The organism is Streptomyces spiroverticillatus (assembly GCA_014650415.1).
Lineage (GTDB): Bacteria > Actinomycetota > Actinomycetes > Streptomycetales > Streptomycetaceae > Streptomyces > Streptomyces spiroverticillatus.
The window spans coordinates 1-49,202 of the sequence record BMUX01000033.1 but is presented as its reverse complement, the minus strand read 5'-3'; the positions used below and the strand labels follow the sequence as shown (position 1 = coordinate 49,202).

General features: G+C 71.2%; 48 protein-coding genes and 1 pseudogene. 2 read left to right on the top strand and 47 right to left on the bottom strand.

Annotated features, from left to right (window positions below; all coding sequences use genetic code 11):
• Nucleotides 1-383: 383 nt before the first annotated feature.
• Nucleotides 384-605, top strand: a complete 222-nt coding sequence (locus IE269_RS40845; protein WP_189828420.1) for a hypothetical protein — start codon at nucleotides 384-386, stop codon at nucleotides 603-605.
• A gap of 497 nt (nucleotides 606-1,102) precedes the next feature.
• On the opposite strand, the gene IE269_RS40840 is transcribed toward IE269_RS40845, so the two are convergent.
• From IE269_RS40840 to IE269_RS40730, 23 genes are all read right to left on the bottom strand, one after another.
• Nucleotides 1,103-2,728, bottom strand: a complete 1,626-nt coding sequence (locus tag IE269_RS40840) for a DUF2637 domain-containing protein (protein ID WP_229898604.1) — start codon at nucleotides 2,726-2,728, stop codon at nucleotides 1,103-1,105.
• A 367-nt stretch (nucleotides 2,729-3,095) separates the two neighbouring features.
• Entirely contained in the window at nucleotides 3,096-6,401 is a 3,306-nt protein-coding gene (locus IE269_RS40835) for a LysM peptidoglycan-binding domain-containing protein (RefSeq protein WP_189828419.1), read from the bottom strand.
• Nucleotides 6,402-6,404: 3 nt separating this feature from the next.
• Complete coding sequence (locus IE269_RS40830) at nucleotides 6,405-6,917, bottom strand: pilus assembly protein TadG-related protein (protein WP_189828418.1); 513 nt, start codon at nucleotides 6,915-6,917, stop codon at nucleotides 6,405-6,407.
• The gene (locus IE269_RS40825) at nucleotides 6,914-7,390 is read right to left on the bottom strand and encodes a TadE/TadG family type IV pilus assembly protein (protein ID WP_229898603.1); all 477 of its coding nucleotides are present in this window, start codon (nucleotides 7,388-7,390) and stop codon (nucleotides 6,914-6,916) included. The genes IE269_RS40830 and IE269_RS40825 overlap by 4 nt, the downstream gene beginning before the upstream one ends.
• Nucleotides 7,391-7,421: 31 nt before the next feature.
• Nucleotides 7,422-7,640 (bottom strand): hypothetical protein, encoded by a 219-nt coding sequence (locus tag IE269_RS40820; protein WP_189828417.1) that lies wholly within the window; start codon nucleotides 7,638-7,640, stop codon nucleotides 7,422-7,424.
• A gap of 38 nt (nucleotides 7,641-7,678) precedes the next feature.
• Complete coding sequence (locus IE269_RS40815; RefSeq protein WP_189828416.1) at nucleotides 7,679-8,092, bottom strand: TadE family protein; 414 nt, start codon at nucleotides 8,090-8,092, stop codon at nucleotides 7,679-7,681.
• On the bottom strand, nucleotides 8,089-8,316 hold the full coding sequence (locus tag IE269_RS40810) for a hypothetical protein (protein ID WP_189828415.1): 228 nt from the start codon (nucleotides 8,314-8,316) through the stop codon (nucleotides 8,089-8,091). The genes IE269_RS40815 and IE269_RS40810 overlap by 4 nt, the downstream gene beginning before the upstream one ends.
• Nucleotides 8,317-8,377: 61 nt before the next feature.
• Complete coding sequence (locus tag IE269_RS40805) at nucleotides 8,378-9,250, bottom strand: type II secretion system F family protein (RefSeq protein ID WP_229898601.1); 873 nt, start codon at nucleotides 9,248-9,250, stop codon at nucleotides 8,378-8,380.
• Between the two features lie 2 nt (nucleotides 9,251-9,252).
• Nucleotides 9,253-10,188: a type II secretion system F family protein gene (locus IE269_RS40800; RefSeq protein WP_189828413.1), complete on the bottom strand. Its 936-nt coding sequence runs from the start codon at nucleotides 10,186-10,188 to the stop codon at nucleotides 9,253-9,255.
• Nucleotides 10,185-11,684 carry a TadA family conjugal transfer-associated ATPase gene (locus IE269_RS40795; protein ID WP_189828412.1) on the bottom strand — a complete coding sequence of 500 codons (1,500 nt, stop codon included), beginning with the start codon at nucleotides 11,682-11,684 and terminating at the stop codon, nucleotides 10,185-10,187. The genes IE269_RS40800 and IE269_RS40795 overlap by 4 nt, the downstream gene beginning before the upstream one ends.
• Nucleotides 11,674-12,525: a CpaE/TadZ family protein gene (locus IE269_RS40790; RefSeq protein ID WP_189828411.1), complete on the bottom strand. Its 852-nt coding sequence runs from the start codon at nucleotides 12,523-12,525 to the stop codon at nucleotides 11,674-11,676. The genes IE269_RS40795 and IE269_RS40790 overlap by 11 nt, the downstream gene beginning before the upstream one ends.
• Nucleotides 12,525-13,226 (bottom strand): SAF domain-containing protein, encoded by a 702-nt coding sequence (locus IE269_RS40785; protein ID WP_229898600.1) that lies wholly within the window; start codon nucleotides 13,224-13,226, stop codon nucleotides 12,525-12,527. Before IE269_RS40785 ends, IE269_RS40790 begins: the two co-directional genes overlap by 1 nt.
• A 34-nt stretch (nucleotides 13,227-13,260) precedes the next feature.
• Nucleotides 13,261-13,803: an ATP/GTP-binding protein gene (locus IE269_RS40780; RefSeq protein WP_229898599.1), complete on the bottom strand. Its 543-nt coding sequence runs from the start codon at nucleotides 13,801-13,803 to the stop codon at nucleotides 13,261-13,263.
• A gap of 341 nt (nucleotides 13,804-14,144) precedes the next feature.
• Nucleotides 14,145-14,768, bottom strand: a complete 624-nt coding sequence (locus IE269_RS40775; protein WP_189828409.1) for a hypothetical protein — start codon at nucleotides 14,766-14,768, stop codon at nucleotides 14,145-14,147.
• A 236-nt stretch (nucleotides 14,769-15,004) separates the two neighbouring features.
• On the bottom strand, nucleotides 15,005-15,955 hold the full coding sequence (locus IE269_RS40770) for a replication-relaxation family protein (protein ID WP_189828408.1): 951 nt from the start codon (nucleotides 15,953-15,955) through the stop codon (nucleotides 15,005-15,007).
• Nucleotides 15,952-18,552: a type IV secretory system conjugative DNA transfer family protein gene (locus tag IE269_RS40765; protein ID WP_189828407.1), complete on the bottom strand. Its 2,601-nt coding sequence runs from the start codon at nucleotides 18,550-18,552 to the stop codon at nucleotides 15,952-15,954. The genes IE269_RS40770 and IE269_RS40765 overlap by 4 nt, the downstream gene beginning before the upstream one ends.
• Nucleotides 18,534-19,169, bottom strand: coding sequence for a hypothetical protein (locus tag IE269_RS40760; protein WP_189828406.1), 636 nt, complete (start codon nucleotides 19,167-19,169; stop codon nucleotides 18,534-18,536). The genes IE269_RS40765 and IE269_RS40760 overlap by 19 nt, the downstream gene beginning before the upstream one ends.
• Entirely contained in the window at nucleotides 19,166-20,332 is a 1,167-nt protein-coding gene (locus IE269_RS40755) for a C40 family peptidase (protein WP_229898598.1), read from the bottom strand. The genes IE269_RS40760 and IE269_RS40755 overlap by 4 nt, the downstream gene beginning before the upstream one ends.
• A gap of 2 nt (nucleotides 20,333-20,334) precedes the next feature.
• Nucleotides 20,335-23,022 (bottom strand): hypothetical protein, encoded by a 2,688-nt coding sequence (locus IE269_RS40750; protein ID WP_189828405.1) that lies wholly within the window; start codon nucleotides 23,020-23,022, stop codon nucleotides 20,335-20,337.
• Nucleotides 23,019-25,697, bottom strand: a complete 2,679-nt coding sequence (locus IE269_RS40745) for an ATP-binding protein (protein WP_189828404.1) — start codon at nucleotides 25,695-25,697, stop codon at nucleotides 23,019-23,021. The genes IE269_RS40750 and IE269_RS40745 overlap by 4 nt, the downstream gene beginning before the upstream one ends.
• Nucleotides 25,694-26,326 (bottom strand): hypothetical protein, encoded by a 633-nt coding sequence (locus IE269_RS40740; protein WP_189828403.1) that lies wholly within the window; start codon nucleotides 26,324-26,326, stop codon nucleotides 25,694-25,696. The genes IE269_RS40745 and IE269_RS40740 overlap by 4 nt, the downstream gene beginning before the upstream one ends.
• Entirely contained in the window at nucleotides 26,323-26,604 is a 282-nt protein-coding gene (locus IE269_RS40735; RefSeq protein WP_189828402.1) for a hypothetical protein, read from the bottom strand. The genes IE269_RS40740 and IE269_RS40735 overlap by 4 nt, the downstream gene beginning before the upstream one ends.
• A complete protein-coding gene (locus IE269_RS40730) occupies nucleotides 26,601-27,473 on the bottom strand; it encodes a conjugal transfer protein (protein WP_189828401.1) in 873 nt (290 codons plus the stop codon). The genes IE269_RS40735 and IE269_RS40730 overlap by 4 nt, the downstream gene beginning before the upstream one ends.
• Nucleotides 27,474-28,442: 969 nt before the next feature.
• On the opposite strand from IE269_RS40730, the gene IE269_RS40725 reads away from it, so the two are divergent.
• Nucleotides 28,443-28,847, top strand: coding sequence for a hypothetical protein (locus IE269_RS40725; RefSeq protein ID WP_189828400.1), 405 nt, complete (start codon nucleotides 28,443-28,445; stop codon nucleotides 28,845-28,847).
• Between the two features lie 53 nt (nucleotides 28,848-28,900).
• Here the strand turns inward: IE269_RS40725 and IE269_RS40720 are convergent, their stop codons facing one another.
• The 24 genes and pseudogenes from IE269_RS40720 to IE269_RS40610 all read right to left on the bottom strand — a co-directional run bounded on the left by IE269_RS40720 (nucleotide 28,901) and on the right by IE269_RS40610 (nucleotide 49,153).
• Nucleotides 28,901-30,772 carry an ATP-binding cassette domain-containing protein gene (locus tag IE269_RS40720; protein ID WP_189828399.1) on the bottom strand — a complete coding sequence of 624 codons (1,872 nt, stop codon included), beginning with the start codon at nucleotides 30,770-30,772 and terminating at the stop codon, nucleotides 28,901-28,903.
• A gap of 143 nt (nucleotides 30,773-30,915) precedes the next feature.
• On the bottom strand, nucleotides 30,916-31,341 hold the full coding sequence (locus IE269_RS40715; protein ID WP_189828398.1) for a lasso peptide biosynthesis B2 protein: 426 nt from the start codon (nucleotides 31,339-31,341) through the stop codon (nucleotides 30,916-30,918).
• Nucleotides 31,341-31,649, bottom strand: a complete 309-nt coding sequence (locus IE269_RS40710; protein ID WP_189828397.1) for a PqqD family protein — start codon at nucleotides 31,647-31,649, stop codon at nucleotides 31,341-31,343. The genes IE269_RS40715 and IE269_RS40710 overlap by 1 nt, the downstream gene beginning before the upstream one ends.
• The gene (locus IE269_RS40705) at nucleotides 31,643-33,409 is read right to left on the bottom strand and encodes an asparagine synthase-related protein (RefSeq protein WP_229898605.1); all 1,767 of its coding nucleotides are present in this window, start codon (nucleotides 33,407-33,409) and stop codon (nucleotides 31,643-31,645) included. Before IE269_RS40705 ends, IE269_RS40710 begins: the two co-directional genes overlap by 7 nt.
• 101 nt (nucleotides 33,410-33,510) lie before the next feature.
• Nucleotides 33,511-33,660 carry a hypothetical protein gene (locus IE269_RS40700; RefSeq protein WP_189828395.1) on the bottom strand — a complete coding sequence of 50 codons (150 nt, stop codon included), beginning with the start codon at nucleotides 33,658-33,660 and terminating at the stop codon, nucleotides 33,511-33,513.
• A gap of 31 nt (nucleotides 33,661-33,691) precedes the next feature.
• Nucleotides 33,692-33,868 carry a hypothetical protein gene (locus IE269_RS40695; RefSeq protein WP_189828394.1) on the bottom strand — a complete coding sequence of 59 codons (177 nt, stop codon included), beginning with the start codon at nucleotides 33,866-33,868 and terminating at the stop codon, nucleotides 33,692-33,694.
• A 5-nt stretch (nucleotides 33,869-33,873) separates the two neighbouring features.
• Nucleotides 33,874-34,047, bottom strand: a complete 174-nt coding sequence (locus IE269_RS40690; RefSeq protein ID WP_189828393.1) for a hypothetical protein — start codon at nucleotides 34,045-34,047, stop codon at nucleotides 33,874-33,876.
• A 155-nt stretch (nucleotides 34,048-34,202) separates the two neighbouring features.
• Nucleotides 34,203-35,393: a M20 family metallopeptidase gene (locus tag IE269_RS40685; RefSeq protein ID WP_438817678.1), complete on the bottom strand. Its 1,191-nt coding sequence runs from the start codon at nucleotides 35,391-35,393 to the stop codon at nucleotides 34,203-34,205.
• A 16-nt stretch (nucleotides 35,394-35,409) separates the two neighbouring features.
• Nucleotides 35,410-36,126: an XRE family transcriptional regulator gene (locus tag IE269_RS40680; protein WP_229898596.1), complete on the bottom strand. Its 717-nt coding sequence runs from the start codon at nucleotides 36,124-36,126 to the stop codon at nucleotides 35,410-35,412.
• A gap of 364 nt (nucleotides 36,127-36,490) precedes the next feature.
• The gene (locus IE269_RS40675; RefSeq protein WP_229898595.1) at nucleotides 36,491-36,904 is read right to left on the bottom strand and encodes a nucleoside/nucleotide kinase family protein; all 414 of its coding nucleotides are present in this window, start codon (nucleotides 36,902-36,904) and stop codon (nucleotides 36,491-36,493) included.
• Between the two features lie 81 nt (nucleotides 36,905-36,985).
• A pseudogene (locus IE269_RS43945) lies at nucleotides 36,986-37,087 on the bottom strand (zeta toxin family protein); the annotation flags it as partial.
• Nucleotides 37,088-37,164: 77 nt separating this feature from the next.
• Nucleotides 37,165-37,623, bottom strand: a complete 459-nt coding sequence (locus IE269_RS40670; protein ID WP_189828390.1) for a helix-turn-helix domain-containing protein — start codon at nucleotides 37,621-37,623, stop codon at nucleotides 37,165-37,167.
• Nucleotides 37,620-38,069, bottom strand: a complete 450-nt coding sequence (locus IE269_RS40665) for a helix-turn-helix domain-containing protein (RefSeq protein ID WP_189828389.1) — start codon at nucleotides 38,067-38,069, stop codon at nucleotides 37,620-37,622. Before IE269_RS40665 ends, IE269_RS40670 begins: the two co-directional genes overlap by 4 nt.
• Nucleotides 38,070-39,536: 1,467 nt before the next feature.
• On the bottom strand, nucleotides 39,537-40,238 hold the full coding sequence (locus tag IE269_RS40660) for a hypothetical protein (protein WP_189828388.1): 702 nt from the start codon (nucleotides 40,236-40,238) through the stop codon (nucleotides 39,537-39,539).
• 235 nt (nucleotides 40,239-40,473) lie between these two features.
• A complete protein-coding gene (locus IE269_RS40655) occupies nucleotides 40,474-42,192 on the bottom strand; it encodes a DUF6248 family natural product biosynthesis protein (protein ID WP_189828387.1) in 1,719 nt (572 codons plus the stop codon).
• Between the two features lie 79 nt (nucleotides 42,193-42,271).
• Nucleotides 42,272-42,979, bottom strand: a complete 708-nt coding sequence (locus tag IE269_RS40650) for a hypothetical protein (RefSeq protein ID WP_189828386.1) — start codon at nucleotides 42,977-42,979, stop codon at nucleotides 42,272-42,274.
• Nucleotides 42,980-43,069: 90 nt separating this feature from the next.
• Complete coding sequence (locus tag IE269_RS40645) at nucleotides 43,070-43,843, bottom strand: phosphoadenosine phosphosulfate reductase domain-containing protein (RefSeq protein WP_189828385.1); 774 nt, start codon at nucleotides 43,841-43,843, stop codon at nucleotides 43,070-43,072.
• A 246-nt stretch (nucleotides 43,844-44,089) separates the two neighbouring features.
• Nucleotides 44,090-44,920 (bottom strand): hypothetical protein, encoded by an 831-nt coding sequence (locus IE269_RS40640; protein ID WP_189828384.1) that lies wholly within the window; start codon nucleotides 44,918-44,920, stop codon nucleotides 44,090-44,092.
• Between the two features lie 126 nt (nucleotides 44,921-45,046).
• Entirely contained in the window at nucleotides 45,047-45,538 is a 492-nt protein-coding gene (locus IE269_RS40635; protein WP_189828383.1) for a hypothetical protein, read from the bottom strand.
• 91 nt (nucleotides 45,539-45,629) lie between these two features.
• Nucleotides 45,630-46,250 (bottom strand): hypothetical protein, encoded by a 621-nt coding sequence (locus IE269_RS40630; RefSeq protein ID WP_189828382.1) that lies wholly within the window; start codon nucleotides 46,248-46,250, stop codon nucleotides 45,630-45,632.
• Between the two features lie 83 nt (nucleotides 46,251-46,333).
• Nucleotides 46,334-46,939 carry a hypothetical protein gene (locus tag IE269_RS40625; RefSeq protein WP_189828381.1) on the bottom strand — a complete coding sequence of 202 codons (606 nt, stop codon included), beginning with the start codon at nucleotides 46,937-46,939 and terminating at the stop codon, nucleotides 46,334-46,336.
• A gap of 127 nt (nucleotides 46,940-47,066) precedes the next feature.
• Nucleotides 47,067-47,666: a hypothetical protein gene (locus IE269_RS40620; protein WP_189828380.1), complete on the bottom strand. Its 600-nt coding sequence runs from the start codon at nucleotides 47,664-47,666 to the stop codon at nucleotides 47,067-47,069.
• A gap of 100 nt (nucleotides 47,667-47,766) precedes the next feature.
• Nucleotides 47,767-48,372 carry a hypothetical protein gene (locus IE269_RS40615; RefSeq protein ID WP_189828379.1) on the bottom strand — a complete coding sequence of 202 codons (606 nt, stop codon included), beginning with the start codon at nucleotides 48,370-48,372 and terminating at the stop codon, nucleotides 47,767-47,769.
• Between the two features lie 115 nt (nucleotides 48,373-48,487).
• Nucleotides 48,488-49,153 carry a hypothetical protein gene (locus IE269_RS40610; protein ID WP_189828378.1) on the bottom strand — a complete coding sequence of 222 codons (666 nt, stop codon included), beginning with the start codon at nucleotides 49,151-49,153 and terminating at the stop codon, nucleotides 48,488-48,490.
• Nucleotides 49,154-49,202: the final 49 nt, after the last annotated feature.

Genomic DNA, 49,202 nt, shown 5'->3' with positions numbered 1-49,202 from the left:
TCCTCATTCTCGCTGGTCAGAGGCACTTTTCGTTTGCCTGATCACCCGTCGGACACCGGCCTTCATGAAAGCCCGAGGCTAACGAGGCCTGGGGTCTCGCGCAGTTCAGGTGCCTGTCTGAGCGAGAAGTGGCGCAGGTCGTAACTCGCCTGCGATCCATTGCTCGTTTGGTTCGATCACTTCTAGATCGCCTACTGGGGCTACTGCACTATCCGTTCTGCTCCTGTGTACCCCCACACGCAATGTCCCCTTGCGGCGTAATCGGCCTGGCTTCACCCATCGTGCCCGGCGCTCCCCAGGTAGCGCGTGCCACTTCGCCAAGTGCGTACACGCTGGCCGCTTGACCCCGAGTGGGGTTGCGGCCCAACTTGAGGACACACGAAATGCGTACAAGCTGGCTGGAAACCGTGCTGGTGCACGTGGGCGAAAACTGGGGATTTTGGCTGTATTTCTGCCTGACGCTCCCGTTGCTCGTCGACTTCTATCGGAAGCGCGCACGGACCGCGCTTGACCAGGCCGTGGAACGTCGGATGCAGGAGGCCCAAGAGCGAGTGCCCCAAGCGGCAACCGCGCGCCATAAGGGTCACAAAGCGGAGCGGCGCTGAGCCTGCCCCGTGGTGCCGGACACATCGCCTGGCACCACGGGGCTCTCGTCCTACAGTGCAGCGGCAGTTGTCCCGGGACGGGTCGGGTTGCAAGGCCGCGGGGTTGATTGCCTCGGATGTCGGGGACTCCTTGGGCGTGGAGGTGGTGGGCGAACTGCCAGTTCCGGCACGTCGAGTAGTTGCGGTCGGCGGCGTGCGGGTGGTTGAGGGAGATGGAGTGGTGGCCCCAGTCGGTGATCGGTTGGGCGCCGGTGATGGTGGCGGTCATGTGGTGGACGGTGACCGTCTCGGTATGGTCGTCGGGGGCGGGTTCGAGGGCGAGGTGGACGTTGTCGGCCAGCGGGATGGGTCGGTGGTGACGTCGCAGAGGTATCAGGCGATGGGTTAGGGATTCCCGGCATGGTGGAGTGGTGTCCACGCGAGTGCGCTGCAGGTGCGGTTGGGGTGAGAACCGTGAGTAGGGGCTGTTGCGGGCGCAGCGATAGGTGCAACTCGTGTCACGTTGCAGTGATCGTGCTCTGGCTGGTGGTGTGTTGTTCGCGGGCTCGTTGGAGGCGGCGTCGTGCGGTGCGGCCGGGGACACCGAGGAGGCGGGCGACGTCGGTGCCGGTGAGCTTTTGCCCCTGCTTTTCGGCCTCCTTCAACTTTTGTGCCACGAGGGCGACTTGTTTCGACTCGGTGGAATCGGCTGTCGTGGACGGGGCTTCTTGTTGGTCTGGTGCCTGGGTGGGTGTTTCTGTCACTGGCGTGATTGTGGCGTGAGCGGTGCGCGGGGAGCGGTTCCGTGCAGCTAGTGCGGGTGATCCTCCGTTGGTGGTGTGCGGTGGCTGTTGGTACTGCTTCGTCATGAGCTCCAGCTCGTTCAGCGGCAGCTCGTGCCCGTGCAGATCGAAGAGGTACGACCCGAACTGGAGCGGTGTCGGGAACGCCCCGTTCTCGTTCGCGCACTTGCGGAACGCCGCGTAGTACGCGTCGTCGTCGAGTACGAAGTCCGCGTCGTTCGTCGCGAAGTCCGGCCCGAACTCGGGGTCGTACCCGCCGAGCGGGCGGTTGCGGCCGGGTCCGGCGGGCATCATGACCTGCGGCGCGGCCGTGGGGTCGTAATCGCCGGTGTACTGCTTCTGCTGCGAGGGCAGCGGGGCGTCGAACCATTGGCTCGGGTGCGTCGGGGCCGCGTGCTCGGGGACCGGAGCGACCGGGGAGGCCTCGGCCTCCGGCGGGGCGACCGCCGCCGCGGGCTCGGGGGCCGGAGCCTTCTCTCGTACGACCGATTCGGCAGACTGGGCAGGCTCGGCAGCGGCAGCCGCGTCCTTCTCCAGCCGCACCCGGGGAGCAGCCCCCTCGGCTATCGGACCCGGATCGCTCTGCGCCTCCTGCGCGGCGGGCAGCGCCGGAGCAGAACCGGAGACCGTCGGTGCCGGCGGCAGCAGTACCGGCTCGATGCCCGCCGCCGCGAGCCCCGCCGGACCGGTGTCCGCGAGCGGCACCCCGTACTTGGCGAGGCGCAGCGGCATCAGCGATTCCACCGGAGCCTTCCGCTTCCACGCCCGCCCGAACCGCGCCTGGAGCCGCGCCTGATAGATCAGCCGGTCCTGCTCCAGCTTGATGACCTGCTCGTACGACCGCAGCTCCCACAGCTTCATCCGCCGCCACAGCCTAAACGTCGGCACCGGCGACAACAGCCACCGGGTGAGCCGCACGCCCTCCATGTGTTTGTCGGCTGTGATGTCCGCGATTCGGCCCACCGCGTGCCGGGCTGCCTCCACCGACACCACGAACAGCACCGGAATGACGGCATGCATGCCGACGCCCAGCGGGTCCGGCCAGGACGCCGCGCCGTTGAACGCGATCGTCGCCGCCGTCAGCAGCCATGCGGTCTGCCGCAGCAGCGGGAACGGAATCCGCATCCAGGTCAGCAGCAGGTCCAGCGCGAGCAGCACACAGATGCCCGCGTCGATACCGATCGGGAAGACCAGCGAGAAGTCTCCGAAGCCCTTCTCGGCGGCGAGTTCGCGCACCGCCGCGTACGAACCGGCGAAGCCGATCCCCGCGATGATCACCGCACCGGTGACCACCACACCGATCAGTATGCGGTGCGTGCGTGTCAGCTGCAGGGCGCTCACGCGCGTTGCTCCTTCCACAGTGTGGTCGCTGAGTTCGGCGGCACGGATGAGTTTGTCGTGTGGCCACCGCCGGCCGCGCCGGGCGGTCTCGACGCTGATGTGTTTCCCATGCTGGAGCCTTGGGTGAGTTCACGGTTGAGCTGTCCGTGCGGGGTGAGGGAGGGCTGCTGGCTCCGGGCTGAGTGGTGGGTGCGCCGGGCGTCTGTCCCCGCTTGGCGTCGGGCGTGGTAGCCGGGGCCGTGGCCCCGCCAGATCGGCGCACGGCCACGGAACTGTGTGCTGTGGGGTGCCGTGAGGTCGTGGGTCTGGTCTTTGTTGTGCCCGTCCGGTATCGAGCGGGCGGCGGAGTGACGACCGATGTCCTCCATTAGTGCTCCGTGTTCTTGTCGGAGAGGAGCTCGGTGATGAGGTGTTCGGTTTCGGGTTCCATGCTGACGTCGAGGTGGTCGTTGACCCGGCGGATCAGTTCCACAACTGCCTGGATTCCCGCCCGGTTGCCGCGGGCGGCTTCGAGGCGGAGCAGGTCGCGGTGGAGGAGTTCGGCGCTGTCGTCGACTTCGAGCCCGATGTTGAGCGCGTGGCCGGCCTTGTCGTAGAGGCCGTGCGCGGTGTGGTGCTGGGCGGCGGCGTGGGCGATGTCGGTGATCCTGGTGATCATTTCCTGCTGAAGGGCGAAGGCCCAGGTAGGGGCGTGGGTGCCGAAGGGCCGGCCGCGGACCAGGGAAAGGGCCTCGTCCAACGGCTCCACGGTCTTGCTGGCGAGCCCGTGTTCGGCCAGGCGCAGAAAGGCGTGCCAGTCGCAGGTGAAGTCGGGGTGCAGGGTGTAGGGGGCGCCGGCCCGGCGCCGGACGACGTAGGGCTGGCCGTCCTCGGCGGTTCCGAGCTGGGCGCGCAGGGTGGTCATCCGGGAGCTGAAGGTGTCGGCTGACCAGGGTGATTTCGGGTCCATGGCCTCGCGGATGCTGTACCCGTCGCGCGAGGGCCGAAAGTGCAGCAGTGCGGTGAGCAGGGCGAGTTTGGGGCCGTGTCCCTTCCCGCTGAGCCGGGTGACCTCAATGGGGCCCAGCATCCGCAGCAGGGGTGGGGACGACGGCGGCGTCGGGGCCGCTCCCGCCCCGGGGCGTCCCGGTCCTTTCACCTCCGGGGCCAAGGGTGCGGCGGCCGCGGCGGGCGGCGGGTCGGCTGGCGGGACCGGGGCGGGCACGGCGGTGACGGAGGCAGGGTCTTGGACCGCCGCGAGCAGCGAGTGGAAGATGCCTGAGTCCTCTGCCGTATCCCGATCCCGATCCCGATCCCGGTTCCCGGGGCCCGGGGTGTGGGCGCGGGCGGGCCTGTTCTGTGCGGCCTGCCGGGCGGCGGCCTGGGGGGTGAGAGGCACGGGTTCCTGCGGGACGTGCGTCCACGGCCCCCGTGGATCTGGATCCTGCGGGGGCTGGCCTGCGACCTGGAGTGCGTGCAGGACTTCCTGGTAGATCTCCGGTTCCAGCCGCTGGAGGCGGACCCGTTCGTCGACGCAGGGCAGGGGCTGGAGCTCGGTCTGCGGCACGCCGGCGTCGAGGACATCGGCGTCAGGGAAGCGCGCACGCACGGCGGCGGGAAGCACCACACACGTGGGCACGTCCCTGGTCTTGTCGAGAGCGTCGGCCAGTGCCCAGGCGTCCTCGTCCGTGACCGGGCCCGGAGCCAGCAGGATCCACGGGCCTACCGGTGCGCTGCCTTCACCGTCCTTTTCGTCTTCGTCCAGGTGGGCCTCGATGGCCCGCTCCGCGAGATCGCGGGTGGCGTGCGCCAGTTCTGCGACGTACTGGATGCGCGCGGTGGGCAGCAGCTGTGCCAGGTCTTTGCCGAAGCCGACCGCGACGATCTCGGTCGTGGCCGCCCACGGGCTCTGGCTGAGTTCCAGCGCGAGCGACAGGGCGACCTGCTCCACCTGTTCCGCGGTGCCGTCCAGGAGCAGACTCCGCACGGCCGGAAGGTTCAGCAGGAGCAGACTGTTGTCCGCCCGCGCCCCCACCGACACCAGCCCCGGCAGCGGCGGGGGCACCTGCACAGCCGCCTCGGGCAGCGCCGGGGCGGCGGGCAGCTGCCACCAGCTGCCCGCGCCGTCGGGGCCGGCGACGAAGGGCCAGACCGGTTCGGCGGACAGGTCGTCGGGCAAAACGCCGACGGTGCGGGCGGTGACGGTCGCCGCGCGCAGCACCGGCACCTGCTGGTTGTCGGCCGCGGCACGCTGTGCGAGCGCCCGCAAGGCGTGATCCAGAAGCTGCGGACTCGCCTGCTCGGCCGCCGCGCCCAGGAGCTGCTCGGCACGCCCGGTCTGGGCCACGGGAATGCTCTGGCCGGGCTTGCGACGGCGCCGTTGCAGCAGGCGGCGCAGCGCGAGCGCGCTGACCACCGATCCGGCCAGGAGCGCCCCGGTGCCTGCTACCGTCCGCAAGTCCATGGATGACGCGGACTCGGCTACTGCCCCGCCCTCCTCCTCTGGTGCGGGGGAGGCAGACGTGGGGGCGCTGGCGGGGCTGCTGGGGGCTTGGGGCGGGGTGTTGGCGGGCGGCACGGGTGCCTCCGGTGCACGGTCGGACGGGGCAGGCGAGGCGGGAGCGGACGGCGACGGTGTCGCGGACGGAGCAGGCGAGGTGGGGACGGGCTCGGGGGCGGGCGTCTTCGGGTCCGGCGCTCCGCTGCTCTTGTCACCCCCGGGTGCTGGGGCGGGCGCCGGACGGTGCGGTGTGGGAGCAGGTGCGGTGCCCGCGGGGCCCGCGCCGGGATCTGCGGGGAGGGTCAGGTGCTGGCCGGGGTAGATGTGGTCGGGGTCGGCCAGCGTCTTCTTGTTCGCCGTGTAGATCTCGGGGTACTTCTCCGCGTCGCCGAGCTGGTCCTCGGCGATGGCCGTCAGTGTGTCCCCGGCCTTGACCGTGTACGACGTCGTGGAGCTTTGCGCGGCGTCGCCCTGGGGCGGGGTCGTGGGCACTTCACTTGTGGTGGGGGTGGCGGGCATCCGCAGGACCCATCCGGGCTGGATCGGCGCCTGTGTCCGGAAGACGTTTCCGTCGTTCATGGTGCGGCCCTCGTTGAGGTCGGCGATCTCCGTATACCGGGACCCGTCCCCGAGGTGGTCTTCCGCGATGGACCACAGGCTTTCTGCCGGGCGCAGGTCGCGCACGGTGTACGTCGGTGCTTCCTGCTTGGTGGCGGTGGATCGGGCCTCGGCCGCCGAGGCGGGGACTCCTTCGGCGGCAGGTGCCCCGGTGGTCTTCGGCGCGGAGATAGTGGTGGTGGCCTGGGCGGGGGAGGCGAGTGCGGTTCCGGTGGGCAGCAGGAGCAGGATCCCGCCGACCAGCAGAGCGGCCGCCCGTTGTCCTGTGCCGAGTCCGGGGAGCCTGGGTGCGGACAGTCCGCGTACCTGCGCGGGGATCTCCACGGCCAGCGAGAGCGTGAACGCGGCCCACCCGGCCCACCCGAGGACGGTGAGGGCGAGCAGGAACACCGGCACCGTGTCCGCACTCGACAGGAGCTGCCCCAGTGCGTCGAGGCCGGGGGCCCAGGTCGCGGCGGTGGCGTGCCAGAGGAGTACCGGCAGACCGCCGACCAGGGCGAGGACGGCGATCAGGCTCAGCAGCGCCCGTACGACGGCCGCCGCACCACGCTGTCGGTCCGCTCCGGAAGTGGTCATGGATCAGGGGCCTTTCTGGCCTTGCGGGGTGAGGACCCCGTGCAGCAGGGCGGCTTGGCCGTGCCCGCTGACGGCCAGGGAGGTGACCCCGGCCATGGACAGGAACTTCGTGGCGTAGGTGTCGTCGACGGTCACGGTGATGCGGGTGCCGCCGTCGGCGACGGTGACCTGCCCGGTGACGCCGGCGCGGGCGAGGTAGCCCTGTGCGGCGCCGGTGGCGGTGGCCGGGTCGGCGGCCGCCTTGCCCTGGCCCAGGAGGGCTGCTCCGTCGATGGCCTGGGCGGCCGCACGGGCAGCCTCCATCGCGATGGCATCCGCCCTCTCGTCGGCACGCATTTTTCCGGTCGCGTCGACGACCAGGAGACCGCCGAGCAGGAGCAGCGGCACCGTCACGATCGCCACGAAGATCGAAACACTGCCCTCGTCCGACCGCAGGGCGATCCGCTGCCGATACCGGGCACGCACCACCTGACCCGCCCGCGCCACCCTTGCGCAGACCCAGCAGGGGGTGATCATGTGCCCTCCCGTTGCCGGTAGGCATCCACCACGGAGGTGAACTCGCTGGTGAGGGTGCGCACTCCGGGCCCGCCGCCGAACAGGAGAAGATCGCCCAGGGGAACGGTGCAGGACACCGTGACGGTGACGGTGGCGGCCTGCCCGACCGCGACCGCCAGCCCCTTCGTGTTGGCCTGCACGGTCGTGGCGGTGCAGGGCTGGCTGTCACCGGCCAGCGACTGCGCGGCCGCCCGCTGCGCCTCGCCCTGCGCGGCGTTCACCGTGCGGGCCAACGAGGCGGCTCGGGCGGCGTGTTCGGAGGCGGTGTCGACGGCCTGGGAGGCCATCGCCAGGCGCGCCCCGGCGACGAACAGCAGCCCGAAGGCGATCAGGACCGGGACCACGATCACCGCCTCGATCGGGGCACTGCCCCTATCCCCGGCCATCCGTCCGCGGGCCCACCACCCCCGGCTGCGGCCTGCGTGTGGGTTCACGCCGCCTGCGCCCCTCTCCGCTTTCGTACGGTCACTGCTCTGCCGCTGCCTGGGTGGTCAGGACACGCCACGCTGAGCGGGGGTTCGGGCGTCGTGGCTCCATGAGCAACCCGGTGATCTCGGCCGCTTCCTGTTCCCGCGCGCGCTTGAGGACCATCTCCACTTCGTCCTCGAACACCATGCTGACCTGCGGCTCGGGTGTCCGGGCCAGCTCGATGTCCGTCGACGGTGTGCGGTCGTCATGCACCATGAGGCGATCTCCAATGGGGGGGGATGTGACGCTGCTGCTTACTGGGGGACGGTCCACCGTTCGACCTCGCCGGAGGCCTGGGCGGTGACGGGCCAGTCCGGGATGCCGGGGACCAGCGACTGGGCGCGTCCGGTGACGGTGATGCGGATCAGGTTCGGGCTGCTGCCCGCCGTGGAGACGGCGTGGCCGGTGAGGTTGGTGCCGGCCCGCCGCTTCAGCACGCTGCGTGCCTGCGCGGCCCCCGCGCCGGGTCCGGCCCCGTACATCCGCCCGGCGGTGACGCCTTCGCGGGCGGCGCTCTGGGCGAGGTTGCGGGCGTACCCCCACAGGGCGGCCTGGAGCGCGGTGATGAATACGGTCAGCACGACGGGCACGATGATCGCCGTCTGGATCGCCGACGCCCCCCGGTCTCCGGTACGCCGCCGGGCCAACGGCGTTGTGGGGCAGGTCACTTCCCGGCCATCTGGCCGCCGTACTTGGCGTACAGCGCGGCGAGTCCGCCGGCGATCAGGAGTGCGCCGGCCAGCCCGGCGAGCACGATGATCACGGTCTGGATGGGGCTCTCGCCCCGGTCGCCGCCCAGTGCACCGTGCTCGCGCACCGTGTTCAGGCGGGCGCGCACCCTGTGCTCCAGGGACTGGGCACGGACGGCGGTCTTTATCAGGAAGGGGGACATGGAGGCTCCTTCTCAAGGTGTGCAGGAGTGGGTGAGGCGGCGCAAGGAGGGGGCCGTGGGGTCAGGCGGTGAAGATGCTCAGGACGCCGGGGAAGGCGATGGCGAACATCACGACGGTCGCCAGGAGAGCGCCGGGAGCGGACATCTTTTCGCTGTCCGCGTTGGCGGTGGCGGCCTCGTCGGTGAGCAGTTCGGTGCGCATACTCTCCGCGCGGGCACGCAGGGTGGCGTAGACGGCGGCGCCGTCATTGCTGGAGCGGCGCATGATGTCGGCGGTGTCCGCGAGGACCGGCAGCCGCAGCTGGGTGCCCAAATCCTCGACGGCCTGCCAGGGGGAGACCTTCTCGGCCCGCGCCCGGGCCAGGGCTTCCTGGAGGCGCAGGTACGGCCAGCCCCGGCCGATCGCGGCGGCTTCCTCCAGGGCGGTGGAAGCGCCGACGTTGGAGCGCATCCGCAACGCCACGAGCTCCAGGAACGCCGCCGCGGCGTGCGCGAACTCGGTGCGCGCCTTCTTGGCCTGGTCGTTGACCTGCCAGTCGGGCACGAACCACAGTGCCGCGGCCGCGACGATACCGAAGACGCCCGGGAGGAACAGCGGGACGTCAAGGCCCATCAGGCTCCAGCCGCCGATCACGATCAGCGGCAGCAGCAGCCCACAGAGCGCGAACGCGATCTTCTGGAGGAAGAACCACTCGGCGGACTGCTGAAGAAGGTCCAGGTCCTGCCGGGGGAAGGGGCCAGGGACACGCTCGGCGAACGCCTGCCACCGGATCTCGGCCGCCGAGGTGACCGCGCTCTGACCGGGCCGCAGCAGCGGCGGGTTCAGCCGCCGCAGTGCCGGGGCCAGCCGGGGCGGCGCGGGCCAGATCTCCCTCGCCAGCAGGGCCAGCCCCGCGCCCGCCGTGCACCCGCACAGCACGAGAATGCCGGTCACACTCACTGCCTGACCTCCACACCAGCTGGTACGAGAACGGGTTTGGGCTCGGCGGCGTGTTTGACCCGGCTGCGCGGGTCGGCGATCAGGAAGCGGGCGACGGGCCGGTGAGTGGCCAGCGACCGCATCCACAACAGGACCCCGGCGAAGGCCAGGCCCAGCAGCGCCATCACCAACTGCCCGATGACCGTGGCGTACGGGGCGGTGTAGTTCGGTACGAGGAACCCGCACGGCACGATGAGCACGGCGATGACGGTCATCCACCGCACCGCGGTCCGGGCCTTGGCACGATCGGCCTCGATCTTCCGCCGGGAGGCGACCTCCTCCCGTACCGAGGCGGCCAGGTCCTCCAGGCACTGGGCCAGCCCCGGACCGGAATCCCGGGCGCACAGCGCCAGCGACGCACACACCTTGTCGGCGGTGATGTCGTCCAGGGCATCGGCGAAGTCCCGCAACGCCTCCTCCGCCGACCATCCGGCCTGGAGCTTGTCCGCCAGGTCGGTGATCTCCCGCGCCAGCGCCGCCGGCGGGTTCTTGCGCCCGGTCACCAGCGCCTGCTCCATCCCGAAGCCTAGGTGCAGGACGTCGGCCAGGCGCTGTGCCCAGTCGGAGAGCGCTTCGAGCTGGCTGATACGGGCCTTGGCGGAGGCGGCCGGGGTGAGCAGCCACGGCACTCCCACCACCGACAGGCCCAGCAGCAGAGCGGCCATGAACACCCCGCTCAGCAGCCACACCACCACGAAGACAAGGCCTGCGCCCGGGGCCAGCAGCCGCAGCGGCATTGCACCGGAGCGTGCCGAGTCCGCAGCGCGGACCCGCCACCGGGCCCACCGGCTGATCCGCCTCGGCTGCGCCGTCCCGACGATTCCCGTCACGAGGGCGAGCAGGCCCCCGGCCAGCAGCGCCCCGCACAGGGCCCACCACAGCATCCCGGTCATGCCCCCACCTCCAGCCACGGATGGACCGCGCCTGGGTGCAGCAGCCGCGGATCGAACCCGGCCGCCTTGAGCCGGCGCAGCGTGGCCGGGGTCGGCGGCGTCAGCGCAACAGCGCGCGCCTCGGGCACCTCCCAGCCCTGCCCGGTGGCCGGGGAGGGGCCGAAGACCTGGTTGTAGGCGGGGCGCCCGCCTTCGCCGACGCCGGTGATCTCCCAGACGTGGGAGATGTAACGGCGTTTGCCGCCCTGGGTGGTGTCGACGGCAACGAACACAATGAAGTGCAGCCCGTTGGCGATCTGCCGGTACGCGAGCGCTTCGCTGAAGTTGCCCTGGGCCAGGAGGTAGAGCTCGGCGATCCGGTCGAACACCACATGCGGCCCGGAGGCGTGCATCGTGCACAGGTTCCCGCCGCGCCCATTGGTCAACGCCTGCATCAGCGCGGTGATCTCCGGCCCGCGTACTTCCCCGACCACGATCCGCGTCAGCGACATGCGCAGGGCCTTGTGCATGAGATCCATCAGCGTGATCTCACCGGCCGCCCGCCCGTCGACCCGCTCGCCGTTGGACTCCCGCGCCTCCATCGGCACCACCTGGGTGTGGTGACCGTTGCGATGCGCCCACAGCTCGAACTCGGTCTCCAACGTCCCGAACCGCTCGGAGGCCGGGATCTCCCGCAGCAACGCCCGCAGCAGCGATGTCTTACCGGATCCCTGCTCCCCGACGATCATGATGTTGCGTTCGCCGCGCACACACGCCGCGAGGAACGCGGCGAGGGTGTCGTCCAGCGTCCCGTACCCGATCAGATCCTTCAGGGTGGCGTCCTGGACGCGGTGGCGGCGGATGGTGACGTACGTGCGCTCGCCGGTGATCTCGTCACCGAGAGCCTGGAGACGGGAGCCGTCGGCCAGCCGCAGCGCCAGCATCGGGTTCGCCGTCGACAAGGTGCGCTCGCTCTGGCCGCTGGTGCGCGCCAAGTCCCGCAGCAGCTCCTTGAGTTCCTCCTCGGAGTCCGCCACCGGCTCCACGCGCACCAGCTGGTCATCACCCAGGTCCACGGTCACGTTGTCGTGACCGTTGATGTAAATGTTGTCGATCCGCGGGTCGTCCAGAAGCCGCTGCAAACGCCCCGCCCGGAAGAGCATGTCGAACACCATGCCCGCCAACGCCTGTTCCTCCCCGGGCTGCACACCGCCCGGGCGCAGGCCGGCAACGTCGGCCCACACCGTCACCGCTTCATTGATCAGGGCGCGGCCGCGCTGTTCGCGGGCCGCCCCCACGAGCGCCGTGTTGTCCTTGTGCTCGGCCAGCAGCCGTTCGGACACCTGCCGCTTGAGCCGAGCGGCGGCCTGGTAGTCGACGCGGACCTGCGGCAGCCCCGCACCGCCGAGGGGAACAGCCGAGGCGGCGCCGCCCGTACCCGCCGTCGGTGGCGGAACCTTTCCGTTGCCGGGCTGGGGGAGGCGGTAGGGCTCGGGGTAGAGGGGTTCAGCGTCCACCGGCGGCCACCTCCCGCAGCTTCTGATGCAGCGGCGACGTGATCCTCGGCCGCCGTGCGGCGCCCTGTCCACGCATCGCGGCGGCACCGGTGCGGGCGGCGCGCAGCAGCTCGCAGCGGGCGAACCGCCGGTCCTCCGAGCCCCCGTCGGAGAGCACGGACGCGTCCTTCGGCGCGTACGGAAGCGTCAGCACCACCGGGACACCGAGCGCCTCCTCGACCTCCCGGGCCGAGTAGGCGCCTTCGGTGATCAGCAGGACGCCGAGCCCCGACGACCCGCGACCGTCCTCGCCCTCCATCCGCCGGCGCAGCGCCGCCACCCGGGAGGAGGCGGCATGGACGCCGCGCAGGGTGCCCCGTACGACGACAAGGACCGTATCGGCCTCCAGCGCCAGCACCCCGGGCGCCCCGAAGGCACCCGAGCGGCCCAGATCGACCAGCACATCGTGCTGGTGCGCCTCGATCCCGGCGAACAGGTCCGCGAGCTGCGGCCAGACCGCTCCGAGACGGGAGGCCTGAGCGAGATCGGTGAGCCCCGGCAGCAGCAGACGCCGCCGCGCACCCTGGGCGTCGCCCTCGAAGTTGAGGGCGATCAGCTGGGTCCAGAACGCCTGCACCAGGTCCTGGCCCTGGAGACGGGAGGACACCGCGAGGTGGCGCAGACCACGGTCGGCAGGCAGCCGGGACTGGAGCGCACCGGGCAGCACCGCCCCGCCGTCGGGGTCGCATTCCGCCAGCAGTACCCGCCAGTTGTCTTCCAGGGGCCAGGTGCGCAGCAGCGCGAGCGCGCTGCTGGTGACCCCGGGGGAGCCCGGCGTGCCCACCAGAGCGATGACCGCCATCAGCGACTCCCCCCGGCATCGAGGGTGAGCGCCACGTTCCCGGTCGCGGCCTGCGCCGCGAGCGCCGGTCCGTCGGCGGCCGGCACGGCGACGTCGACGACGACCTCGCCGGTGTTCGCCGCCCTGTCCCCGACCCGTACCACCCGCGCCGTCACCGTCTGCGGCGCCTTCGCCACACCGTTCTTGCCGGTCGAGTCCTGTGCGGCCCGCGCGGCCTCCGACGGCGTCGACACCACGATCACGGTGTCCCCGGGCGACAGGCGGCTCGCAGGGAGCTGCGCGGGCTTGAGCCCGATCCCCACCAACTGCTCACCAGGCTGGACCAGAGCACGGTCGGTGACCTGCCCCTTCGCGAGCAGCGCCCCTGGAATCAACGCAGCAGCAGCGCGCTTGCCGACCACCGTGTCGCGGTCGGCGGCCGCCACCGGCTTGAGCGCCGGGTCCAGCGCGACGGAGGCGACGACCAGGTCGGTGTCCCGGATGACGTCGCCGGCCTGCACGGCCCGGGCCACCGCGAGGACCGGGGTGCGGTGCCCGGTCTCCTGAAAGGCCAGGAACCCGCCGAGCCCGCCCGCCGCAATCAAAGCGACGCCGAGCGCGGCCATCGCCGGACGGCGACGGCGCGCCTTGACACCCACCGCCACCGCAGGCGCAGTGTGCTGTTGGGCGGGCACCACCGGCTTGGTTGCTGTCTTGCTCACGTACGTACTGCCCTTCTGTTCCTGAGGTGGCCCATCAGTTCCCGACCGCCTGCGCCTCGCCGATCGCCAGCGGTGCCGGTGCGGAGGTGCGGGTCTCGGTGAACTCGCCGCCCAGGGCGGTGCCCTGGACCTGCCACTCCACCGACCACGTCGACGTGGCGGTCAACTGGTACTTCGCACCCGGCTGCTTGCCCGACGTCCGGGTGTAGACGTGCCCGCAGGTCGGCGACGGCCTCTTCCCGTACGCCGCGCTGTAGGGGGTACCGGGCCCGGGGCACGTCACGGTCTGCCCGTCGCCGGGCCTCCACACGATCGACGTCACCTTCGCCGTCGCAGTCACCGTCACCGCACCCGCCGTCGCCGACGCCACATTCGGGCCGGTCGTGGTGGGCGAAGGCGCCGACCACAGCCACACGGGCAGCCCCACCAGTCCGATCGCACCCTGCTTGGGCGCGGTCTGGATCTTGGGGCCTTCCAGCAGCATCGAGTCCACTGCCTGATGCGCTACAACCAGCGGGTCGACAGCCGGAGCGGCTGCTGCTCCGGGTGCACCGCCCTCTTCGAACGTGACCGTCATGGCACCGGTATTGCCGTTCGTCACGCACTTGCGCTGATAGATAGTGCCGGTCCTGTTACCGCGCTCGACACTGCCCTCCGGGGGCTGCGGATCCATCAGTGTCGAGACGCACACTGGTTCGTCCGCGGAGACCTTGCCCTGACGCGCCGGCTTCGGTGACGTCTTCCCTGAACTGGGCTGGGTTTTCCGGTAGGAGCCAGTGTCATGAGCGTTCACGCAGGTCCTACCCAACTGCCCGAGGCATGGGCCCGCGCCCCCTTTGTGGCCCGGGGGCAGAGGATCAGCTGCTGCGGGTCCTGCGAGCAGAACAAGGGAGACGGCAACGACGGGCGCGAGGGCTGCTAAGCGCGAGGTGTGCATGCGCGTCCCTCCGGCCCTTCGTCCAGGACCATCCAGCCGTTGGGCCACTTCTCCAGCGTTGTCACCGCGATGTATTTGCTGAGGGACCCGGCATGCGGAACGGTTTTGCCCTGCTTGTCGATGATCTTTACTGGCGTCACGTCCAAGCAGGACGTGATCGTGGCGGTGGGCAGCTTCCCGCCCATGCTGATCTTCGTCACCTTCGAGTCGTTCTTCGGTGCGCCCTCGGCATGATTGCCCGCGCCCTTGAGGGACTGCACGTCCATGTGGACTTGCTTGAGTGCGTTGCCGCTCACGTACTTGTTCACCGAGGTGGCTTCCACGTTGACGATCTCGTACGCCCGCGCCTGTTCCCGCAGGAAGTTGTCGTACGACGTCAGCGCGGCGGCCTTCTCGGCGGCCAGCGGGTCGGCGCTGCTTGTTGCCGGCGACGGGGTGGTCGAGCTGGTGGCCTGAGTGTCGGTCGTGGGTTTGGCGTCTGGGGGTGGGGCCTGGGTGGTGCAGCCGGTGGCGGTGAGGGTGAGGAGGGTGCCTGCGATGGTGAGGGCGGCACGCATCCGTGGGCGGGGGCCAGGTGTGTTGGTCTGCGGTGCGGTTCGGCTCATGAGAAGACCCCAGGGCGGTGGTGCGGTGGGCGTGGTGCAGCGCGTAGTGGCGCACAGGCAAACGGAGTTGATCGTTCTGTGTAGTCGGCACGTTACGCAGATGAAGATCAACGTCCCACCCGCATAAACGATTTGAATCCGGCATCCTGTGCGAAAAAGGTCGCGTGAGCTGGTGAATGTCGGCGTGTGGTTGTGGAGGAAATGGGCAGCACGAGACGGTGGAGTGAGGGGCGGGGTCACAGCTCCGTCCACCCGCACCGGTCCGAGGGTGCGCCCAGCCGGGTCCAGACCGGCGCCTGCGGGCCCGCCTCCTCCATTTCCTCCAACACGGCTGCACCCAAGGGGACCTGACGGGCCGTCGCGGCGACCATCGGGTGTTCGGCGGCCATTGCCTTGAGGTCGGCGATGCGGTTGGCGAGCGCACGGGGCCCGGCGCCGGTGAGGATGAACAGGACCCGGGGGAAGCGCGGGTACCAGCGCTGCCAGGCGGGGCCGGTGACCACCTGTGCGGTGTGAGTGCTGCGCCGGCCCGGCTGCACGGGCTGGTAGCTGTGGAAGCGGGCGTACTCGATGAGCTTGCTCGCCAGGCGTTCCGCGCTCATGGTGGCCCGGTCCACCTCGATGAACGCCCGGAGCTTGGACCGGACGTCGTCCTGGGTGACGGTGTAGTGCAGCAGGGCGTCGGCGATGAGGCGCTCTCCGTCGGGGAGTGGGTGGGCGACTTCGGGGGTCCAGTCGAGGTAGCCGTGTTCGTCGCCCCGCTGGTGGGCGTCGTGGGAGAACGCGAGGTGGGTGCGGACGACGGTGAGGGTGTGGGCGGTGCGCAGGGAGGCGGCGGTGGAGGTGGTGACCGGGTACGGGGGGCGCCCGCGCAGTTCCGGCCAGTCGCGGGTGATGCGTACGCCGTCTGTTTCCAGGTACCAGGCGCGGGTGCGTCCGGAGGTGGGCAGGGTGATGTAGCCGATGAGGTGGTCGGTGCGCAGGGAGGTGAGGATTTCCGAGAGCCGCTGGGTGCTGCTTTGCAGGTGGAGCATCTGGCGCAGTTGCGGTGTGGTGGCCATGCGGTGCTGGGCGAGTGCGGCCAGCACTTGGTGGCGCAGGGTGTCCTGGGTGCTGGGGACGAACGTGGTTTTCGGCGGTGTTGCGTGGTCGTGCGGGCTGGTGCTGGGGAGGGTGGGGAGGTTCATGAGTACTCCTTGCGTGAGGTGGGCCGAGTGAGCGCGGGCCGGCTGGTGTGGGTGAGGAAGTGCTGGACGGTGGTGGTGTGGGTGAGGGCGGCTTCGGCGAGTGCGTCCCGGGGGCGGGCCTGGGCCAGGTCGTCGGCGGCCCGGGCCAGTGCCCCCACGGCGGCGGGTTTCGCGCCGTCGCCGAAGACGTCCTCCAGACGCGGGCCTTCCAGGAGCAGCGGGCCGACGCGTTCGCCCTTTGCGGGGAGGGTGGCGTAGTGGTGGTAGCGGGGCAGGCGGGCCACGGCACCGGCGTCGACGCGCTCGTTCCACTCGCCGGTGATGTGGCGGATGGCGGCCATGGAGCCGGCGGTGGTGGTCAGCGTGGAGGCGTTCTGCAGGAGGGAGGCGCGCACCGGTTCGGAGAGGCGCTGGAGCAGTTGGGTCATGCCGTGCAGGCGGATGCCGAACTTCCGCAGCTGTTCCTGCATTTGTGCCAGTGATTCGGAGGCGGCCCCGTCCAGGGTGATGAGTTCATCCAGGTACGTGCGGAAGGGGACCCGGTGCCTTGCGGGGATGTCCCTTCGGGAGAGGCCTGCGCGTAGCAGGTCGCGCATGAGTAGGGAGACCAGGAGGCGGTCGGTGGGGCCGTCCCCGGCCGGGCAGATCCACACGACCATGCCCGCGTCCATCGCCGCCCGGATGTTGTACGCGCCGACGGGGTTGCCCAGGAAGGCGCGGGTGACGGGGTCGGCGGCGAGCCGGTCCAGGGGATTGAGGACCACGGGCAGCGCGTCGGCGGGCAGTGCGGCGAAGGAGGTACGCCACCACTGTGCGGCCTCCTCCTCCAAGACGGCGACTACCGACTCCCTGAAGGCGGCATCGGACAGCAGCGCCCGGACCTGGAACACCGTGGCCTGCGCACCGGTCTGTTGCGCCCGGCAGGCCTGCGTGTTGACCGTGACCAGGGCCTCGACAGCCTTGGTGAAGATGGTCAGGGCCCGGGGTGCGCTGACCGCGTTCCAGCCGAGCGCGGCCGCGAAAGCGTCGACGCTCTGGGCGATGACCTGATGCGCTTCTTGGCCCTGATCCATACCGAGCGGATTCCAGCACCCGCTCCGGGCCTGCGGGCTCGTGGCGGCCAGGTCGATGCGGGCAATCCGCCCGGCCACTTCCTCGACAGCGAGGTAAGGGGCAGCGCGGTGCCAGGAGTCGCCGTGCGGGTCCACGAACAGCAGCCCCCGCCCGGCGCGGGCCAGGCCGACAGCCTGGCAGAGCGCCCGTTCGGTCTTGCCCCAGCCCGACTTGCCGACGGCGACTTCGAAGAGGGTCTCGTCCTCGCGGGTGGCGACCATCCGCCGCTGCCCGTCGCCGCTGCGGTGCCACCCCTGGAGCACCAGGTCCCGGTTCCCGGGCACCCAGGTGGGCACGGCGGTCGCGAGCAGAGGCAGGCGGCAGTGTCGCGTCGGCGGCTTCAGCATCCCCGCCAGTTCACCCAGGGCCACCCAGTTGGAGCGGGGGGCACGTACTTGGCCGGTGGCCCACCGGCGGTCGAAGCTCTTGCGGGCGGGGGAGCGGTCGCTGGAGTAGTGCCACGGCCCCAGACGGAATCCGCGCATCTGCCAGCGGGCCTCACCGCCGAACACATCGAGTGCGGCTTCGAGTTGCCGCAGCCGTGCCTTCGCCCGGCCCTCCATGTCGGAGGAACACCGCACCAGCAACTGGACCCGTACGAGGTGGGTGCCGGTGAGCTTGCCCAGCGCCTTGTCCGCATCGACCCGTCGCGGGGCCGGCGGCATCACCCACCGTGGCCCGCCCCGGGTTTCCCGCCCGCCCACCAGTTCTCGCAGCACCCCCCACACGCTGTCCTCCGCGCGTTCGGCATCCCGACGCACCCACGAGCTGGCGCGTCGTGCTTCGCGGTGTTCGGTGGTGCGGGCGTCCTCCATGGCCTGCCACCTGCGGGCTTTGAGATGCCAGGCGGGGGCGCGTTGGATGTCCAGGCAGATCTCGGCGACGTCCCCAAGGTCGGTGCGCAGGTCGGCGACGGCGTCCGCGAGCGGCTGCAAGGGGTCCGGCTCCAGCGGCACGTCCCGCAGCGGCGCCACGGTCAGCCCGCGCAGCACGAACTCCGCGCGCACGGTGTGCTGCGCCTTGGTCTTCTTCGCCGGCGGGGCCTTACGGCACGTCACCGCCGGCGCGTAAGGGGTGGTACGCAGCAACTGCGCGGCCCCGGCCGCGCCTTCGATGCGGTACGACAGCGGGGTGCGCCCGTCCGCGCGCATCCGCACCCGCACCGCTTTGGCCCGCCGGGGCACGGTCCACGGTCCGCTGCCGGAAGCGCGCACGAGCTGGACGGCGTAGCGGAAGATCTGTTCCAGGCTGGGGTCGAAGGTGTCGTCGGGGACGAGTTCGACGGCCATGCGGGACTGGCTGGCCTTGTCCGCGAGCCGCCGCACCTGCCACTCGACTGCGAACGCGGCGATGGCGGCCAGCGGGATCAGCCACCACAAGTTGCCGGTGATCCACCCCGGAACGGCGGCCACCACGGTGACGAGTGTGCCAGCCGTGTCGAGCAGGGTGTTGCTCTGCGCGAGGATCACGGAACGGGTGTCCACGGAACTCCTTGGAGGGTCGGCTTGTTGGTGTGCTGGAAGCGGAGGGTGTGGGGGCGGCCGTCGCGGTAGGTGCCCCCGGGGTCGGCACCGGCCCACACCAGGTGGACCACCGCCCGGTTGGTGCCGTCGGCTTGTGCGGCGGTGGCCTGCACCCGCATCCGGGTGAAGGCCCGTACCGGCTGGCCGGGCGGAAAGTACGCGGGCCACAGAGGGCGGCCGCGGCCGGTGACGTCGGCGACCAGCACCGCCCGGCCCAGCGCCTCGACCTGCCGCGCCACAGGCGCGGGCAGATCGTCGGGGACGGCGGCCCGCAGCACCCGCTGGATCGCGGGGTCCGCACGCGGCCCTTCCCCCGGCGCGGGCAGCTCGCCCGGCCCCGTGACCAGGGACCGCGTGGGCTCCGGCTGGGGAGCACGTACGAGCGTCCGGTCGGCGGTGTGGAGCGGGCGCTGTGGAGCGGTCCTTGCCGACCTGGTGACGGGTGGCTGCTCCGGGGTGGATGGTTCGGGTTCGTAGAGCAGTGCCACGCCGAGGAGCACGAGTGCGAGGCCGGCGGCCAGCAGGGCCAGCGGCGAGCGAGTACGGCGGGCTCGTGGCGAAGACGGTCGGCGTTTCACAGGAGTCGTGCCCCTCCCGCGTAGTCGGGCATGGAGGAGAGTGCGTCGATGCGGACGGTGGTGCCGGGGCGGGCGGCGTTGATCATCTGTCCGTTGCCGAGGTAGATCCCGACGTGGTGGATGGTCGCGTTGGAGGTGGGGATGTAGCCGTAGAAGACGAGGTCGCCCGGCCGCAGTGCCTCCGTCCCGTCGGAGGCCGGTATCCGGGTGCCGGCTGCGGCCTGCGCGGACGCCGTGCGGGGCAGCCGGATTCCGACCTGGGCGAACGCAAATGTGGTCAGTCCCGAGCAGTCGAATCCACGGATCGTGGTGCCGGACTTGCCGCTGGGGGAGCAGCAGGTGCCGGTGCTGGGCCCCTTGGCGTTGCCGCCGCCCCAGGAGTAGGGGGTGCCGCGCTGGGCGAGCGCCGCGTCGATGACCTTCTTCGCCCGCCCGGTCGCCGATACGTTCACCGTGCCGCCGGAGGAGCGTGCGGCTTCGGTGTAGGTGTCGATCCAGCCCAGCACGTCCCGGACGTACGTCTGGCTGTTGTTGTACTGGAACAGCGCCTTCTTCAGCTGGTCCCGGGAACCAAGGTTGCGGCCGTTGCCGCACAGGTAGACGGCCGCTCCCAGGGCGGCGTCGTCGGCGTTGTGCGGGTTGTTCTGCCCGTCGCCGTTGGCGTCACGGCCGGAGCCGTTCCAGGTGCCGGGCATGAACTGAAAGGGCCCCACCGCCCGTTCACCGCTGGCGGTGCCGTCCCACTTCCCGTTGTCGGTGTCCTTGAACCGGGTGGTGTTCTCGCCCACCCCGGACCCGTCCAGCAACGGCCCCAGAATGCGGGGACTGACGTCACCGTTCGCGGCGATCTTCTTGCCCTGGGCGTGGTGGGACTCGATGCGGGCGATCCCGGCGAGGATCGGCCACCGCATTCCTTTGCATGCGGGGACCTGGCTTCCGATCCGGCTGACCGCGTTCTTGTACGCGGCCAGCATCCGGGTGGGGATGTCGGCAGCGGAGCCTTCGCCGCCGCCGGTGCCGTCATCCACGACACCGTCCGCCTCACTCGCGGCGGCCTGCGCAGCAAGCGCAGACAGCGCGGACATTGTCCCCGACAGCGGTGCCGCGCAGCACACCGCCCCCACCACCAGCAGCACCGCAAGGTACCCCAGTTTCCGTTTCACCTTCACGAGTGCTCACCGCCGGGGGTGGCGTCGTCGTGCCACCACGGCGGATCCGTCACCGCAGCCGCCTTCCGGGCGTTCAGGAGCGCGTCCTTGACCCGCTTCTGGTCGGCACTGGTGTCCGGCTCACTCCACGGGGGCTGGGATTCCCAGGTGGAGCGCTGGGCGTTGATGAGCGCGTCCATGACCTGCTGGCGTGCGCGCCCGGTGCCCTGCGCGGGCCGGGAGTGCGGGGTGCGCACCGTCCCTTCGTGGTCCCGGGTGGGGGTGCGCCCGGTGAGGAGGACTCCGGTCATGGCCGCGTCGCGGGCGGCCTGTCGGGTCGCGGTGGCGGAGGCGTTGATGACCTGTCCGACGGGCTCCCACTGCCGTCCGTCCTCGCGCAGCTGGTTGCCGGTGACCCGCAGTTGCTGGCGGACGTCCTCCGACAGCTCCGACCGTTTCTGGTGGGCGCGGTTGAGGGTGGCGGGCAGCCCGTAGGTGGCCTGGTAGCCGACGATCCCCGCCCGGCGGGCGATGCGGTAGCCGCGGAAGCGGACGAGCCGGTTGTGCGCGCGCACTCCGACCAACGGCCGGTCGGCGGACGGGTCGTGCAGGACTTCACCGGTCTGCTTGTCCACTCGCAGCGGCGCACCGCCACCGTGCGGGCCTGGGCCGTGAGGTCCCGTGCCGTGTGGACCAGTGCCGTGTGGACCGTGGGGCCCCTCTGGCCCTTCGCCGCCTTCGGGGCCGGTGGGCTTCTGCCACGTGGCGAGCTTCTCGTCATCCGGGCGCTGCCCGATCAGTAGCCCGTGGGCGGCCCGTCCGGCGATGGCGGCGCCGGTCGCGGCGAGCATCGCGGGGGCAAGACCGCGCCGGGCTTCGGCGCCCGCGTCGGCCAGGACGCGGCCGGAGTTGATGGGCATGCCGGTGCCGTCGCTCATCGCGGCCAGACGGCCCATCAGCTTCTGCCGGGTACCGAGCAGTCCGGCCCGGAACCCGCCGCCCATCGGGAGCAGACCACCCGATCCACCGCCACTGTTGCTGGCGTAGGTGGCCAGGGCCGCACCGATTTCCGAGGAGTCGCCGGGCAGGTGGGTGCCGCCGACCTTCGCGAACCGCATCCGCGTGGCCAGCCGGTCCGCGAAACCACTTGCGGAGGCGAGCAGCCTGCGGTGGAAGGCCAGCCCCAGCAGGGCAAGAACGTCCAGGAGCAGCAGGCGTTCCAGCAGCAGGGCGTCGCCCTCGGTGAGCATGACATCCACCGCGATCCCGAACGCGGGCAAAAACGCGGCGACGGCGAACATCAGCAGGGTGGAGGCCATGAACACCATGACCCACTTCCACACCGTGACCCGGCTCGGGCCGGGCAGCATCCCCCACACGAACGCGACTCCGCCGGTGGCGGCCGCGCCGAGCTCGGCACCTTGGGTGCCGAGCATGACCAGGGCCATCGCCCCGATCAGCGCCCCGATCAACACGGCGGCGATCAGCATCAGCAGCGCGGCGCCGACCCGCTCCCACGAGGAACTGCGCGCGTACTCCGCAGCCGCCTTCCCCGTGGGGCCGGTCTTCTCCAGGTCCTTGGCGAACTGCTGGAACTCCCGGGCCTCGGGCGAGATGTAGCCCAGGACCTTTTCCGGTGTGACGGGTGCGTCGTCTGCCTCGTACCCGGGGACATCCGAAGGAGAGAGTTCAGTGCCCTCCTCTTTGGCCAGCTGTTCTAGGACTCCCTGCTTACAACGGTCCTTCCCCGCGTCGAGCAGCTTTTCGCATGGCTTGAGGGCCGCTTTGGCCTTGTCACTGTCCCGGAAGTAGGACGGCTTGTACTTTCCCGTCACCCACCGCAGGTGCACCGCGTACGCGGCGGCGTCCTTCTGCGGGTCCAGCAGCCTTCCGTACTGGAGCAGCATGAACGGCTTCACCACCAGGGCATTGGTCAGCACGTCCTGAATGGGCTTGGCGATGTCCTTGGCCTGCGGTGCGCCCCCGGCCGGGGTCTTCGCGGACTCGCGCTGGTCGCACGCCAGGGCAGCGGCGGCGGGCAGTCCGGCGCACGGTTTGTCGCCGTGGGTGTTGAAGTCGTAGACGTTCACCGTTGTCGCGGCGACTTCGGCGGCGGCCTGGTGGACCTGGTTCATCGGCCCGTCCTTGCCCAGCAGGTAGTCCGGGCGGATCAGGGCGGAGGCGGCGAGCGCGGCGATCAGGAGGGTGAGCATGATCTCGCCCAGCCCCCGGGCGGCCTTGCCGCGCATGAACAGGATCAGCCCGAAGACGAACGCCCAGCCCAGGAGCAGGCCTTTGAGGCCGAGGGTGTCGACGACGAGGTGGTTGTAGGTGTCGGACAGCTCCTGCGCCGGCCCGAGCAGCAGGTTGAGCAGGGGGAAGGTGAAGACGAATTCGGTCAGCCAGCCGGCCATCCCGCACACCATGCGCACCGCGGCGAACACCCCGCCCAGCAGGAAGGAGCGGGCGTTGTCACCGAAGTTCAGGATGATTCCCGGGTCGGAGCCCAGCGTGTAGTTGTCCAGCGGGGCACCTTCGGAGGTGGTCAGGTTCAGCGGCCCCAGCAGCCCGCCGGACGCCCCGGCTCCGTTGGCGTCGGCGGCGGCCGCGACCTGGGTGTCGACCACGACGAACACGAAGACCAGCAGGCACACCCAGGCGGTGTTGCGGACGCTGTACCGGTCGAACGGCATGCGGATCTTCATGCGCCCACCCCCACGACGGCCTTCGTCAGGGAAGGCCGGGCGGCGCGGGAGCCGTGAGCAGGCCGGGTGGTGGGCGTGGTGGAGATCCGCTGGCGGATCCGGGCGAGTGCCGGGATGGCGACCTTGAGGCGGCAGGTGTTCTGGCGGGGCGCGCACAGCAGCATCTCGCCCTCCCGCCCCTTCTGGCCGACCGGGGAGAGGTCGGTGGTCACGGTGCGCAGCAGGGACTCGTCCTTGGGGTCCAGGCCGAGGAACTCCAGCCCGCGCGCGGCGCGTTCCCGGTTGGTCGTGCGGGCCAGAACCCGGTAGGCGAGGAGACCTCGGTCGGGGCCGAGTTCCTCGGCGTCGTGGCCGCCCATGAACAGGCCGGCGAGGTGTTTGCGGCCGTCGTGGAGGATTTCGTGGACCAGGGCGGTGCCCTCGGCGGAGGAGGTGAGCCAGTAGCACTCGTCCACCCACACCCCGCAGAACTGCGACGTGTCCGAGAACGCGGCCTGCCGCGCGATGGCCGCGATCAGGTACAGGACCGCCCTGCCGATCAGTGCTTCCAGCGGCTGCTGGCGCAGGACTTCGGGCTGCGCGAACGCCTCCTTCGGCGGCAGCGTCAAGCCCGCGGTGGTGACGACGACGAGGTCGGAGCCGAGGGTGTGGTCCAGGGTGAGCGGCGTCAGGCTTTCGTCGAAGACCATCGCGGCAAGAGGGTTGCGGGCCACGATCCGCAGCAGGTCCGACAGCGTGACCGCCGCATCCCGCCGCGTCGCCGCCCCCGCATCGGCGGCCGCCATCTCATCCAGGGCGGTGAGCACCCCGGCCATCGACGGATGGTCCGAGGCGGCGGCTTCCTCGACGGCCCGGTGCAGCACGGACCCGGACGTCGACATCGCCCCGATCCCCAACTGGAGCGTCAGGTAGGACAGGGCGTAGTGCGCGCCGACGGCTCCGCCGAAGATCCGCAACGGGTCGATGGAGACCTGGGCGGTGGCCGCATCGACGATCTGATGCCGCCCGGGAGCGGCGCCCTGGGCGTAGGCGGCCCACTCACGCACCGGGGTGCGGTCGATGACGATCGCCCGCCCGCCCCTGTCCACGATGGCCGACTTCAGCAACTTCAGCAGCACCGACTTCCCCGACCCCAAGTCCCCGACCACACCCAGGGACGCGGAAGCGTTCTGGGCGGGGGCGTCGGCCGGATCGATCAGGACGGGGCGGGTGGTGCCGCAGTCCTGGTCGAACCCGATCAGGACACCGGTCGGATCACCACCCTCTCCACTGCGTGCGGCACCCATCAGAGCCCAGTCCTCCGACAGCTGGTACTGCACGAACTCCCGCAGCACAGCAGGGCGGGTAGTACCGGGCAGGCCGAGTGCGAAGAGCTGTTCCTGGCGGCCAGTGGGACGCACCGCCCGGTAGTCGCCCTGCGAGAGCACCGCGCCCAGCGCGCGGGCCCGCGCGTCACAGACGGCTGCAGTGGGCCCCCACACGGTGAGCACGGTCACCGACTGGACCTCGACCTCCACCGACGTCCGCGACATCCGCGCATCCATCTCACCCAGGTCCCCGGCGGCCTCCGGCACCGACGAGGGCATCCCGGTGGGCTGCGCCCCGTACTGGTCGGCCTGCTCGACCAAGTCCTTCTTCTTCGCCTGGATCTTCTTCCGCGCCTGGGCGGCGGTCAGGACTTCCATGTCGACGGTGAAGTCCACCGGAAACGGCAACGACTCCAACTGAGCGAACAGATCGGCGGTGTCCCCGGAGACCGCCGGAGGCAATTCGGAGAGCACAAGGTGGGCCTGGTAACCGGTGCCGTGCTCGGTCTCTACCTCCAGCCACCGCCGCGCCAGCGGCGAACCACCCGAACCCCGCTGACGACGCGGACGCATCAGAGCACCCCAGCCACGCCTTGCTGATGCGAAATCCGCATCCTCAAGGGCATGCTCGTCACCCGTGTCGTTGCTGTCGTGGGAGTCGGAGTGGCCGCCTTCAGCGAGCCGCACCTGGCCCAGGTCGGCGTACGAGGGCGAACGCAGCACCCCGCCATGTACCCGCCCGCCGTACAGGCCGCTGGTGGCGGCCTCCGCGAGCAACGGCTCCGCCAGCCCCCGGCACAGGGAGTGCTGCACCATCCACACGATCTCCGCCGGCGTCGCCGCACGCAGCTCCAGCGCGGAGCCGATCGCGGCAGAGATCCGGGCCGCCTGCCGGTGACACGCGCTCACCTCACTGCGCCGCACCGGCGCCGCCTGCATGCCCAGTTCAGCCGACAGCTGCGCCCACATCGACGCGACAGCTGCCCCCGCCTCCTGCCGCGACGAGGAAGCGAGCGGGACGGCCAGCCACAGAGTGCGGGTGTGCATCTCCTGCCCGTCCAGCAGATCCAGCGCCGCCTCCGTGGTCTCGGCCCACGGGTGCTGCTCACCGTCCGGCCCAGGCGGCAGGGGGACACCGTCGATCATCTGGAAGGCGACCTCGCCGGGGTCGGTCTGCGCACACAGCCCGAAGATGCGGGGCGCACCAGCCAGGGAGCGCACCAGCGCGGTCACCTTGGCCAGGGTCTCCTCGCGGACCTGCGCGCTCTGGTAGCGGCCTCCCTCGGGGCTGATGCGCCACAGGGCCCACACGGTGCCCTGCACGGACCACACCAGATGACCGTTGATGTGCCGGATCGGGACCCTCATGACGAACTCCTGGAACTGGATGCGGTAGTGGCGAGCAGCTGCTGCAACGGCGACAACGGACCCGGTGCAGCCGAAGAAGGGGAGGGAGAAGGGGCGGAGACCGGCGAGACCACCGGGTGTGGCCGGCGCGGCGCGGGACTCGCGGGCGGCCGTGTGAGGGCCGGTGCGGTGGGGACGGGCCGCGGCGATGTTCTCCGCTTCGCCGGAGCCGGAGCCGGAGCCGGAGCCGGAGCCGGAGCCGTGTCCGGTGCGGCCTCGATGACGAATCCGCCGTACAGGCCGTGGGACTTGGGAGATCGGGCAGGGCGGCCCCCGATCCGGCCCTCCCAAGGGCGGACGAGCAGGCTTGCCCAGCCCAGGACGGCGGCGAGGGGGTCGCGTCCGGCTATCCGGGCCCCGCGTACAGCCCATACCGCGACCGCCCACCCCACGACCGGCAGCGGACCGAGCGCGGAGGCCCACCAGCTGAAGGTCTTGATCAGGGCGAACGCGCCGAGGAAGGCCACCGACAACTGCAAGGGGGTGTAGGGGCCGAAGGGGAGCTGCCACTCGCCGATCCGCCCGAACACGGTCGGATGGCGGCGGGCCGCGGTGTAGGTGCGCCCGACACGCCTCGGCGCGCTGGTCACTGGCCCGGCTTCTCAGGTTGGACGGCGACGTTGCCGGGGTTGTTGACCTCGTCCTGCACCTTGTCCGACAGCGCATTGCGCGAGTCATAGATCGACAGCGCGATCACCATCGCCAGCAGGGCCCCGATGCCCGCTTTCAGGGAGACCCGGCGCGCCACGGTGATCAGCACGATGATGATCAGGGCCGCCTTCAGACCCTTGTCGCCCCAGTCGGCCACCGTCGCGATGAGCGAATCCCCCAACGCGTCCGCTGCACCCGCGAGCACGAGTTCCTTCACCGGACACCGCCCGCCGGGATGTTCTGCGCGGCGGTGAGCGCGGCGATCTCCCACCGGTCCGCCCGCGCGGCCAGGGTCAGCCCGTACTCCAGCGGCCACACCTGCCGCTCGTCCTGCTGTGCGCGCACCCTCACCCGCACCCGCACCCGGGTGCCGTCCGCGGGCACCTCCTCCCCGGCTGCCTCCTGGCTCTCGGCGCTGATCTGGGTGACCTCGGCCTTGCGGGCGGCAGAGACCGGCGCGGTCAGCTGGACGTCGGGCACGGCGTACCGGGCGATCTGCCCGCCCCCGAGATAGGCGGTGAAGAACTCCGTGACGGTCGCGGCGAGCGGCCGCCCGGAGGGCACAGTGACCGTGAAGGAAGACGCAGGCGCGTTTGCGGCCGGGGGTGCGGCCACCTCGGCGGGCCCGGCCACCACCACCAGGCGGCCACCGGCCGCCGCCGCGAGCGGCACCTGGAAGTAGTGGACGGCACTCTTGGGGTCGGTGGCCGCGACGGTGACCGCCCACCGGGTTGGGGCGGTGGCCACCGTGCTCAGCGCGGACACCAGCGCCGCCGGAGCCGCCGCCTTCGGCAGCCCGACCCCGGGGGCCAACGCCTGCACCCGGCGGGCCGGCTCGCTCGTCTGCCCCTCGCTGCTGGCCAGCCACGAGGACAGGAACAGCTCCGCGTGCCCGGCCGGATCGGCGGCCAGCGGTGTGGCCACCGGGGTGGCCACCTTCGGGACAGAGGCAGCGGCCACCGTCCGCGGGGCCGGCGCAATGGCCAGCACGAGAGCGGCCGGGCCTGCGGCCAGCGCCGCCCAGACGGCCAACCGCCCGGCGGACACCCGACGGCGCGCCTGACCGAGCGCGGAGCCGGTGGCCACCGACGGCGACGACTCATCGGACGCAACGGGTCGGGAAGAGCGGCGGGTTGCACGAGGAGACACGAGCACTCCAGGGGGTTGGCATCGGGTGCTGACACCGAAGACAACCCACCCCAGCCAACTGGTGAGCCAACCAAATACGACCAACCACGATCACGAAAAGGGATCGTTCTCCATGGTTGGTCCGGTGGTTGGTTGCCCTGGGCGAGGGCGTGCGGCCCACCAGCGGACCAACCATGAACACCGGATCGGTCAGGGTGCGGCAGCCGCGCGGGCACCGCTGCGTCGCGGCAGGCCGATCGTGTCCGTCGGAAGGATTGCCCGAGCCCCTCTCATGGTTGGCTCGTTGGTTGGCCCGAAAGACGTGCCGTGGGGCGGACCAACCACGGCGTGGAGCGGACACGGTCACGGGCCCAGTGACCGGCGCCAGCCGGTGGGCACGACGCACCCCCGCAAGCCGTCCGGCGACGGTGGCCAGCGGCGGCCAACGCAGGCGGACACTGGCCAGTGGCCACCCCGACTCGACTGGCCACTGCCGGTCCTTCCCTGAGTCCGGACACCGGCCCCGGGCGACGGTGCGAAGACTGGCCGTGCAGTGGTCAGGAGCCGCCACCAGGCGAGCGCATGCGCGCCGAAGACCGCGAGTCGACGGCCGGGCAGTGAGCCCGCTGCTTCGGCCCGTCCCTCATGGTTGGCTCGCGGCGGGCACCGGAGCAGCAGACCGGGAACCAACCACGCCCCGTTTCCCGTACAGAGTCCGGCGCCAGATCATGCCGCACGGTGACGGGATAACAGATCGGGTTCAGGCACCGTGGTTGGCCCGTGCGGGTCCGCAAAGCCGGACCAACCACGGTCCCGGGCAGTTGCCGTTGCGACCGCCTCCGCGTACGGGTTGGCCACCGCCACAACGACGCGCCTCCTTAGCTGCTCCCTGCGTTTTCCGGCCACGACGAACCTCGTTGAGCAGGCATGAGACTGCTGTTGCCGGAGACGGCCGGTCCCGGTGTCGAGACTTTCGCCGAGGCACTGGCCGACGCCTCGTGCGAGCTGCGCGACGCCGCATCGACGGCCGGGAGCTGGAGCGCCACCGCCGCCGAGGACGCGATCGAGGCTATGGAGACCACCGCCCTCGCCCTGGGGACCCACCCCTTGGCTACGGCCACGGTGGCTGCGGTCGGGGAACTGCTCGCCCAGCTCCGCCAGGAACTGGGCCTACCGCTTCGTCGCGTCGATGACCTGATCGAGGACCAGGGCGGCAAGGGCCAGGACGTCGCCCCGACCACCCCGCGCCGCCGCCGTCGCCCCCTGGGCGGGCTCGGCCCCCACGGCCGCCAAGTCCGCATTCCCGCAACCCGAAATGCGTCCGGCCGCTGAGTGCTGCACTGCTCAAGCGGTAACGGCGATCTCCGGCTGGAGATGAGTGACTGTCAGGTGTCCTGGTTGCCGTCCTGGAGGCGGTGGAGTTCCTGGAAGAGGCCGCCGTCTTGGTGGAGGAGTTCGTTGTAGGTGCCGGTTTCTGCGATGCGGCCGTGGTTCATGACGATGATGCGGTCGGCGGTGCGGGCGTTGGCGAGGCGGTGGGTGATGAAGAGGGTGGTGCCGTTTGTTGCGGAGAGGGCTTTGAGGCGGCTGAAGACCTGGTGTTCGGCGCGGGCGTCGAGGGCGGCGGTGGGTTCGTCGAGGACGCGGACGGTGCCCTGGCGGTGGAAGGCGCGGGCGAGGGCGATGCGTTGCCACTGCCCGCCGGACAGGTCGTGTCCGCCCCACCAGGAGCGGGCCAGGGAGGTGTCGAGCCCGTCGGGGAGCTGGGCGAGGACGGTGTCGGCGCCGGCGGCTTCGGCGGCGGCCAGGACGGCGGTGTCACCTTCGGGGCGGGGTGTGCCGAGGGTGATGTTCTCGCGGGCGCGCAGCGGCCAGCGGGTGTAGTCCTGGGGGACCATCGCGATGCGCGCCCAGACCGTTTCGGGGTTGGCTTCGGCGAGGTCGATGCCGTCCCAGCGGACGCTGCCTGCTCCGGGGTCGGGGAGGTAGAGGCCGGTCAGGAGGTGCACGAGGGTGGTCTTGCCGGACCCGTTCTCGCCGACGAGGGCGACGACTTCGCCGCGCTTGAGGTCGAGGTCGACGTTGTCCACGGCCGGGCGGGACGTACCGGGGTAGGTGAAGGTGAGGGAGCGGGCGCTGATGACGTTCGGCCCGTCCTCGGGGATCTCGTGCTGTCCGCGCCGTGCCCGGTGGGCGTGCGCGGCGTGCAGGAAGTTCACCCAGTCGTCGAGGAAGAGGCTGGTGCGGAAAAGGCGGGCGGCGGCGCGCATCATGCCGGTGAGCGCGGCGTTGGAGGTGCGCAGCGCGAACAGGGCAGTTCCGGCCGCGGCCAGGTCGACGCCGCCGGTCGCGACGAGGACGGCGAGCGCCGCCCACGTGCCGAGGAGCGCGAGCGTGGACAGGGCGTCGCCAGTGAGCTGGATGCGCAGCGAGCGCAGGGCAGCGGTCAGGGATTCGGCTTCGAGGCGGTCGGCGACCTGCGTGTACTGGGTGTGGAGGAAGGGCCCCATGTGGCAGGTGCGGATCTCGGCGGCGGTGTTGCGGTCGGTGGCGTAGTTGCGCAGGACCGAGCGCAGCCGGGAATCGGAGAGGGTGGCGCGGGCAGTGGTGTGCTCGGTGCGGGCCGCCTCCACGGCCGCCCACCCGCGGGGGAGCGCAGCAAGGAGGAGGAGCCCGACAAGGGCCGGGTGCAGGACGCTGAGCACGGCGACGGCGGCGCACATCTGCGCTAGGGCGGAGATCAGGTTTTGGGCGTCGTCGACGAGGTCGCGAGCGGAGTCGGCGCCCTTGCCCGCGGCTTCCAGTTCGTCCTCGAAGCCGGGGTGCTCGTAGGCGGCGTACTCGACCGCGGCGGCGGCCTGCAGGACACGGACGTCCGCCTCGCGGGCGCAGCGGGGGCCGAGGCGGGCGGCTGAGGCGCGCGCGGCTGCCTGTGCGAGGGCACCGGCAGCGAGCGCGCCGCCGAGGATGCCGGCGGCCGGGACCAGGCCCTGCACGAGGTGGCCGGTGGGGGTCTTGGCGGTGTACGCGGCCAGGACGTCGAGGAGGCCACGGATCACGGTGGTGGTGGTCGCCAGGGCGACGGCGGCCAGGACCGCGGTCAGCACCTGCGCGCCGAGAAGCGCGAGCAGGGCCCGCCGGTCGGCCCGCCACCCCAGACGTACGGCTTGTCTCAGGGTGGCGGGCAGACGGCGGGCCATGGCCCAGGTGCTCACGGAGTCGGCGGTCGTCTCGTGCGCCCCGGCTTTCATCCGCATCGGCGGCGGCGTACCGGCTGCGGCCGGCGAAGGAACTGTCACCCGCCCTGGTGTAGGGGAACCGCCCCCGAGGGCGGTACTGCATTTGTGTTTCCGCCCCTGCGTCCGGCCAGATCCGTACACTCCGCCGTCAATGTGACGCCTCAGTATTCACCCTTGAGGGTGGGGGTGATGAGGGCAGGGGTCCACGGGCGGACTGGGTCGTTGTTCTCCAGCCCCAGAGCGAATCCGTCGCCCTGGACCCAGGCGTGCGCCTCGTTGGGTGCAGCGCGCACCCCCAGGACCCAGTGCACGCGCCGCCCGCACAGCCCGAGTGCAAGGACGGTGGCGAGCGAGACCTCCATGCAGGCGATCCGCCCGCCCCACCAGGAGGGCCGCACGGCAAGCAACGCCTGGTGCAGGGACTGGGCGAACGCAGCCTCGGCGGGCGGCAGATGCCGCAGCACACTGGTGGCCGCGACGAGCCAGCGCAGCGGCAGCCGGTGGACGGCGATGGCCACCGGCAAGACCAACGCAGCCAGCATCCGGATGGGCAGCGGAGGGCGGCGGTGGGCGGGGTCGGGGGTCATCAGCGGCACAGGATCACCCGCCAACGTCGCCGCGTCTGCTGCGGTACGGGGGCGTCCTCCAGGAGCCCGTTGGCCCGCAGGCCGTCCACGATCGTCTCGACCGCGACCGTCGTCTGGGCAGGGTCGAAGCCGCGGGCGGTGACCGAGTCGATGAGCGCGGGCAGCGCGCACCCTCCGGCCAGGGCTGCCTCCCAGATGCGGCGGGTGTCCTCGTCCAGCCACACCCACTGGCCGGTCCGTACGTTCAGGACGGCGGTGGTGCCGTGCCCGGGGTCGGCCACGTACAGGTGCTCGGGGCGGCTCAGCACGTCGGCCTCCCCGTGGTAACTGGGGCGGGGGCCGGGTGGTGGGGGAGGTGGTCCAGCCACAGGCAGGTGGTCAGGAGGAGTTGGAGGGCGGCGCGCGGCGCCCCGGCGTCCCCGGCGACGGCCCGGTTCAGGTCGTCCGCAACGGCGGCAGCGTCGACGAGGCCGTCGCGGACGAACGGGCTGGCGGCGACGAGTTGGTGCAGGGCCTGGCGGTTGGCGCGCAGCCCGGCCAGGAGGATCGGGCCGAAGGACCCCTTGGAGCGGCGCCCGAACAGCCAGGACGGCAGCTCGGGCAGCGCCGCGCCCAGGAGCGGCTTGTACTGCCCGGTCCGGCGCCGCTCATGGGCGGGGATCGCGTAGCAGGCCCGTACGACGTCGTTGTCCAGGTACGGGAAGACGGGGTTGATGCGCAGTGTCTCGTACAGGGTGATCTCCTGCCGGGCGGAGGCACCGTTGAGGCGCAGGGTCTGCCAGTCGTCCCACCGCCCGGCCCGCACCTTGGGCACCTGCTGGGCGGATTCCCGCAGCAGCCGGGCCACTTCGGTGCGCCCGCCGGGGGTGAGCCAGCGGGCGGCAGGGCCCGGCCGGCACCACGACCAAACCAGGGCCTCTTCCTGCGCCTGCGCCGGAGGGCGCTCGATCAGGGAGGCGGCGTCCTCCAAGGCCTGCCCGCGTCCCTGGGCGGCGGCGGTCTTCACCTGCCGCCACAGCGGCCTCGGCGCGGTGTCGCGCAGCCGGGCCCACGCCGTCACCTGTGCTTTCGCCTCCCGTGTGCGGCCCTGCTGGAGGAGGTCGACGAACGCGGCCGTCGAGGACTCCAGCACCACATCCCCGCCGTGCCCGGTCAGATGGACCCCCAGCCCGGCCGCCGGGTGCAGATAGGCGGCATCCAGCCCCGTGATCGCCGCCGACAGGGTCGGCCCGTCCGTCGCGGCGGGCGGCGGCCCGGAGAAGTGCCACGTATCGGGGCCGCCCCGGTGCAGGTGCTGGGCGATACCGGCGTGCGCGGCGACCCGGGCGGCGAACTCCGTGTCCTCTACGCTTGCCAACTCCCCTCCGTAGGTCACCGCGCACACCCGGCGGCGCTGCGCCGCGAGCAGCACGGCCGTGGACGAGTCCAGCCCCCCGGATAAATCCGCACCCACCACCTCGTACGGCACCACGTAGCCCTCGACCGCCGACCGCAGGGCCGCGCCGACATGCTCCGCACCGCCCTCCAGCGTCACCGGCTCCCCAAGGTCTGTCAGGTCGACGGTCGTGAACTGGTCGCCCTCGATGAGGAGTCCGTGCCCGCCGGGCACCTGCCGCACCCCGCCGTACACCGACCGCTCGGGCCAGTGCTCCGTCCCGGCCACGATCTGCGCGGCCAGCAACCCCAGGTCCGGGCCCGGGGAACCAACGGTCGCGGCCACCATCGCCGCCCGCGACCCCCAGACCAGCCCCCCGGGCGCCTGGGCGACGAACAGGCCCCGCACCCCGGCGAGGTCCCCGGCCACGAAGGTGCGCTCCCCGTGGCGGGCGACCACCCAGTACGAGCCGCCCCACCGGGTCAGCTCCGCCCACCGGCCCCGGCGGACCGCGTCCAGACCCGCGCCGTACAGCTCGGCGACACTCACCCGGCAGTCGCCGACCACGCTCACACTGACCGGCCCCTGATGCTGGCTGCGCACCGCGCACCCCGCCGACCAGGCCCGCACCGAACCACCGAGCGCGATGCCGCCCGCCGCTTCCGGCAGCCCCGCCCCTCCGGCCACCCACATCTTGCTCACGAACCGCTCCTTGTCTGCTGCACGAAGGAAAACGACGTGCGGCGCGGCACACCCTTGGCGGGGTACCGCGCCGCACAGGCAATCCCGAGGGATCAGGGGTCGAGATAGAACATTTCCTTGTCCGGCTCGCTCGCCACACACCGCCCACGGGTCACGTCAGTGACGCGGTCAGCGGACAGCGACGGGGCGAACACCGGCTCTTCGCGCGGGCCCACGTCGGGGCCGGGCGATGCAGTGCCCATCACGTCCTCCTTGCTCGGAAGGTGGAGGGGGTCAGTTGAAGTACCAGTCCTTGTCGGGGTCCGAGGCCATCCCCTTGCCGCGGGTCGCCTCGGCGACGGAGGCGGCGGTCAGGCACGGAGCGAAGACGGGAACCATCCCGTCCGGCTGCGGCGCCTGCTCGGCGAAGGGACTGGCGCTCTCCACGACGCTCTCGCGCGGGGAGATCACGAGGTTCAGCCCTCGAAGTAGTTGGACTTGTCCGAGTCGTTGAACACCTGCCGACCGCGGGTCGCCGTGACGACCGCGGAGGCGGACAGCGCCGGGGCGAACACCGACGCGGTACTCATCCCGCTCGCGGGGGCGGGCTGCACGGTGGGCTCGGTGATGGTGCTGGTGTTCTCGTTCACGGGGATCGTCCCTCTCATCGGTGAGGTGAACACGCGCCCTACGGGGCGGTGTGTATCCATCTCACCGCGTTCGAAGGCCTGTTCCCAGAGACGGAATTGGGGACTTCCAGGGAGTGGATCTGGAAGAAACCTGGGACCCGCTTGGGACGTTCCCGTCAGCCGGTCAGAAGGTCCAGAACGGCCTCCCGGTAGACGGCGTAAACCTGGGGCAGGGCGGCAAGGTCGGCGCGCTCGTCGGTGCCGTGCAGACCCTCGTAGGACACCCCGAATCCGGCCGTCGCGGGGACCGCCTCGCCTGCCAGCAGGTTGCCGATGTTGCTGGGGCCCGCGGTCTTCGCGCGCACGGCAAGCCCCGCGCGGGCGGCGGCCGCAAGGAGCGCGGCGGCGGGCTGCTCGGTTTCCTCCAGCCGGAACGGCGGCCAGGAGGCGATGGGGGTGATGTCGGTGGGCGTGGGTGCGGGGAGGTCCGCGTCGAGTTCGGCGACCGCCTTGCGGATCACGGTTTCGGCGTCGTGGGCGTCGAAGCAGGGGGTGGTGCGCACGTCGACATTGATCTCGCAGCGGTCGGGGGTGACGGAGAAGCCGTGACCCCCGTGGAGGGCGGTGACGGACAGCTTCGGCCCCAGCGGAAAGCCCCCGGTGCTGTCCGGGCCGGGCAGGTCGGCCGCGTCGAGGAGGCGAACGAGGTGGGCGGCGCGGGAGATCGCCCCGACCACGGTGCGGCTGGAGCCGGAGTGCCCGGAGGGAGCGTGCACGGCGAGCGTGGCCCGCCACAGGCCCCGCCCGCCGACCACGACGTCCTCCAGGCCGGGGTAGCCGATCATCACGCCGGCGGGACGGACCGCGTGCGGGTCGGCTAGGTAGGCGCGGGCTCCGCCGAACACCCCGGTGTGCTCGTCGACGTCCAGCAGAACAGCCAGCCCGCCCGACAACCCGGCCGCGCGCGGCAGGAGTTCCGCGGCGAGGTGGCAGAACAGGGAAGCGGCCAGCTTGGAGTCGGCCGCACCGCGCCCGTGCAGCCAGCCGTCGACCACATCGCCGCTGTCCGGCGGGAACGACCAGGCGGCTTCGTCGCCGTAGGGGGCGGTGTCGATGCACGCGTCCAGGGTCCACCAGGGCCCGGGCCGCCCTCCGGCGATTTCCACCAGCAGCCCCACTACCGCCCCCTGCCCGTCGTGCAGACGACGGTGCGGCAGACCGCGGGAGGCGAGCCAGCCTTCCAGGACACCCAGCACCGGCCCGTAGTCGTCGATCCCCGCCCGGCTGGGCCTGCGGATCAGCTCCTGGGCCAACGCCACGATCGACGCCATCCCGCCCTCAGAGGTTGCCCGACGGATCTCGCTCACGCTTCTCCCCACCCCATCAGTTGTGCCGCACCGGAAGAGCCCGGACGGCCTCGATCGTCTCCACGGGGCGTGCGGACGCACACGCCTCCCGCCCATGGTGGACCAGCCCCACCGCCGCCTCCCGGTTCAACAGGATCCCGCAGTCGAAACCCTCGGCGCCGTGGAAAGACGGCAGGGGGACGACTGCCTGGGTCTCCGACGCGACGAAGAACCGCTCCAACGCCTCCTGGCGTTCCACCATGCCTATGTGGAGCGTCTTGACCCCGTGATGGCGGGCGGCAGGATCGCGCAGATCCAACAGCCGGGCCAGGTGGCCGACGAGCTCGTGGTGACGGGGCGGCCCGTACAGCACCCGGTAATGGACGAGATCCGGCTGCTGCGCCACGGCCGTCTCGATCGCCGCCAGATACGCCTTCTCCCGCGACCGGCTGCCGGTCACCACGAGCTGCTCCCGCGCCCCCGCCACGACCTCGACCATCGCCTCGATGAGATCGGTCCACCGGGTCAGGAGCTTGACGACCTCGGTGGTGCCGGCCACCTCCAGGGCGCTGGTGGCAGCACCGTCCTGGTGGGCGAACAGCACCTCCGGCCGCTCCCGGTACAGGGTGCACAGCCCGGCCCGGTTCCGCTTTCCCGTCCGCTTGCGTCCGGACTCCCACGCGCTGACCAAGCTGGCGTCCGCTGCCAGCCCCGTGATCGCGTTGAGCGCGTCGGCGGCCTCCTCCAGCGTCATGTTCAATGCGACCCGAGCCCTCTTGAGCCCGGAACCCCTGCCTTCCTCCACCGTCACGACCCCACCCCACATCGGCGTCAACGTGATACCAAGTCTCCCTCTTCAAGGGGCAGTTCGGTGGAAGCGTGCAGCACCGGTCAGCCGACGACTCAGGCACACTGGGAGGCCGCCGTTTCCGCCCCGAACCCTGAACCGGTGCCAGCGCCCGTCCTGCGTGAGGTCCTGGGTGTACTCGCCCCCAACCGACCCTCTCGTCGAACAGCGGCTCACGGCCGCGCAGCAGGAAGCGGCGCGGACGCTGGGAGTTGAGGTCTCCGGCCCTCACCAGTGGGGACACCAGAGCCGGGCCCTCGGCCAGGCTGCATCAAGTCGGCCCAGGCATGCCGTCTCTGGAAGTTAGCGAAGCCAATGACAGATTCAGGTGCTTGATGAGCGCGGCGGCCTGGTCCTGGGTGGGCAGGGTGCCGTCCAGGACCAGGCTGGCCGCCTGTCGGGTTGGCGCCACGTAGCGTTCGAAGGCGTGTGCGGTGTGGGCATACCCGCGCAGGCCTGGCAGGGGGTCCTTGCCTTCGGTGAGTTTGCGCATCGTCTTGCGGACCACTCTCAGGTCCGCGGGGGTGTCGACGAACACCGTCCACGACGCGCGGGCGGCGAGTTGTTTCAGGGTCAGGGCGAAGATGCCCTCGGCAATCGTCAGCAACGTGCTTGCGTCTGCATGCTCGGCAAGGGCTGCCTCGATGCGGTCGAAGTCCAGGGCCAGCGGGTCACTGAAGTCCACGACTCGCCCCGGGTGTCCGTCCAGCCGGGGGACGCTGGGTGCCCGTGCGGGGTCCTGGTGGTAGCAGAGGTCCAGGTGGACCAGTCCCGTACCGGGCAGCTGCTGGGACACGGCGCGGGCCAGCGAGGTCTTCCCGGACCCGGCCCCTCCGCCGATCAGCAGAAGACGAGGGTGATGGTTCACGTACAGGCCTCACGCCGAACTGGAGCTGACGGCGCGAGTGTAGTGAAGTACGGCCTCCGGTAAACCCATTCCCAGCATCAGCCTGCGAGGTGCAGATGGGGACGCGGGGCGGGCGTGGGGGCGGGTTCGCCGCCGTCTCCGTCGGGGGTGGGGTGAGGATCGCAGCGGCGGGGCGGGCGGATGTCGCTGGCGGGGAAGGCGAGCGGCCAGAGGTGGGTGTCGGGGTCCTGGATGTGGTTGACCATGTGCGCCAGGGACTCGTATCCGGCGTACAGCGGGTGGATGAGGATCTGGCCGTGGCGGGTGCGGGCGTGGATGAGGCCGGTGTCGCGCAGCTCGCTCATCGCCCGGGAGATGGCGCTCTGTGTGGTGTTGAGCCGGGTGGCGAGCTCGTTCTGCGTGATGCGTACGTGGCCGCGGGGTTCCTGGCGGCCCTGGAGGACGTCGAAGATATCCCGTGCGGTGGGCGAGAGCCGTGCGTTGGGGAGCTGTTCCCAGGCGGCGGGGTTGTGGAAGCCGGCCAGCGGCACGTTCATCTTGCGTCCTTACTTCCGGGAAGGGGGATGACGATGCGGTGGGTCGTCAGGGTTGTCTCGCCGAGGCGGGCCAGGAGGGCGGCGTGCTTGCGGCTGGAGAAGCGGTAGGCGTAGAGGGGGTTGAGCTGGTAGCGGCCGTTGCGGACCTTCCATACGAAGTGGTGGCGGGCGAGCTGGCGCAGTGCCCGCTGGACCTTGGTCTGGCTGCACCCGAAGTAGGCGGCCAGCGCGGTCTGGGTGACGGTCACGGTGCCGTCCTCGTCATGAGTGACGGTCAGGTGGTCCAGGACGTCGCGGGCGGTGGCGGTGAGACGGAACCGCCACAGCTGTGATTGGAGTTCCTGCGAGAGGTTGAGGTGGCGGGCGCCGGTGAAGTGGTAGGGCTTGGGCTGCGGGGAGTACAGCACGCTGCCGCCCTGGCGGCTGATCCGCTCTAGCGTTCCCAACAGCCTGGCCCCGGCCGAAGAGTCGGCGGAGGCAGATCCCTCCCGGGCTGGGGAGGAGGCGTACGCGGGTGCAGGCTGGGCCACAGTGACCTGCTCTTTCCATGGACTGCGACGCATCGCATAGCGTCGTGGCTATCTTTCGGCGAGTTTTCTGCGCCCGGCGTCGTTGGGCCTTGTCGGCAGAGTTTTCTTCAGCCAGAGCGCATAAAACTCCGGAGCGGCGGACCTTGTTTTATTCACCCTGGGTGAAGAAAACGCCCGCGAACGTGCAGGTCAGAGCGGTGCCGCTATCTCTTAAAGAACGGCGCGCGGGGGCCGGGGCCGGGCGGGGATCCCGCTGCGGGCTCCTGGCCCCGTGGCGGGCCGCACGGGGCGGGCGGGGTGAAAGGCTGGCAGCGTGGCTGAGCGGGGTGGGTGGTGCAGGTGGTCCCCGCCCGTACGTGACCGTGTGCGGGTCCGTGACCCCCGTCCCTTCGTTGGGCGCGGGTCGTCCCCGCTGGAAGGGAGGCGCGGTCCGGCAGGAATGTGCGGGAGGCGCAGGCAGGGTGCGGGGCGGCGCCGCAGCGCACGCTCCGGCGGGGGGTGAAGGGGCGGACGACCGGGCGGCGGACGGGGTTGACGGGCACGGGAGCACTTCCAAGGGGCGCAGCGGGGGTGGTGAGTGCTCCCAAGGAACCCTCCGCGACCAACTGGTGGGCCAACCACCAGCGGTTGTTCCCGATTACGAGAACGACACGATTCTCAGATCGCGCTGTGGTTGGCTGCCCGGTTGGCTCGCCCCTTCCTCCCCGCCCTCCACGATCAGGGCGCAGTGCGAGCCCGAACGCCCGTCGCGTGATCGGCAGTTGCCATCAGGCGGTCCGCGGGTGGCGGATCAGCAGCTGCTTCCCTTCCAGCAGCAACAGAGACCAGGCGCACTGCGGTTCGGCCGGGGGCTCAGGCTCAGTCGAGCGGATCCCCCCTCCCGGGCGACGTGATCGTGCAGCGCGCCGAACGCATCCCGGGCGGGCGGCGAGCAGCTGCTCACAGGTCGCATCAAGGGTGCCGAGAGAGATCAGCAGGCCCCCGGCATCCGCCCCACGCCGCGTGCCAGGAGCCGTACGTCCAGGGGTCCGTCACCCGTCATACGCTGCTCAACGACCGGGCGAAACTGAGGGCAGGAGCACACGACGCACCCTCGGCAGGGGACCGGCCACGAGCGCCAGGAGCGCGCCCATGCTCCCGGCCCTGCGGCTCCTGCCGGTCGAACGAACCGACGCCGACGAACTCCTGGACGGCGCGGCCCACCGGATAAGGCCGGCGGAACCTCGGAACGGGCACCGCCACCAAGGGGGCAGGAGAGAAGCAGCCAGCCATCCCGAACCTCTGAACCGTGCAGATCAGACACCTGGTCAAGGGATTCAGCGGCGCTGCTCGCGCCTGCCCGACGGGGGCGGGCGGGTTGCCCTGCTGGACGGTCCGGCTGGTCTACTGCGTGTTCTGCTCGGCCTGGGTGCGGGCGGTGCGCACGGCGCGGTCCCATTGCCAGGCGGGTCCGCCTTCGCGGGCGGCGAGTTCGCCGGCGGCGCCGCGCCGCCAGCCGCCGATCTCGTTCAGGAAGGCGGTGGCGACGGCTACGCGCTGGGCGGTCTCGGGGTTGGCGCCACGTGGCGGGTTGGGGGTCTGGCGTGCGCCGGTTCCGATGTTGTCGCCGTCGCGGCGCTTGTCGAAGTCCTGGAGGTCGCCCCGGCGGAAGACGCGTGCTTCCTTCCCGCTGGGCATGAGTTCGGTGCCGACGGGCTCGGGGAAGTAGCCGGGGTGGTCCGCGAGGTACTTGCGGATGACGGCCGTGCTGGCGAAGTGGAACAGCTTGGCCGCCTCGCCGATCGCGATACGTTCCTCCGGGTCGCCCTCGTACAGGGCGGGATCGGTGGGCAGGACCGCCTTCTTCTTCTTCGACCGATGAGCGTCAAGAAAGCGCTCGAACTGCTCGCGGTCGTAGTAGTCGACCCGCTCGACGGTGGTCTCCTTCTCGGGGAACCGGGTCTCCTCGTCGGGGGCGTCGAGGCGGTGCTTGTACCAGTGGCCGACGGTCACCTTGCTGGCTCCGGAGCGCTCCGCCATCCAGTCACGGTTCACCAGGGCTCGGCCGGCGACGACGATCTCGGCGGGTCGGGGGGGCTTGGCCATGGTGGGTTCCTTCGGGGCGCAGCGGCGGGCTTAGACTGGCGGCGTTCCTTCCTCTGTGGGTTGGACGCGATGGCCAGCAGATACTCGCTCAGGGTTGCCGCCCTGCCGACACCTCTCGGGGTGCCTCTGCTGGCCATCATCATGCTCCACACCCGCAAGGGGACATTTTTAAGCATGCTCCCGTGCGGGGGGTGGTGTCAACTGCCGGCCCGCCCTTGCCCGAGGCGGCCGCCGGTCAGAACAGTGCCTTCTGGTTGCGGTCGGAGGCGTAACCTCCGGCTGTATCCGCACCCGGCTCGTTGTCGTAGGGCTGCCCTTGGTCCGGCTGCCTCTCGCGGGACTTGGTGGGGGTCGGGCCGGTTTTGGCGCAGGCGCAGCGGCACCACCACACGCACGGCTCGCTGTTGGGGCGGGGGATGAACTGGGCGATGACGTGGCCGGTGGTGCTGTAGATCCAGTCGGTGTTGTTGTCGACCGTGGGTCCGTCTTGCTGGCGGTGAACACAGAGGTCGCATCGGTTGGTCCAGCAGTTCCAGCAGGTGCCGCGCTCGCACATGCTCCACCGGGCGAACCCGAACGGATACTTGGCCTCGATCTTGAGCATGTGGTGCGGCCAGGCGTTTTCGCGTACCCATGCCCCTTGTTCCTCGGACATGGGGGAGGGGTTGGGGACGGGGTCCAGGATGCCCATGAGCAGCGCTCCCTGGAGGTTGAGCAGCTTCATGCGCTGCACGCGGTGCTGCTCCCCGGTGGTGAGAGCACGCTGCGGACGCTGTACGGGGGTGGTCAGGGTGCGGGCGGCGGCTTTCTGGCGCTGGCGCCGGGCGCGCAGTCCCTGGGGGTGGAACCGCGGCCGCGCTGTGCTCTCTGCCGCGACTTCCGCCTTCGGGCTGTCAGCAGCAGCGGTGCGCACGGTCGGCGGGGTCGTCCTGGCGTGCGGGGCGGGCGCCGGGCGAGGGGTGAGGACGCCGGGGCAGTACCCGCCCTCGTCCTCCCACTGGTCGGCTGCCTGTTGTTCGGCGCGGGCCTGCTGTTCGGCGAGAGTAACCGGGGGCCGGTAGGCGCGCAGGGCGCTGCGGCCCAGTGGGGGCAGCCGGCGTGCGGCGTCCTTCTTGTCGTCGCTGGTCATCCACCGCCGGGCTGCCCGGGCGTAGCGGGCCAGGTAGGCGGTCTGATCGTCTGGGAACAGGCCCTGGGGGAACAGGCGTGCCAGGGCCAGGGCGGTGCGCCCGCTGGGGGTCAGAGCCAGAACCCGCGCTCCGCCGGCGGGGGGAGCGGCCCAGCACAGGAACCGGGAGGCGAAAAGGGCTTTCACGCGTTCCCTGCTGATCCTGCGCCCGCCTTCCCACATGCCGTGGGTGCGGGCCTGGCGGGCGGTGTGGTCCTTCCAGTACAGGCGCCCGCTTCCGGCGGCCTCCAGCACCCGCACGTGTCCGGCGGTCCAGCCGAGTCGGGGCACGTGATGCTCGGCGTAGAAGCGGTTCATCAAGTCGGTGTGCCGGTTCTCGGCATCCATGCCGGTTGCCGCCCGCTCCCGCGCCTCCTCCTCGGCCTCCTCCCGGCGGGCCTCGCGGTCCTTCTCGGCGCGCTCGGCAGCGGTCAACGGGCGCTCCAGCTGGGTGTGCAGGACTTCGGCGGTGATCTCGACGTGGGCGGCGTGCTGGGCGTGGACGGCGGCCGTCACAGCCCGGGCCGCGTAGTTGGCGAGCGTGAACACGGTGACACCGTCCTGCTGCCAGGAAGCGGCCCACCGAGCCCACTTCTGGGCGTCGCAGGCGTGCTGGTGGGCGGTGTGCATGCGGGATTCCAGCATTGCGGCGGTGCGGCCGGCGGCGCGGCAAGCGGCGAACATCGCGCTGTCGGCAGCCTCGACGGCGAGCTCGGCGGCTTCCTGGGCGACGCGCACGTACACCGGCGGGGGCAGGGCATCCCGCCCTGCGGTGTGCTCGGACATGGTTCCTCACAAGGGAAAGCGGCCCGGGCGCGGCAGCGGAGTGCTGTCCCGCCCGGGCCGGTCCAGGGTGGGCGGTCGGTCAGCGGGAGGGGCGGTCACGCCATTGGGTGCAGACCTGCTTGTCCCTGCGGTAGCGGGCCCAAGGGGGGCCGGGGGTGTGATCGCTGGCGAAGTGCTGGCAGTCGGCGCAGGGGGGACCGAAGTCGCCGGGGTCGGTGACCGGGGCGGCAGTGTGCTGCCGGGGCGTGGCCCAGGGGTCGCCGCCTCGGTCGAACTGCACGCTGCCGTCGGGGAGTTGGTGGGCCCATCCGTCGGGCCAGTCGACGGGGGTGGGACGGCGGCAGATTTCCAGGGCGCGCAGCAGGGCGTACCGGCTCCACAGCACGCGGTCCCCGCCAGGCAGGGTGACCATGTACGCCGGAGCGTTCACCTGCTGCTCCGGGTGCCGGATGAGCACACCGGCGTACCGGTCGGGCTCGAAACGCATGACGGAGTGACGGGCGGACTGCCGGTAGCGGATCACGGCGGCGTCATCGACGAACGCCTCGCTGGCGAACATCCGTTTCAGGCTGCTGTTGAGGAAGTTGAGTACGTGCTGGCCCGGCTTCGCGCGGCCCGTGAGGCCCTGGTCGACCGGGGCGGGCGGGAAGGTTCCGCCGTCCTCGTTGACGCGCGTGTAGTGGACGTGGATGGGCAGGTCTGCCAGCAGGATGTAGGCGGGCCCGTCGTGTCCGGGAAACGGGTCGGTGGGGCGAATCCGGGTGCCGGGCAGGGGGGTGCTGTGCATGGTTCCTCACAGGGTTGAGAAGGACGGTGTGTTGTCGGGGGGTGCGGGATTTCCGCCCCACACCCCCGGGGCTGTGGGTGTGGTGCTGTGTCAGCTGCGGGCGCGGTCGATGATCTGGGCCAGGCTGATGGACGGTTTGAACTGGCCCATCGCGGGCTCGGCGGCGGCGTACTCGGCGAACAGCGCGGGGTTCAGCTGGGCGCTGCGGACCAGGTCCTTGGTTCCGGCGAGAGGGCAGGCACGACACGAGAGGCGGCGCATGCCGAGGTTGTAGGCCTCGTGGTGGGGGATGCCGTGTTGCTGGTGGGCGTCCCATACCTGGGCGGTGGTGAGGTGGTGGACGGGCAGCCACGTGGTGACCCGGCGCAGAGTGCCCTTGCCGCTCATCCGGTGGACTTCCAGAATCGGCTTCTTGGCGCGTGCGGGGGATTCCTCGGCGCGCATCCCCATGGCGTACCCGGCCCGCGGCGGGCGCCCCAGGCTCAGTTCGCGGCCGACCTCGTCGACGTAGTCACGTCCGGCGGCCGTTTTGGTGTCGCTGCGGCAGTAGGTGGCCCAGTGGCCCGGCCACCTACCGTGGGACATCATCCGCTCCCAGAGCGAGGGCCACCGTCGGCTGCGCCGCACGGCGAACGGGACGTCATACAGGGCGGCGTGGGCGCGGGCGGTGTCCTCGGCACCCGGCCACTCGACCAGCTGGCCCTCAGCGGTGGTGCCCAGGTCGCAGTGCAGGACGCGCACCTTGTGCAGCTGCCCGGCTGCATCGGCCTGTGCACAGACCTCGTGGACGAGGGCGCCGGAGTCCTTGCCGCCGGAGGTGAGGGCGAGCACGACGTCGTGGGCGTCGAAGTCGAATTCCGTCATCCCGCCGGGCACGGTCAGCGGGGCAGGCCCGGCCGGCGCGACGCCTGCAGCGGAGGCGGCCGCAGTGGCGGGGGCGGGAGGTAAGGCCGTCCTTTCCGCCTGGGCGGAGCCGCACGGTGCCGCGCACCGGGGGGTGTTCTGCATTTTCGGCATGGTCCGTTCCGTGGTGGTGGGGTCCTGCTGGGGGGAGGGGCCGGGCGGAGGCGCGACGACGGGGCGTCGGCGCGCCTGCGCCGGGCGGTGGTGTCAGGGGGTGGTGTGGCGGTCCGGGGCATGGGAGCGGGTCCGGGTGTGCTGTTCGCGGGCGTGAGCCTGGGCGGTGGCTGCGGCGTCGTCGGGGCTGGCGGCCTCGACCCACAGCACGTACCGGCCCGGGGTGCCCTGGGGGGCGCGGTTCCTGCGGGCGTGGTCGCGGCTCTTGGCGACTTCGGTGACGGTCGTGACCGTCAGCACGTCGCCGTCCAGCAAGCCGTCGACCCGGTAGGACTTCGTCCGGCGGCTGGTCAGACGTTGGCCGGACCGGGGGGAGAGCTGCCACACCCACGGGAGCACGGGGGATCCGCCCTCGGGGAGCGGCTCGTGCCGCTGGGCGGGGGGCGGTCCGCCGTTGCGGCCGCGCAGGTGGGAGTAGTAGCGGGGGCCGATCCACCCGCACCGCTCGCACAGGAGCAGCTGGTGGTTGTCGCTGCCGGGGAAGCCGGTCAGGGCGCGCCAGTCGTGCCGGGCGTACTGGGCGAACGCCTTGTGCGCGCTCTCCGTGTTGCGGGCGGTGACGGGCATCCTCGGATCGAGCAGCGGGACCGGCCCGTACAGCACCGTCAGCGGCACCTTGGTGAGGCGGACCGGGGTGATGTGCCCGGCGGCGTGCGCCTTGATGAGGTGGCGGGCGGCCATGTCGATGCCCTTTTCGCCGGTGGGCGGCCGGTTGAGGTTCGTCTCGCCCTCGCTGGTGACGACGTGCCAAGTGCGGTGCCAGCGATAGGCCAGTCCGAGAACCAGACCGTCACCGACGATGACGGGGGTACGGCATTCCGCGTCGGACTCGCCGGTCCGGTAGGGGGTGGGGGGTGTGCTCATCGTGGAACTCCTGTGGGTTGGGGAGGGTTACCGCCCCTCGATGTGACGGGTGTAGGGATGCACCCATTACCGCTTGGGGTGATCGCGTGGACGGCGAGGGGGCGGGTCCCGGCCGGGAGCGGGGCGTCAGTGGGGCAGTTGGGTGCAGTCGATGTGCCGGGTGGCGATGACGATGCGGACGTCTCGGACCTGGAGGGTGGCGGGATCGGGGAAGCGGATGTCTCCGCCGAGTGTCGGGCCGTTCTCGTCGTGGCGCGTTCGCCCGTCGGCCACCCAGGAGAGGAAACGGCGTACGCGGTCGCCGGTGGGCAGAGCGGGGGGCCCGTAGCCCTGGACGCGGAAGTAGCGGCGGACCTCGTGCGCCGGAAGGGGGCACGTCGGCAGGGGCGTCGGCACGCCGGGGCCGGGCAGATCGGCCACACGGATCGGCCGGTCCGTCTTGATCATGAGGTGTTCGGTGAGAGTGACGTCGGTGGCCCAGCTCCAGCCGGTCACCGTGGCCCAGTTGCGGGCGGCGGCCTCGGGGTGGGTCAGCGTGGAACTGGTGTGGACCTTGGTCTGCCCGCGGTAACGGTAGGAGACGGTCCAGAACCGGGAACGTGACTGCACTGTGGTCATGCTGATTCCGCTTTCTGTGGGTTGCGTCTGCGGGAGGGGTTGCCGCCCCTCAAACCGACAAGTGTAAGTATACTCTCTTGTGTGGTGTTGGTCAAGCCTGCCCAACATGGCGCGCCAGCAGCACGCGGTGCGCATCGGCCGCCGTGAGGACTGCGTCCAGGTACAGGCCCTTCAACACCCGCGCAGGAAGACCCTGCTGAGCGTGCCACCAGAGGGCCATCGCCATGCAGCCTGCGGCGGACACGTAGACCTCGTCGGTATGCGGCCACTGAGAGAGCCAGCCGCGCCCCAGCAGGATCGATGTCTGCGTGTACGGGATGCGCCAGAATCCGGCCTCGATCGCGCACGGCGTGCCATCGGGGTCATAGCGCAACTGCGTCCCCCTTCCGGCGTGGTTGATGAGTTCCAGGTCGGCGTACTGGCGCGCGGTCAGCTTCTTGGGGTGGACCACGGGCGTGAGGCGCACTTCCCGGTGCCTGATGCGGCGGTCCCGGATGCGGAGCTCCCCGCGAACGAGCGCCTCCACGGTGCGGCGGGAGTGGTCGGCCGTCTGCTGGATCAGGCCGTCTGCCTCCCAGCCGGTGAGGTAACCGGAGTGCACGCCGTCGCTGAGAATGATCTCTTTGAAGGCGGCCGGGGCGTATCCGCCGGGGAGGTAGGAGCGGGGAGTCAGGATGCCGTGCCGGGACGGCCGGGTGCGGTGGTGGGCCATGGTGTGATGCCTCCGAAAGCAGCGGGGGGGGGGAGGGGTGGGGTGCGCCCCGGCAAGGGGGCGCACCGTGATGGGCGCGGCGGTTAGGGGGCGGTGGCGCTGCGGTTCTGCCGGCGTCGCACGGCCTCGCCGTACGCGGTCATGAGGGCCTGGAGGGTGGCGTCGTCGACGTACCGGAACTCGACGATGTGCTGGCCCCAGCTGAGGACTTGGGCCTTCATGGACCCGATGGACCCTTGCCGGGGCCGGTATTCGATCCAGGGGGAGGGGGCGGTGCGGGTGAGTTCGGCGCCCGGCACGAGGGCGGCGAGTCGCTGGGCGAGGGCCTGTTGTTCCTCGTCGGTCTGCCGGGCGGACGCTGCTGCGGCGACCATCTTCGGGTACAGCTCGTTGTAGACGGGCAGCAGCTTGGCGGTGATGGCGTCGGCGAGTGCGGCCGGGGGGCGGTCGGTGCGGAACTGCGTGGACGGCCTCTCGTGGTCCCACACCGTCACGGGGGCGTCCGGGTAGCGCACGGTCACCTCCACATGGGCGGGGCGGCCGTCAACGGGCAACAGGTGCAGGCGCCGCCCATCGGCGTGAACCAGGGCGGCCCCGGTGCGCCCCATCCAGTGGTGGGGTTGGGCTGTCCAGCGGTGCCCGAGCAGCGGGGCGGTCTGGCGGGCGAGCCGGAGAATCTTGTTCAGCACGTACGTACTCCTCAACGATGCACGGGGCGCGGAGACGGATCCCACGCGTGTGGCGGCCGGCGGATCCGGCGGATCCGGCGGGGAACGGGGGGAGGGGTGCGGCGCATCCCTCCACCTCCAGCTGGGGTTACTGGCCGGGGGCGAGTTGGCGGCAGATCTGGGCGGCTTGTTCGGGGGTGAGGTTGCGCAGTCCGAGCCCTACCCGGTCGCCGTGGCGCTCGATGTGCGCGGTGATGCCGATGTCCTCCGGGTCTTGGGAGGGGGCGTGGACGCTGGGCCGGTCAGTGGATGCGGTGACCGGGCCGACCCATGACCCCGGCATGGCGTCCAGGAGGAGTTGGACGGTGGCGTCACGGGCGGCGGCCTGGGCCTTGTAGCGGGCGTGGGTCTCGGCGGCCAGGCCCAGGGCGGTGTCGTAGTCGGGCAGGAAGCGGCGGCGAAGGTGGGCGACGAGGTGGCGGGGGAGCTGGCGGGCGGGCATGTCGGCGGTGACGCTGATGGTCGGGGTCGTGATGCCGTTCAGCCGGTTGTCCCCGTGGTTGTCGAACAGCCCGTACACCACGAGCCGCCCGTCCTCGTCGGAGATTCGGACCTGGTAGGGGTCCTGTCCGGGGCGGGGGCAGGTGAGCAGCGCGGCGCGGGGCCAGTGGGGATCGGGGGCGGCGCTCCAGCCGACTCCGAGCAGAGCGGCGGTACGGCGGGCGGTGGTCAGAAGCGGAACGGGCATCGAGAGCTTCCTTTGGGGACAGATGGTCAAGGCGGCGGGGCCGGATCCCGCGGGGTGCGGGGCGCGGGCAGGGGTGGTGCCGCCCCTGCCCGGGAAGGGGTTACAGGTCGGCGGCCAGCAGGCGGGCGACGGCTTCGGCCTGGGCGGGGCTGAGGTAGCCGAGCATCATGTCGACGTGGCTGCCGTCATGGGCGACCTCGGCGGCGACGCGCAGCGAACTGCTGCGGTAGTTGGTCGCGGTCACTTCGCGCCGGTGGTCGCTGTTGTAGGCCCGGCCGATATGGGAGTGCGGCAGGACGTCCGTGAGGAGCTGTGCCACCGCGTCGCGGTCGGCGGTCTCCTGGGCGTACCGGGCCCGGTCCGCAGCCACCGCGTCCAGGGCTTCCCCGTAAGCGGACAGGAACCTGCGCTTGAGGTGGGCTGCCAGGTGGCGGGGGACCTGCCGGGTGGGGAGATCAGCGCTCACGGTGATCTGCGGGGCGTCCGCACTGTGGAGCAACCGGCGGTCGCCCTCCCGGTCCAGATACCCGTACGCCAGCAGGCGGTTGCCTTCCTGGGTGATCCGGATCCGGAAGGCGTCGGCGCCGGAGCGGGGGCCGGTCAGCAGCACCGCGTTCCGCCACACTTCGTCGTGCGGGGCGGCGCGCCAACCGGGGCCCAGCAGGGCGGCGGTACGGCGGACGGTGGTCAAAAGTGGGGTCGGCACAGAGCTCTCCAGGGCAGCGAACGACGGGCAGGGTGGTGGGGTGCAGCTGGACCCAGGGGAGGCGGGGGATGGTGAGCCCCCGCCTCCGGGCGTCCAGCCGCTGGAGCGGGTGCGCCTACCTCTCGGTGCGGGCGTAGTTGTGGGTGTCGTCGCTGACTTCGAACGCCACCGGCACATGTGCGCCGGTCCAGTTGGCGAACGGGCCCGGGAAAGCGGCCTGCCCGTTCAGCCACTGAAGAACGTGGGGCCTGACTTCGTGAAAGGTGCCGTTCTCGGCCTCGGCGTAGAACGCGCGGGTGCCACCGAATCCGTGGTCGTCGGCGTACTCCCACACGCACACCAGATAGGGGCCGCCTGCCTCATGGATGCGGGCGAAAGCGGTGTGCACGTCATGGTCGTTGGGCCCGGTGGAGAAGAATCCGCGCAGCGAATGAAGCCGCATTTCCGCGGTGGGCTCCAGATCGGTCTGGTCCTGGTGCTCCCCGCCGTGCGCAGCAATCAGTTCCCGGATCGCTTCCACGGGCACTTCCAGGCAGTGAGTTCCGCCGTGCTCGTCGCCGGTGAGGTAGTCCTCCCACGGGTCCTGGTTCTGCCATCCGGGGGAGTCCGGAGCGGTGAGGCCCGGGAAGAGGTAAACCATGTCCGCCACCGCCGCGTTGGGCCACATCTCGATGTCGAGAAGCGTCCCGTCCGCGAGCCGGATGCGGGCGGACGTCGGGGCAGTACCGCGTGCGGTGATCTCGTCCAGCTGCGGTGTGCTGGTCTGGGTGTCCTGATGCATCACGTTTCCCTCTCGGGGAGTCAGGGGGTGGGCCACTGAGGCCCACCCC

Coding starts and splice junctions, on each gene's coding strand:
- IE269_RS40845 (WP_189828420.1), top strand. CDS start 384: ATGCGTACAAGCTGGCTGGAAACCGTGCTGGTGCACGTGGGCGAAAAC.
- IE269_RS40835 (WP_189828419.1), bottom strand. CDS start 6,401: ATGACCACTTCCGGAGCGGACCGACAGCGTGGTGCGGCGGCCGTCGTA.
- IE269_RS40830 (WP_189828418.1), bottom strand. CDS start 6,917: ATGATCACCCCCTGCTGGGTCTGCGCAAGGGTGGCGCGGGCGGGTCAG.
- IE269_RS40820 (WP_189828417.1), bottom strand. CDS start 7,640: ATGGTGCATGACGACCGCACACCGTCGACGGACATCGAGCTGGCCCGG.
- IE269_RS40810 (WP_189828415.1), bottom strand. CDS start 8,316: ATGTCCCCCTTCCTGATAAAGACCGCCGTCCGTGCCCAGTCCCTGGAG.
- IE269_RS40800 (WP_189828413.1), bottom strand. CDS start 10,188: ATGACCGGGATGCTGTGGTGGGCCCTGTGCGGGGCGCTGCTGGCCGGG.
- IE269_RS40790 (WP_189828411.1), bottom strand. CDS start 12,525: ATGGCGGTCATCGCTCTGGTGGGCACGCCGGGCTCCCCCGGGGTCACC.
- IE269_RS40780 (WP_229898599.1), bottom strand. CDS start 13,803: ATGACGGTCACGTTCGAAGAGGGCGGTGCACCCGGAGCAGCAGCCGCT.
- IE269_RS40775 (WP_189828409.1), bottom strand. CDS start 14,768: ATGAGCCGAACCGCACCGCAGACCAACACACCTGGCCCCCGCCCACGG.
- IE269_RS40770 (WP_189828408.1), bottom strand. CDS start 15,955: ATGAACCTCCCCACCCTCCCCAGCACCAGCCCGCACGACCACGCAACA.
- IE269_RS40750 (WP_189828405.1), bottom strand. CDS start 23,022: ATGAAGATCCGCATGCCGTTCGACCGGTACAGCGTCCGCAACACCGCC.
- IE269_RS40745 (WP_189828404.1), bottom strand. CDS start 25,697: ATGAGGGTCCCGATCCGGCACATCAACGGTCATCTGGTGTGGTCCGTG.
- IE269_RS40725 (WP_189828400.1), top strand. CDS start 28,443: ATGAGACTGCTGTTGCCGGAGACGGCCGGTCCCGGTGTCGAGACTTTC.
- IE269_RS40720 (WP_189828399.1), bottom strand. CDS start 30,772: ATGCGGATGAAAGCCGGGGCGCACGAGACGACCGCCGACTCCGTGAGC.
- IE269_RS40715 (WP_189828398.1), bottom strand. CDS start 31,341: ATGACCCCCGACCCCGCCCACCGCCGCCCTCCGCTGCCCATCCGGATG.
- IE269_RS40705 (WP_229898605.1), bottom strand. CDS start 33,409: ATGTGGGTGGCCGGAGGGGCGGGGCTGCCGGAAGCGGCGGGCGGCATC.
- IE269_RS40700 (WP_189828395.1), bottom strand. CDS start 33,660: ATGGGCACTGCATCGCCCGGCCCCGACGTGGGCCCGCGCGAAGAGCCG.
- IE269_RS40680 (WP_229898596.1), bottom strand. CDS start 36,126: ATGACGCTGGAGGAGGCCGCCGACGCGCTCAACGCGATCACGGGGCTG.
- IE269_RS40670 (WP_189828390.1), bottom strand. CDS start 37,623: ATGAACGTGCCGCTGGCCGGCTTCCACAACCCCGCCGCCTGGGAACAG.
- IE269_RS40660 (WP_189828388.1), bottom strand. CDS start 40,238: ATGGCCAAGCCCCCCCGACCCGCCGAGATCGTCGTCGCCGGCCGAGCC.
- IE269_RS40655 (WP_189828387.1), bottom strand. CDS start 42,192: ATGTCCGAGCACACCGCAGGGCGGGATGCCCTGCCCCCGCCGGTGTAC.
- IE269_RS40650 (WP_189828386.1), bottom strand. CDS start 42,979: ATGCACAGCACCCCCCTGCCCGGCACCCGGATTCGCCCCACCGACCCG.
- IE269_RS40645 (WP_189828385.1), bottom strand. CDS start 43,843: ATGACGGAATTCGACTTCGACGCCCACGACGTCGTGCTCGCCCTCACC.
- IE269_RS40640 (WP_189828384.1), bottom strand. CDS start 44,920: ATGAGCACACCCCCCACCCCCTACCGGACCGGCGAGTCCGACGCGGAA.
- IE269_RS40635 (WP_189828383.1), bottom strand. CDS start 45,538: ATGACCACAGTGCAGTCACGTTCCCGGTTCTGGACCGTCTCCTACCGT.
- IE269_RS40630 (WP_189828382.1), bottom strand. CDS start 46,250: ATGGCCCACCACCGCACCCGGCCGTCCCGGCACGGCATCCTGACTCCC.
- IE269_RS40620 (WP_189828380.1), bottom strand. CDS start 47,666: ATGCCCGTTCCGCTTCTGACCACCGCCCGCCGTACCGCCGCTCTGCTC.
- IE269_RS40610 (WP_189828378.1), bottom strand. CDS start 49,153: ATGCATCAGGACACCCAGACCAGCACACCGCAGCTGGACGAGATCACC.